Source organism: Nocardioides sp. Soil777 (assembly GCF_001428425.1).
Lineage (GTDB): Bacteria > Actinomycetota > Actinomycetes > Propionibacteriales > Nocardioidaceae > Nocardioides > Nocardioides terrigena.
On record NZ_LMSN01000018.1, the window covers coordinates 56,104 to 112,573 of the forward strand.

The following is a 56,470-nucleotide window of genomic DNA, read 5'->3' on the forward strand; positions in this document are numbered from 1 at the left end:
CAACGTCGGCTCCGATCCGGAAGACAGTGCGGGGGCGTACGTCGGCAAGGATGCCGCGCCGCCTCCGACGAGTGCCCACCGGATCGGCTACGAGGGCCTCCCTACTTGGTGCCCCAGATCCGCTCCTGCATGGCGGTGTCGCCGGCCGACTGGAACTTCACGACCCTGCCGTCGCGGAACGTCAGCACGTCGGCCTGGTCCGCGGTCTCGCCGTCGAGGGTGACCGACGTCAGCACCACGACGCGCTCGTCGTCGCCGAGGAAGTACTGCGGCTGCGTGGAGAAGCCCTTCTCCGCCAGCTGCATCCAGAAGGCGACCACCTCGTCCTTGCCGTGACGCGTGCCCGAGATCTTGCTGTTGCCCGTGACGATCCACTCGATCCCGTCGTCGAGCTCCGCGCTGGCGGCTCCGACGTCTCCTGCACTGAAGGCGGCGTAGGCCGCCTTGCACTTCTCGATGTTCTCCTGTCCTGTCATGACGATCCCAGCTTCCCGGACCCGGCGGGTCCCTCTCGGCACGCTATGACCGCCTCGGAGGTGGGGTCCATAGGTCGTACGGGCCCACCTCCTACGCTGGGCGGCATGAGTACCCGAGAGCTGACCGAAGCCACCTTCGAGGACACCGTGGTCGGTGGGGGCATCGTCCTCGTCGACTTCTGGGCCGAGTGGTGCGGCCCGTGCAAGCAGTTCGGGCCGATCTTCGAGGCGGCGTCCGAGAAGCACCCCGACATCGTCTTCGCCAAGGTCGACACCGAGGCCGAGCAGCAGCTGGCCGGGATGGCGGGCATCTCGTCGATCCCGACGCTGATGCTCTTCCGCGACGGCATCCTCCTCTTCAACCAGGCCGGGGCGCTGCCCCCGCAGGCGCTGGAGGGCGTCATCGAGCAGGCCCGCGAGCTCGACATGGACGCGATCCGCGCCCAGATCGCCGAGGCCGAGGCCAACCCGACCGAGCTCGACCTCGACTCCTTCGCCGCCGAGCATGCGGGTGGCGGCTACGTGCTCGACGTCCGCGAGCAGGAGGAGTTCACCGCCGGGCACGTGCCCGGAGCGGTGCACATCCCCATGAACGACGTCCCGCAGCGCCTCGCCGAGGTCCCGACCGACCGCCGCGTCCTCGTGATCTGCCAGAGCGGCGGCCGCAGCCGGGCGATCACGGAGTACCTCCAGTCCAACGGCGTCGACGCGGTCAACGTGTCCGACGGGACCGCGGGCTGGGCGCAGCGCGGCTGGCCGCTGGACCGCTGAGCGGGAGCGCCCGACCCAGATGGGGTCGGGCGCCCGCCCGTCACCGGTGCGCGTCGAGCCAGGCGATGACGTCGCGGGTCACCTCGTCGCGGTTGGTCTCGTTGAAGATCTCGTGGCGCGCGTCGTCGTACACCCGCACCGTCACGTCCGTGACCCCGGCGTCTCGGTAGCGCTGTCCGAGCACCTGGACCAGCTCTCCCCCGCCGGCGAGCGGGTCGGCCGAGCCGGACGCCACCAGGATCGGCAGGTCCGGACGGATCCGGGCGAGGGTCGCCGGGTCGGCCAGCGCGGCCGCGGCGCCGAAGAGCGCCGGCACCGTCTCGTCCGGGAGGTCGAAGCCGCACAACGGGTCGGCGACGTACGCGTCGACCTCCGCCTCGTCCCGGGAGAGCCACTCGTAGCCGGTGCGGTGCTCGAAGCCGGCATTGAACGCCTCCAGCCCGACCGGCCCCTCCGCCTGCGCCATGCCGGACGCGAGGAGGTCGAGGGCGGTCGAGCCGGACAGCACGACCCCCGTGTAGAGGTCGGAGTGCTCGAGGAGCACCGACTGCGCCGCGAAGGAGCCCATCGAGTGGGCCACGAGGAACAGCGGCAGGTCGCCGGCCGCCTCCCGCCGCGAGGCGCCGTACGCCGCGACGTCGCGGATGAGCCCGTCGAAGCCGACCCCACCGAAGTCACCCGGACGGTCGACGACCGACGACCCGTGGCCGCGGTGGTCGGTGGCGTGGACGACGTAGCCGGCCGCGTTGAGCGCGCGGGCGAGGCGGTCGTAGCGGGCCGCGTGCTCGGCGAGGCCGTGGGCGACCTGGACGACGCCGACCGGGTCCGCGACGTCGTCCCAGGTGTACGCCGCCAGGGCGGTCGCGTCGGACGGGGACGTGAAGGTGGAGCGGGAGGCGGTCATGGACCCACGCTAGGGCGCCGGCGTCTCGCGGTGCCCGTACGGCGCGCCCCGCGTGGCGCGGGGACGACGTACGGGGACAATGGCGCCCATGGCACGGCGTACCACGACACCACCCCCTCCCGACGACTTCGAGGAGCACATCCTCGACACCAACATCGGCGACGAGATGCAGTCCTCCTTCCTGGAGTACGCGTACTCGGTCATCTACTCCCGTGCGCTCCCGGACGCCCGCGACGGCCTCAAGCCGGTGCAGCGACGCATCCTCTACACGATGGACGAGATGGGCGTGCGCCCCGACCGGGGCCACGTCAAGAGCGCCCGCGTGGTCGGCGAGGTGATGGGCAAGCTCCACCCCCACGGTGACGGTGCGATCTACGACGCGCTGGTCCGGATGGCGCAGCCGTGGTCGATGCGGCTGCCGATGATCGACGGCCACGGCAACTTCGGCTCGCCCGACGACTCCCCCGCCGCGATGCGCTACACCGAGTGCCGGATGGCGCCGGCCGCAGCGGCGATGACGGCGTCCATCGACGAGGACACCGTCGACTTCAAGCCCAACTACGACTCGCGCGAGACCGAGCCGGTGGTCCTGCCGTCGGCGATCCCCAACCTCATCGTCAACGGCACCACCGGCATCGCGGTCGGCATGGCGACCAACATCGCGCCGCACAACCTCGTCGAGGTCGTCCAGGCCCTGCGGCACCTCATCACCACGCCGAAGGCGTCGCTGGACGACCTGATGCGCTTCATCCCCGGCCCCGACCTGCCCACAGGCGGCAAGATCGTGGGCCTCGACGGCATCCGCGACGCCTACGAGACGGGCCGCGGCACCTTCAAGATGCGCGCCACCGCCCGCGTCGAGTCGGTCACCGCCCGCAAGAAGGGCATCGTCGTCACCGAGCTCCCCTACGGCGTCGGCACCGAGCGGGTCATCGAGCGGATCAAGGCGCTGGTGCTGTCCAAGAAGCTCCAGGGCATCTCCGACATCAAGGACCTCACCGACCGCAACCACGGCCTGCGGCTGGTCATCGAGGTCAAGAACGGCTTCGTGCCCGAGGCGCTGCTCGAGCAGCTCTACAAGCTCACGCCGATGGAGGACTCCTTCGGCATCAACACCGTGGCCCTCGTCGACGGCCAGCCGCGCACCCTCGGCCTCAAGCAGCTGCTCGAGGTCTTCCTCGGCCACCGCTTCGACGTCGTGCGCCGCCGCTCGGTGTTCCGCCGCCAGAAGGCCGCCGACCGCCTGCACCTCGTCGACGGCCTGCTCATCGCGATCCTCGACATCGACGAGGTCATCCAGGTGATCCGGTCCTCCGACAACGCCGCGGCGGCCAAGGAGCGGCTCATCGACATCTTCGAGCTGTCCGACGTCCAGGCCGACTACATCCTCGACATGCCGCTGCGCCGGCTCACGAAGTTCAGCAAGCTCGAGCTGGACAAGGAGAAGGCCGAGCTGCTGCGCACCATCGAGCTGCTCGACGCGATCCTCGGCGACGAGAAGATGCTGCGCAAGGTGGTCTCCGACGAGCTCGCCGAGGTCGCCAAGACCTACGGCACCCCGCGTCGTACGGTCCTGCTCGCCTCGAGCGGCGCGACCGCCACGGCCGCCACCCCGCTCGAGGTGGCCGACGACCCGTGCTTCGCCTACCTGTCGTCCAGCGGCCTGCTGGCCCGCTCGGGCAACGCCAGCGTCCCCGGCCAGGGCGAGGGCCGCGCCAACCACGACGTCATCGTGTCCGCGGTCCGTACGACGACGCGCGGCGAGGTCGGCGTGATCACCTCCCGCGGGCGGCTGCTGCGGCTCGGCGTGCTCGACATGCCCCAGCTGCCCGACTCGGCCAACGACCCCAACCTCCAGGGCGGGCTGCCGCTCAGCGAGATGCTCCAGCTCGAGGGCGGTGAGCGCGCATTGGCGCTCACCTCGCTGGCCACCGAGGGTCCCGGTCTCGCCCTCGGCACCCGCGACGGCATCGTCAAGCGGGTCAACCCGGAGGTGCTCGGCCGCGACGAGTGGGACGTCATCTCGCTCAAGGACGGCGACGAGGTCGTCGGCGCCGTCGAGCTGGCGACCGGCAACGAGAACCTCTGCTTCATCACGACCGACGCCCAGCTCCTGCACTTCGGTGCGGACGGCGTCCGTCCTCAGGGCCGCTCCGGCGGCGGCATCGCCGGCGTCCGGCTCACCGGGGGCGAGCGGGTTGCGTTCTTCGGCGCCCTCGACCCGACCACGGCAGTCGTCGTGACCGCCAGCGGGGCCTCCACGGCCCTGCCCGGCACCGAGGCCGGGGCGGTCAAGGTCACCCCCTTCACGGAGTACCCCGCCAAGGGACGCGCCACCGGCGGCGTCCGCTGCCACCGCTTCCTCAAGGGCGAGGACACCCTGCTCACCGCCTGGGCCGGCCCGGCGCCCGCCCGGGCGGCCGCGGCCAGCGGGGCCCCGGTCGACCTGCCCGAGGCCACCGGCCGGCGGGACGGTTCCGGCATCCCCGCCGCCCAGCCGATCGCCGCGGTGTCCGGTCCGGTGGCCAGCGTCGTGGCCAGCGACGCCGCAGCCCCCGTGGCGGGCGACGTGCCCCCTACCGACGGTGTGGAAGGCTGATCTCATGACCTTCCCCGTGGCCCGTCGCCGACGTCGTACGCCCTCCCTCGCGCTGGCGGCGACCCTGGCCGGCGCGCTCCTGCTGGGCGGCTGCTCCGGCGGTGGCGACGACGCGGCCGCCGACGAGCAGACGCCCGAGGAGGTGCTCGCCGCGGCGGCGGACACCCTGGCCACGACCAGCGGCGTCGACCTCACCCTGTCCACGGAGGACCTGCCCGACGGCGTCTCCGGGATCACCCGGGCCGACGGCGTCGCGACCAGCGCCCCCGCCTTCGAGGGCACCATCACCGTCATCTACGCCGGTCAGAGCGTCGACGTGCCGGTCATCGCCGTCGACGAGGTGGTCTACGCCCAGCTGCCCTTCACCACGGGCTACCAGGACATCGACCCCGGTGACTACGGCGCTCCCGACCCGGCCGCGCTGGTGAGCGAGGAGTCCGGCTTCGGCTCGCTGCTGGCCGTGACCGAGGGCGTCGAGGAGGGCGAGAGCGTCCGCGGCGGCGCCGACAACGCCGAGGTGCTCACCACCTACACCGGCACCGTCCCGGGCAAGGCCATGAAGAAGGTCATCCCGAGCTCGTCGGGCGACAGCTTCGACGCCGAGTACCTCGTCAGCGACGACGGCGAGCTCCGCCAGGCCGTGCTCACCGGGGTCTTCTACCCCGACAGCACCGAGATGACCTACACCGTCGACCTCGCCGCCTACGGCACGACGCAGGACATCGTCGCTCCATGAGACCGGCGGCCGGACCGGACGCGTCCGGGGCCGGCTCCGCGCGCCTGCTGCTGGGACTGGCGGCCGTCGCGGTGGCCTTCGCGGCCGCCGACACCTACGTCGTGGTGCTGGCGCTGCCGGACATGATGACGTCGACCGGGGTGCCGATCGACCAGCTCCAACGGGCGGCGCCGATCATCTCGGGCTTCCTGCTCGGCTACGTCGCCATGCTCCCGCTGATCGGCCGGATGGCCGACCTGCGCGGGCGGGTCCCGGTGCTGGTCTTCTCGCTGGTCCTCTTCGCGCTGGGGTCGCTGGTGACCGCCCTGGCCTACGACATGCCGTCGATGGTGGCCGGCCGCTTCCTCCAGGGCGTCGGCGGCGGTGGGCTCGTGCCCGCCACCCTGGCCCTGGTCGCCGACCTCTACCCCCCGCACCGGCGCGGCGTGCCCCTCGGCGTCGTCTCGGCCGTGCAGGAGATCGGCTCGGTCATCGGACCGCTGTTCGGGGCGGTGGTGCTCGCCTTCACCGACTGGCGGGCGATCTTCCTCATCAACCTGGCCGTCGGGCTGGTGCTCGCGGCGGCGATCCGCCGGGTCGCGCCGGCCCCGCACGAGGCCCGGCGCCGCGTGGACCTCGTCGGCCTCGGGCTCCTCGCGCTCACCCTGGTGGCCGGCTCCCTGGTGTTCCTGCGACCCCCGCCGCTGCTGCGCGACCTCACCTGGGGCCAGGCCTTCATCCCGTTCACCGGTGACGGCCGGTGGCTCACCCCGGTCGGGGTCGTGGCCATGGGGGCCGCCGTCGCCTTCCTCGCCTGGTGCACCTTCGCCCGCGCCCCCCTCTTCGACGTACGCCGCTGGGTGGGTGCCTTGCGCGAGGCCGACCTCACCGGCGCGCTGCTGCTGGCGGTCGCGCTGGCCGGCGTCATCCTCGCCTTCGCCACCGCGGACCCCAAGGTGCAGGTCTTCTCCGACCAGGGCCTGTGGTTCCTGCTCGGCTCGGCGGTGGCCGCCGTGCTGTTCGTCGTGCACCTGCGTCGGTCGGCTGCGCCGCTGGTCCCCCGCGGTGCGTTGCGGCGTACCCCCGCGTGGGGGGCGCTGCTCGTCAGCTTCTTCATCGGGGCCGCGCTGATCGCCGCGCTCATCGACATCCCGCTGTTCGCCCGCACCACCGTCTACCCCGACTCCCAGCTCCTCGCGGCGCTGGTGCTGGTGCGGTTCCTGGTGGCGCTGCCGGTGGGCGCCGTGGTCGGCGGCTACCTCATCCGCAGCCTGTCCCCCGGTGTCGTCACCGCGGCCGGGATGGCGCTGGCGGCGGTCGGGTTCGTGCTGATGACCCGCTGGGACCTCACCTCGCTGTCGGAGTGGACGGCCAACATCGCGCTGGTCGTGTGCGGCCTCGGCTTCGGCCTGGCCCTGGCCCCGGTCAACGCCGCGCTGCTCGCGTTCACCGACGACGACGTCCACGGGGTGGCGAGCGCATTCGTGGTGGTCGCCCGCATGGTCGGCATGCTGGTCGGCATCTCGGCGCTCACCGTCATCGGGCTGCGCCGCTACTACGCCGAGCAGGCCGACGTGCCTCCCGTCCGCGAGGTCTGCGACGGGTCGAGCCGCTGCGACGAGTTCACCCGGCTCCTCAAGCTGGCGGGCATCGCCCAGGAGCACGCCGTCTTCTGGGGCGCGGCCGGGTGCGCGGTCGTGGCGGGGGTGCTGGCCCTGGTCCTGTTCGCCGGCGCGCGGACCGACCAGGTCAGTGCGCGCGACGCGCTGTCGGCGCACTGACCCGGCCCGGGGGGATCAGCTCGTGTGGTGCACCTCCTGCAGCCCGTAGACCGGTGTGTCGATGCCCTCGAACCTCGCCTTGAGCTGCAGCGCGAGGTAGAGCGAGTAGTGCCGTGACTGGTGGAGGTTGCCCCCGTGCATCCAGAGGTTGTCGATCTGGGTCGGCTTCCACATGTTGCGCTGCTCGCCCTCCCACGGACCGGGGTCCTTGGTGGTGTCGGAGCCCAGCCCCCACACCTTGCCCAGCCGGTCGGCGGTCTCCTGGTCGATGAGGTCGGCCACCCAGCCGTTCATCGACCCGTAGCCGGTGGCCATCACGACCACGTCCGCCGGCAGCTCGGTGCCGTCCGCCAGCACCACCGCGTCCCGGGTGAGGTGGTCGATCTGGCCCTTCACGAGCTTGACGTCGCCGTTGGCCACCAGGTCGGCGGCGCCGACGTCGATGTAGTAGCCCGAGCCCCGGCGCAGGTACTTCATGAAGAGCCCGGACCCGTCGTCGCCCCAGTCGTGGTCGAAGCCGGCTGCCTCGAGCCGCTCGTAGAAGTCCTTGTCCTTCTCCGCCATCGCCTCGTAGGCCGGGATCTGGAAGGTGTGCAGGATCCGGTAGGGCAGCGACGCGAAGATCAGGTCGGCCTTCTCGGTCGTCACCCCGGCCTTCACGGCCCGCTCGGAGTAGAGGTCGCCCAGCCCGATCTCCATGAGGCTGTCGCTCTTGACGATGTGGGTCGAGCTGCGCTGCACCATCGTCACGTCGACGTCGTTCTCCCACAGCGCCCCGCAGATGTCGAAGGCCGAGTTGTTGCTGCCGATGACCACGACCTTCTTGCCCCGGTAGGCGTCCGGACCGGGGTGGGCCGACGAGTGGTGCAGGTCGCCCTCGAAGACGTCCGTGCCGGGCACGTCGGGGATGTTGGGCTTGCCGGACATCCCGGTCGCGAAGACCACCTGGGTCGGGCGCAACGTGAGGGGCCTGCCCTCCCGCTCGACCTCGACGGTCCACTCGCCCGTCTCCTCGGAGTACGACGCGCTGGTCGCCGTCGTGCTCGACCAGTAGGGGACCTCCATGATCTTCGTGTACGACTCGAGCCAGTCGCCGATCTTGTCCTTGGGGGCGAAGACCGGCCAGTTGTCCGGGAACTTCAGGTAGGGCAGGTGGTCGTACCAGACCGGGTCGTGCAGGCACAGCGACTTGTAGCGGTTGCGCCACTGATCGCCGGGCCGCGGGTGCTTGTCGATCACGAGGCTCGGGACCCCGAGCTGTCGCAACCGGGCGCCGAGCGCGATGCCGCCCTGCCCGCCGCCGATCACCAGGACGTAGGGCTGCGTGGTGCTGCCGAGGCTCTCGGCCTCCTCCTGGCGGCGCTCGAGCCACGTCTGGCGGCTCTTGTCCGCCCCGTGCTCGGCGCCCCGCGGGCGGTGCTCGTTGCGCGGCTCCTCGTGGCCCTTGAGCTCGTAGAGGGTCGTCAGGAACGTGAACGCCCGCCGCTCGCCGTCCTCCTCGACCAGCCGCAGCAGCCCGCGACCCCGGCCCACCGCGGTCTCGAAGACGAACCACGCGGTCACCACCCCGTCGGCCTCGTCGGCCGGCTCGTCGAGGGCGAAGCCGGACGGGTCCGTGCCGGCCAGCGTCTGCTCCAGCAGGTGCTCGACTCCCTCGCGCCCCTCCACCGTGGTGATGTTCCAGCTGAAGGACACCAGGTCCCTCCAGTAGGACTCGCTGGCGAACAGGCGGGCGGCCGCCGGCACGTCCCGGGCGGACAGGGCCGCCTCCAGGTCGTCCAGCCAGGCGGTGGCCACGGCGCTCGCGTCGGGCGTCTCGGTGGTCTCGGGTGCGTCCAGGGTCTGGGTCACGGGGTGTCTCCTTCCGACGTGACCCACGACACACCCGGCCGTAGGATCGGCGGCAGGGTTGCAGGGGGTTGCAACCACCAGGAGGCCGAGATGGGCGAGGACCGCCGCCAGGGCGAGCGCGCGGCACGGCTCACGCGCGAGCGCGTGCTGTCCGGTGGCGCGGCCACCGGGGTGGCCCGTCCCGAGATCAGCGCCTCGTGGCGCCGCGTACGGGCCGGGGGCCTGGCCCCGGGCGCCGAGCCGGCCGTCGCCCCGCTGACCGAGGGCGAGGTCGAGTCCCGCCGGGCCTCGAGCGCCCTGTCCCCCCTGCTGCCGAGCATCACCGCGTCGCTGTCCCCCGTCGTCGACGACGGCCTGCTGGTGGTCGTCACCGACACCGACGGCCGAGTGCTGTGGCGGCGGGGCCGCGCCGGCGTACGACGCCTCGCCGACCGGCTCGGCTTCGTCCAGGGCTCGGCGTGGACCGAGGCCAACGTCGGCACCAACGCGATCGGCACCTGCCTCGTCGTCGGCGAGCCCGTCCACATCCACGGCCCCGAGCACTACGTCGAGTCCCACACCCGGTGGAGCTGCGCCGCCTCCCCGGTGCTGGACCCGTGGACCGGCCGGACGCTGGGGGCGGTCGACATCAGCGGCCCGGCGTACGCCGTCCAGCGCTCCGTGCTGGCCCTCGTCGGCGTCACCGCCCGGCTGGCCGCCGCCGAGGTCCGTAACGAGCACGCCGTGGCGCTCGAGCGGCTGCGCGCCTACGCCGCCCCCGTCGTGGCCCGGGTCGGCGGCCGCACCCTCGCCGTCGACCCCAGCGGTCACATCGCCGCCGTCACGGGGTTCACCGCCCCCGACCGGCTCCTCCTGCCGCCCGACCTCTCCCCCGAGTCGACGTGGCTGCCCACCCTCGGTGCCGTCACCGTCGAGCCGCTGCCCGGCGGCTGGCTCGTCCGCCTCGGCGACGAGCACCCGCAGGCGACCGAGCTCGAGCTCGACCTCCGCGGCCGGCCCGAGCTGCGGGTCCGCACCCCCAGCCACGCCTGGCAGCACCACCCCAGTCCCCGGCACGCCGAGATCCTGCTCGCGCTGGTGCGCTCCCCCGGCGGCCGGACCGCCGCCGAGCTCGCCGACGACCTCTTCGCCGACCCGAGCAGGGTGGTGACCGTGCGGGCGGAGATGTCGCGGCTGCGGCGCACCCTGGGCTCGCTGCTGGAGGCCCAGCCCTACCGGATCGTCCCGTCCGTACGCACCACGGTGCTCCTCCCCGACGCCGGGCCGGCCATCCCCGGGTCCAGCGCACCGGTCGTCGCCGCACGGTGACCGCCACCTCCGCTACTGTCTGGCGTCGTGGACGACTTCAGTGACCTGATGGCCGCCAACCGCGCCTTCGCCGACGACTTCCAGCTCGGCGGCTTCGACGGCGTGGCCCATGCCGGCGTGGCCATCGTGACGTGCATGGACAGCCGGATCGACCCGTTGCGGATGTTGGGCCTCCAGCACGGCGACGCCAAGATCTTCCGCAACCCGGGTGGCCGCGTCACCAGCGCCGCGCTCGAGGCGCTCGTGCTCGGCGTGCACCTGCTCGGCGTCGAGCGGATCCTGGTCGTGCCCCACACCCGCTGTGCGATGGCCGCCAACACCGAGGCCGAGCTGCGGGTCAAGGTCGGCGAGTCCGCCGGTGTCGACGCGTCGTGGCAGCAGTTCCACGTCATCGCCGACCAGGTCGCCGCCCTCGAGGAGGACGTGCGCAAGGTCCGGTCCCACCCGCTCATCCCCGACACGGTCAAGGTCGGCGGATTCATCTACCACGTCGACACGGGGCTGCTCGAGCAGAAGCTGTGACGCTCGACGCCACCGTCGTCGCGATCTTCCTGGCCGTCGCGGGCGCGGCGCTGGGGGCCGGGGTGTGGTGGATCACCGCCCAGGCGGCCGCCGGGCGCAGCACCCCCGGCAGCACGGGCATCCACACCCGCGGCACGACCGCCTCGGACGAGGGCTGGGTGCGCGGCCACGAGGTCGCCCTCCCCTGGACCGTCGCGGGACGGTACGCCGCGGGAGTGATCGCCCTCGTCACCCTGGCCGCCGTGGGATCGGGCAACGCGGCCCCGTGGGGCATCCTCCTGGGCCTCGCGACCATCGGCGCGGTGCTGATCACCTGGTTCGGTGCCGTGGCCGCGATCAACCGCGCCCTGCCGGACTGACGCGTCGTACACACGCGGACACAACCCCGATCACCCGGTCCGGCCCACGCTCACGACCCACCGCAGCGGTCAGTCGTGTCCGCGTGTCCACGCGGCCACCAGCGGTCTGCCGATCACACCTGCTCGTCGCCGTACCGTGCGCGCTGGCGCCGGATCACCTCGGACACCTGACCAACCCCAGAGGCCGGCTGGAGCGACCGGGCCGCGTCCTGCACCCCGTGCGAGACGGCAAGCCGGATGATCCCGTAGAGGACGACGATCGCGACGACGGCGACCAGGATGAGCACCAGGAACGACTCCATGGCCGCAACCTAGCCAGCGCGGGAGAAGTCCGGGACGGGGACACGCGGGCGCCGGCGCCCGTCGTACGGACCGATGGCACGCATCACGCGCCGACCACGCGCTCATGGTCGGTCCGGTCACGGCCGTTCGGTCCGTACGACGGTCAGCGAGGTACGACGACCACCTGGTGCTCGTCCTCGTAGACCACGCGCCCGGGGTCGTCGGACTCCACCCGCTCCCACGCGACGCCGTGGCGATCCAGGATGTCGAGGTGGCCACGGGTGGCCTCGACCAGGTGACTCGCGGCCGTCACCTTGAACCACGCCACCGCCTCCGGGTTGACTGCCCGGTCGTAGACCAGCGGGTCCACGGTCGAGGGATCCGGGTAGGCGTCGTCGAACCAGCGGTTCGTCCGCACGCGGTACTCCTCGTCCGCGGCGGAGAGGCCACCCCCGCGGCCCAGCACGTTGACCAGCCCGAAGACGCCGACGTGGATGCCGAGGGGCGACGGCTCCGGGCTCTGGAACCGGACGAAGCGGCTCACGCGTCGAGCGTCTCCATGTCCACGTCGTAGGCCCCCTGGACGATGAACTCCTTGCGCGGCGCGACGTCCGAGCCCATCAGCAGCTCGAAGACGTGCGCGGAGACCTCGGCGTCGTCGACGGTGAGCCGGCGCAGGGTGCGGTGCCGCGGGTCCATGGTCGTCTCCGCCAGCTGGTCGGCATCCATCTCACCGAGTCCCTTGTAGCGCTGCACCGGGTCCTTCCAGCGGACTCCTCGTTTCTTCAGCTCGGCGAGCTTGCGCTGCAGCTCGTCGTCCGAGTACGTGTAGACGTACTTGTCCATCCCCTTCTTGGGGTTGGAGATCTCGATCCGGTGCAGGGGCGGCACGGCGGTGAAGACCCGGCCGGCGGTGACGAGGTCGGGCATGTACTTGAAGAAGAGCGTCGCCAGGAGGCACCGGATGTGGGCGCCGTCGGAGTCGGCGTCGGCCATGAAGATGATCCGGCCGTAGCGCGTGGCGTCGAGGTCGAACGTGCGGCCCGAGCCGGCGCCGACGACCTGGATGATCGAGGCGCACTCGGCGTTCTTGAGCATGTCGCCGACCGAGGCCTTCTGCACGTTGAGGATCTTGCCGCGGATGGGCAGCAGCGCCTGGTACTCCGAGTTGCGGGCCAGCTTGGCCGTGCCGAGCGCCGAGTCACCCTCGACGATGAAGAGCTCGGTGCGCTCGTTGTCGGCGGCGCGGCAGTCGGCGAGCTTGGCCGGCAGCGCCGAGGACTCCAGGGCGTTCTTGCGACGCTGCGTCTCCTTGTGCTGCTTGGCGGCGATCCGCGTCTTGGAGGCCCCGACGACCTTCTCCATGACCAGCTTGGCCTGCGCCTTCTCGGCCCGCTTGGTCGAGGTGAGGAAGCCCTTGAGCTCCGCGGCCACGACCTTGCGGACGACGGTACGCGCCGCCGGTGTGCCGAGGATCTCCTTGGTCTGGCCCTCGAACTGGGGCTCGGCCAGCCGCACGGTCACCACGGCCGTCATGCCCTCGAGGACGTCGTCCTTGATCACGTTGTCGTCGTTGACCTTGAGCACCTTGGACGAGCGCATCACGTCGTTGAAGGTCGCGGTGATCGCCTGCTCGAAGCCGCTGAGGTGGGTGCCGCCCTTGGGCGTCGCGATGACGTTGACGTAGGAGCGCACCTGGGTGTCGTAGGTGTTGGACCAGCGCAGCGCCACGTCGACGGTGAGCTCGCGCTCCACCTCCTGCGGCGTCATGTGGCCCTGGTCGTCGAGCAGCGGCACGGTCTCGGTGAAGGTGTCGCTGCCCTGGAGCCGGAGGATGTCGGTCACCGGCTCGCCCGAGGACAGGTAGTCGGCGAACTCCGAGATGCCGCCCTCGTGGAGGAACTTCTCCTCGACCGGCTCGGGGCCGCGGCGGTCCCGGATCACCAGCTCGAGGCCCGGGACGATGTACGACGTCTGCCGGGCGCGACCGAGGAGCCCCTCGAACTCGACGGTGGCGTCCTTGGTGAAGATCTGCCGGTCCGGCCAGAAGTGGATCCGCGTGCCCGTCCTGCCCTTGGCGACCCGCTTGCCCTTGCGGGTCATGCCGGAGGCCGGCGTGAAGGCCGCGCCCGGGCCCTCGCCGTCGAAGGTGCCGGGCACGCCACGCTGGAACGAGATGCCCTGCTGGGACGGCGAACGGTCCACGTCGATGTCCATCCGCGACGAGAGCGCGTTGACGACCGACAGGCCGACGCCGTGCAGGCCGCCGGTCGCGACGTACGAGCCGCCTCCGAACTTGCCGCCGGCGTGCAGCTTGGTGGCCACCACCTCGACGCCGGGGAGCCCGGTCTTGGGCTCCTTGTCCGTCGGGATGCCGCGACCGTCGTCGTGGACCTCCACGGACCCGTCGGGGTGCAGCGTCACCTCGACCCGGTGGGCGACGCCCGCCAGGGCCTCGTCGACGCCGTTGTCGATGATCTCCCACAGGCAGTGCATGAGACCGCGGGTGTCGGTCGACCCGATGTACATGCCGGGCCGCTTGCGCACGGCCTCCAGCCCCTCGAGGACGAGGAGGTGCGCTGCGTTGTAGGTGTTGTCCGCCGGTGCTGCCACAAGGGAAGAACCTACCCGCGACACGCCGTACGACGACGCAGGCACGCTGCCACGCAAGCGTCCCCGGCCGGTCTAGCGTCGTACCTCACACGAGGCAACAAGCGCACCGTACCGATCCAGATGTCCCACGGTGTCGAACAATGACCACAGGGCAGCCCCATCAGTGTCACTATGGAGGGGTCACCACCGCACCGCCTGCGGGGAATCTTTTCCCCGGGGGCTACGTTGGGCCAGACACCGATGGAGAGAAAAGAGGCCGATGTGACCACTGCCATTGCCCCCCAGCCCGCCGCCCTGACGGCAGGCGACCGCTGCGACCGCTGCGGTGCCCAGGCCTACCTGCGGGTGGAGCTCCAGACCGGTGGCGAGCTGCTGTTCTGCGCCCACCACGCACGGGAGCACGGCGACAAGCTCCGAGAGGTGGCCTCGACCGTCCAGGACGAGACCCACAAGCTCTCGGCGACGCCCGCCACCCCCGAGGACTGAGCGCCCCGACCCCCAGACCACCCCAGCGGCCCCGGACACCATGTCCGGGGCCGCTCCTCATTTCACGGCCACCACCCACGACCACCCTTCCGCACGCCCGCCGCCCGGCGGGAGCGTCCGTCCGTTGTGGCAGGCTCCCGCGCGTGACCCTCACCGAAGTCGTGATCGCGATCCTGATCGCCGTCGGCATCGCCGGCATCGTCGTGCCCGTGCTGCCCGGCACGATCCTCGTCCTGGGCGCGATCCTGGTCTGGGCCACCGAGGTCGGCACCTCGACCGCCTGGATCGTGTTCGCGGTGGCCGCGACCTTCCTGGTGATCGGCGCCGTGGTGAAGTACGCACTGCCCGGCCGACGGCTCAAGGAGGCGGGGGTCCCCCGCTCCACGCTGCTCTTCGGCGGCGCGCTCGCCTTCGTGGGCTTCTTCGTCGTGCCGGTGGTCGGGCTCTTCGTCGGCTTCGTCCTCGGGGTGTACGCCGCTGAGCGGCGCCGTCTCGGCGCGACGGCCGCCTGGCCCGCCACCACCCACGCGCTCAAGGCGGTGGGCATCTCCATCCTCGTCGAGGCCCTGGCGGCGGTCCTGGCGGCCCTCACGTGGATCGTTGGCATCCTGGTGACGCCCTGATGGGGGTGCTGCTGGCCCTGGGGGCCGCGCTGGCCTACGGGCTGTCGGACTTCATCGGCGGCCTCGCGTCGCGGCGTACGTCGGCCTGGGCGGTGGCGTTCGTCGCTGCCGTCGGCTCCCTGGTCGGGGCCGTCGCCCTGGCCCTCGCAGTCCCCGGCGACGCCACCCGGACGGACCTGGCCTGGGGTGCGCTGGCCGGGATCGGCAGCGGCACCGGTGGTGCCTTCCTCTACCGCGGGTTCGCCGCGGGTCGCATGGGCGTGGTGGCCCCGGTGTCCGCCGTGGGTGCCGCACTGCTGCCCGTCGTGGTGGCCGTGAGCACCGGGGAACGCCCCTCCGCACTGGTGTGGATCGGCATCGTGGCCGCCGTGCCGGGCATCTGGCTGGTGAGCCGCGAGCCCGAGCGTGACGGCGGGCTCGCCGCCGGGCTCGTGGACGGCGTCCTGGCCGGGGCGGGCTTCGGGCTGCTCTTCGCGGCCATGGGCCAGGTCCCCGAGGAGGCGGGCTGGTGGCCCACCGCGGTGACCCAGGCCGTGGCCCTCCTCGCGGTGGCCCTCACGGCCACAGCGCTGCGCGTCAGCTGGGTGCCCCGGCACGCGACCGAGCTCTGGGGACTGCTGGCGGGCCTGCTCGCGACCACCGCGGTCGTGTGCTTCCTGCTGGCCACCCAGACCGGGATGCTCACCATCGCGGCCGTCGTCACGTCGCTCTACCCCGCGTTCACCATCCTGCTGGCCGCCACCGTGCTGCACGAGCGGATCCACGGCCTCCAGGGCCTCGGCCTGGCGTGCTGCGGGGTCGCCGTCGCGCTCGTCGCGGCCGGTTGACCGGTCCCCCACCGGGACGCGACGGCCGCTGGCTCAGCTGGGCGCGAGCCAGGTGCCGAACCGACGGGTGCCCGGCGACCAGTCCACGACCGCGTGGACGCCGTCGTACAGATCGGTCATCAGGACGCTGACGCGGGCCGACGAGGGGTCCCGGAGGCAGTCGCGCGAGATCCGCACCACCGCGACCTCCCTGCGCCAGCGCAGGCGCACCGAGTGCTCGCACTGGAGCGGAGTGCTGGAGGCCTGCCACCTGCGCACCCGCGCGAGCTGGTAGTCCGTGCCCGCGCTGAGGCCGGTGTTGAGCACGTACTCGGGGCCGCGACGGCCCCGGTCGACGTCGACGTAGGTGCTCAGGCCGGCGTTGTTGCGGCGGCGCAGGTCCTCGAAGCGGACCCGGGCGACCACCTGCGTGGTGGAGTGGCGCACCGTCGTGGCCAGGACGTCGGTGCGCGACTCGGGCGTCTCCGCCGCGTCCGGCAGCGTCTGGGTGGTCGCGTGCGCCGCCGTCGGGACCGCCAGCACGGCGAGCACGGACGCGAGGGCCAGGCCCAGCCCGGTCGTCGTGTGCTTCATGAGATCTTCCCCCTGTGGTCTCGCGGCGCCTGCGGTGCCTGCGCAGCCGCGGCCGCGGCACGCAGCCCCCGCTCGCGCCTCCGCGCAGGCTATCGGGTGCGGTGCGGACGAGGCGTCACCCGGAGGGGGTGACCTCCCGTAGCGTGGGGACATGGGGCGCGCCGCAGCCGTACGCCGCCTGCTCGCCGCCGGCGCGCTGGCCTGCCTGGTCTGCCTGGTCGCGGCGTGCGCGGGGGTCGAGGGCGCCCGTCCGGACGCTCCGACCGAGCGCCCCACCACGTCCCCGTCGCCGACCCGCTCCCCCGCGGCGACCGACGAGCCCGGCTCGGTCCGTGCGACCCCGCCACCGACCATCACCCTCATCGTGGTCGGCGACGTGATGCTCGGGCGCGGCGTCGCCGCCGTGCACGCCGACCCGACCGCCACGCTGCGCCCGATGGCCCGGTTCCTCCGACGGGCCGACATCACGGTCGGCACCCTCGAGAGCACCCTGTCGACCGACGGCGCCCCCACCCAGGGCGGCGACAGCTTCGCGGCCGACCCAGCGGTGCTGCGCGGGCTCGCCGCGAGCGGGTTCGACGCCCTGTCGCTGGCCAACAACCACGTGGGTGACTACGGCGAGGGCGCGCTGCTCGCCACCCTGCGGGAGTTTCGCGGCAGCGACATCACGTCGTTCGGCGCCGGCCGGGACCTCGCGTCGGCCACCCGGGCCGCGGTGGTCGAGCGTGACGGGGTGCGGGTGGGGCTGCTCGGCTTCAACGCCATCGGCGAGACCCCACGGGCCACGGCGTCGACGCCGGGGGCGCTGTCCGTGCGGATGCCACCACGCACCGGTCCGCTCCGGCGCGACGACCTGGCACACGTGCTCGGCGCCGTGCGCGACCTCGACGCGCGGGTCGACGTGGTCGTGGTGCTCCCTCACTGGGGCACCCAGTACACCCATGTCCCCGAGCCGGTGCAGCGTCGGGTGGGTCGGCGCCTGGTCGACGCCGGGGCCGACCTCGTCGTCGGCGGCCACCCCCACTGGGTGCAGTCGCTCCAACGGCACCGTGGGGCCACGATCGCCCACTCGCTGGGCAACTTCGTCTTCGACATGGACTTCATGGAGCAGACCATGGAGGGGGTGGCGCTGACGGCCACGATCACGGGTGGCGAGGTCGTCGACGTGGACCTCGCGCCCTACCGGATGGACCCGACCTTCACCCCACGCCTGCTTCGCGGCGACGCCGCGCGTGCGGTGCTGGCGGACGTGTGGTCAGGGGGCTAGCCAGGCCAGCACCAGCCGGCCGGCCCGGTCCAGCTGGGACGGGTCGACGACCGCCGGCACGTCCTGCGCCGAGTGGTAGCCGGCATACGGCGTGCTCCCCAGTCGCGCGCCCCGGATCCCGGCCTGCGCGAACTGCCAGTGGTCGCTGGACCGGTTGGCCTCGCGCACGACCGGGACGCCGATCCGCCGGGCGGTCGCCGCCAGCTCGTCGGCGAGGGGGTCGGGCCCGTCGTACGCCGACCCGATGGGCACGACGTCGCCGACGCCGACGCGGTCTAGCGACACCATGCCACGCACGGCCGCGCGTCCGGCGGGGGTGAGGCCGGCGACGTACTGGCGGGAGCCGTAGTGGTGGTCGGCGTCGGTCTCCCCGCGCGGCTCCTCGGCGCCGAAGGCCACGAGGACCACCGGCAGGCGGGCACGCCGGGTGGCCAGCGTCGAGGCGACGGACAGCAGGACGCCGACCCCGGACGCGTTGTCCTCGGCACCCGGTGCCTGCGGCACGGTGTCGAGGTGCGCGCCGACCAGCAGGCGCGGCTCCCCCGGGCGGAGCCCGGGCGGGGTGGCCACGACGTTGACCGAGCGGCCGGCCTCCACCGGCACGCCCCACGAGACCCCGGCCGGCACCTCGACCGGCTGGAGCTCGACGTCGAGGCCCGAGCGGGACAGCTCGCGCGCCACCCAGCGGGCGGCCCGGTCGTACGACGGGCTCGTGGCCTCCCGCGGACCGATGCTGCCGGCGAGGTGCCGCACCGCGTCGACCGCGACCTGCGGCCTGAAGTCCGCCGCCCGGACCGCGGGTGTCGGCGACGGTGCGGGCGCCGTGCTCGGGGGCGGCGTCGTCGGGGCCGGCGTGGGTGTCACCGAGGCAGGGGCCGAGGATCGCTCGACCGGGTCCTCCCGACTCGGGTCACCGGCCGCCGTACATGCGACCGCGGCCAGCCCCGCACAGAGCAGGGCGGCCGCGGATCGCATGGCGTGAGCCGTCAGTCGAGGTAGTCGCGCAGGACCTGCGAACGGCTCGGGTGGCGGAGCTTGGACATCGTCTTGGACTCGATCTGCCGGATGCGCTCGCGCGTCACTCCGTAGACCTTGCCGATCTCGTCCAACGTCTTCGGCTGGCCGTCGGTGAGGCCGAACCGCATGCTCACGACGCCCGCCTCGCGCTCGGACAGGGTGTCGAGCACCGCGTGCAGCTGCTCCTGGAGCAGCGTGAACGACACGGCGTCGGCGGGCACGATCGCCTCGGAGTCCTCGATGAGGTCACCGAACTCCGAGTCGCCGTCCTCGCCGAGAGGCGTGTGCAGCGAGATCGGCTCACGCCCGTACTTCTGGACCTCGATGACCTTCTCGGGGGTCATGTCGAGCTCCTTGGCGAGCTCCTCGGGAGTGGGCTCGCGGCCCAGGTCCTGGAGCATCTGCCGCTGGACGCGGGCGAGCTTGTTGATGACCTCGACCATGTGCACCGGGATGCGGATGGTGCGCGCCTGGTCGGCCATCGCGCGGGTGATCGCCTGGCGGATCCACCACGTCGCGTAGGTCGAGAACTTGTAGCCCTTGGTGTAGTCGAACTTCTCGACCGCACGGATGAGGCCGAGGTTGCCTTCCTGGATCAGGTCGAGGAAGAGCATGCCGCGGCCGGTGTAGCGCTTGGCCAGCGAGACCACGAGGCGCAGGTTGGCCTCCAGGAGGTGGTTCTTGGCCCGACGGCCGTCCTCGGAGATCCACTCGAGCTCCTCGAGCACCTTCGGGGTGATCTTGCCGCCCTTGGCGAGCTTCTCCTCGGAGAAGAGCCCGGCCTCGATCCGCTTGGCGAGCTCGACCTCCATCTCGGCGTTGAGGAGGGGCACCTTGCCGATCTGCTTGAGGTAGTCCTTGACCGGGTCGGCGGTCGCGCCGGCGACCATGACCTGCTGCTCGGGCTCGTCGGTGTCGTCGGAGGCCGAGACGGTGAAGGCCTGCTTCTCGTCCTCCTTGATGGTCGGGTCGACCTTGACGTCCTTCTCGAACTGCGCGTCGGGCAGGTCGGGCAGGACCTTCTTGCCGTCGGCGCCGATCACCGCCGGCTCGAGCTCGGTCTCGAGGTCGACCGCACCGGCCGCGGCCTTCTTGGCCGGGGCCTTCTTCGCGGGAGCCTTCTTGGCAGCAGCCGCAGGCTCGGCCGCGGGGGCCGCAGGGGCCTTCTTGGCAGCAGCCTTGGTGGCGGTCTTCTTGGCCGTGGCAGCGGTCGTCGTCTTGCGGGCGCCCGAGGTGGCCGCCGCGGCGCGCGACGTGTCGACACCGATCTCGACCGAGATGCCCAGGCCACTCAGGTGGCCCAGCAGGGCCTTGAGGTGGCGTGGCTCGACCTGGGCGTCGTCACTGGCCTGTCGGAGGTCGTGGGTGGTCACGCTGCCAGCGGGGGCGCCGCGCTCGATGAGCGCGGCGATGGCCGGGTGCGCGAGCACCTCTGCGGGGAGCAACTTGCGTGCGTGCGAGGACACGAACACCTCTCGTCAGAAGACTTCGGGGCGCGGCAAGGCCCGGTTTCGTCAAGAGCCGCGTTGCCATTCTGCCACGGCACCCCTCAGGACCCGAACCTGCGTCCCCGTGTCGCCGTCCGGGGTCGAACTTGAGTGGATCTGTACAGTTTCCTCCGAGGGGAGTACCTCACCAAGGCCACCCGGTCACTACGGCGCGTCGTACGCGCCTCGGGTGGACGCCGGGCGTCGTCCACGACGAGCGGCGAGGGAGACCTCAGGCCCAGACATCTGTCCCTGAGAAGCCCGAGGAGAACCTCCGTGCTGGATTCCATCGCGTCCCCGACCCTGTGGTGGGTCACCATCGGAGCCGTCGTAGCCCTGCTGGTCGTGGACTTCCTCGCCACCCGCAAGCCCCACGAGGTCTCCATGCGGGAGGCCGTCGCCTGGTCGGCCTTCTACGTCGCGCTCCCCCTGGCGTTCGGCGTCTACGTGTGGAGCGCCCACGGCTCCGACCGCGGCCTGGAGTACTACACCGGCTACCTGGTCGAGAAGACCCTGAGCGTCGACAACCTGTTCGTCTTCATGCTGCTGCTGGCGGCCTTCGCCGTGCCCAAGGTGCTCCAGCAGCGGGTGCTCCTCTACGGCATCGTGGGCGCCCTGGTGCTGCGCGGCATCTTCATCGCGCTCGGCGCGGCGGCCCTCGACCGGTTCGACTGGGTGTTCCTGGTCTTCGGCGGCGTCCTGCTGCTCACCGGCCTCAAGCTGCTGCGGGACGCCGTCTCCGGGCACGACCACGAGGTCGACGTCAACGAGATGCGTGTCGTGCGCCTGGCCCGCCGGGTGATGCCCGTCACCGACGAGTACGACGGCACCCGCCTCGTCGTACGCCGTGAGGGCCGCCGCTGGCTCACGCCGCTCGCCCTCGTCGTGATCGCCGTCTTCGCCACCGACGTGGTCTTCGCGGTGGACTCGGTCCCGGCCGTCTACGGCATCACCGGCGACCCGTACCTCGTCTTCGCCACCAACGCCTTCGCCCTGCTCGGGCTGCGGGCGCTCTACTTCGTCCTGCAGGGGGCGCTCGCCAAGCTGGTGCACCTGTCCTACGGGCTGGCCGCCATCCTCGGTTTCATCGGGGTCAAGCTGGTGCTGCACTGGGCCCACGAGGTCTGGCCCTCGGTCCCCTCGGTGCCGACCCTGGCGTCGCTGGGCGTGATCCTCGGCATCCTGGCCATCACCACGACGACCAGCCTGGTCGCCTCTCGGCGCTCGACGACCGAGCCGGAGCCCGAGCGGGTCGACGCCCACTAGCCCCCACCGCGTGCGACTCAGGTGTTCGGGACGACGATGGCGCGGTAGGCCCAGCTGCCGTCCGAGCTGACCACCGACGGCGACCCGGTGACCCGACCACCGCCGAAGGGGACGCTGCGCAGGGAGCCGTCGGCGGACCCGTAGAGGATGCGTCCCGACGCCAGCGTCATCCCGGCGGTGCTGGCGAACGAGACTCCTCCCGCGTCGGCGGTGAACGTCTGGGCACCCACCACCTCGCTCTCCGGCGTGAAGTACCGGTAGTAGAGGCTGGTGTCGCCGGAGACCGTGTAGTAGAGGCGGTGCGTCGCCGGGTCGTAGAACATCCCGGTGACGTCGGCGATGGGGAACGGGATCCGCGTGCCGGTGTCCGGGTCGTCACGCAGGCTGACGGTGCGCTGGGCACCGGTGGCGCCGGTGCTGCGCGTGAACGGGCGTGCGTAGAACGAGCCGTTGCTGAGGCCGTAGTAGATCGTGCCGTTGAGGAGGAACGCCCCACGGACCGTCGACCAGTCCATCGCCGTGCTGGCGGTGCTCGGCGCGCCCGTGGGGGCGCCGGTCGCGTCGACGGCCCGGCGCTGGAGCACGCCACCGGCGGTGCGCTGGGCCACGAAGAGGTCGTTGGGCAGCACGGCGGCCGGCACGTCCGGCACCGTGGTGCCCCCGGCGAGCGGCATCAGGGCGATGCGGCCGTGCCGCTCGCTGCCGATCTGGGTGGTGTCGCTGCCGACCCAGAGCCCCTGGCTCGTGGCGAACATCGCCTGCGCACCCACACCGCGCGTCCGGCCGGGGTTCCACGACAACGGGAGCCCGTTGATCGGGTCGAGGGCGGCGATGCCCGACCGGGGCACAGCCCCCGGACCGGCCTGGTCGCCCTGGAAGGGGTTGTTGAACCACCGCATGTGGCCACCGACGTAGACGGCACTCCCGGTGACGGCCACGCCGTACGACGTGTCGCCACCGGTGTAGTCGACCCACGACGGGTCGTTGCCCGTGCTGGCCGTCTCCCAGCGGGAGATCGTGTCGCAGAGCGTCCCGGACGCAACCCCGCCCGCGAACGCGCCGGTCGTCGAGACCACGAAGTAGGAGCCGTCCGGGGAGAGGTCGACGTCCCGCACGAACGCGTCGAACGAGCGTGAGCAGGTGTTGCGGGACCGCTCGAATCGGCTGGTGGACCACGGTGAGAGCGTCGCCTCGGCGCCACTGGTGTCGAGCACGGCCACCTGCGCCCGCGGCTGGCCGCCGACGGTGGCGAAGTTGCCGACGGCGACGAGACGCAGGCCGTTGGCGGTCACGTCGAAGCGCTTGACGTTGGTCAATCCGCCGCCGTTGTTGCCGGGGTCGTAGACGCCGGCGAACGGGACGTCGACCGCGTCGAGGACGGCGCCGGTCGTGGCGTCCAGCGCCGCCAGGGCACCGCGGGGTGACGTGACCCCGGAGGACCTGACGCTGGTGAACCCGCCGCCGATGTAGACCCGAGAGCCGCGGACGACGACCTCGTTGACCTTCGAGTTCGGGACCGCGTTGAAGGCGGGGACCACGGATCCGGAGGCGGTGAGCTTGACGATGCGCTTGATGGCGCTGTTGCCGCCGACCGAGCCGAACGCACCCGCGGCGTAGACGTAGGTGCCGTCGGTGTCCAAGGAGTTGACCGCGCCGCCGAGGTTGGGGTTGAAGGAGGTGTCGATGGCCCCGGTCGTGGCGTCGAAGGCGAAGATCCGGTTGCGGACCAGGTCGTCACCGGTGTTGGCGTAGCTGTTGGCCGGACTCACCGAGGTGAAGGTTCCCGCCGCGATGATCTTGTTGCCGACCTGGGTGATCGCGTTGACGGATCCGTTCATGACGTGCGGCGTGACATCGGCCGGGTTGGCCGAGACCACCCGGGCGCCGTGGTCGGCATTCACGGCAACGGACGGCAGCGTCGCCGCGGTCAGCACCATCAAGGCGGTGACGAGCAGGGTGGCGCCCTGCCGGGCTCGCATCTGCATCCCAGGCTCCTCCACGTCGAGGAGGTGGTGGCGCGCCGCCCGGCGCGCTCCTCGCATGCGACGGTCACCCACCACGCACGCGTCCTGACCCAAGTCCGGCCGACATCGCCCAAATCGGGTAGCGAAGATTGAACGTCGAACCACCCATGCGGGGGTGCCGGAGGGGGGTTCCGCCGCCCTAGCCTCCTCCTCAGTGGTTGGCGTCCGGGGGGACGTTCCAGGCCATCACTCGACCGCCCGCCAGACCCGAAACTGGCGGGCGGTTCGCGTCTCCCGGTGGGCGCGGCACACTTGGGGGTCAGGCCTGCGCCTTGGCGGCGGCCTTCTTCTGCTTCTTGTGGTCTCGCACCTTCTGCAGGGAGTCGCCGTCGACCACGTCGGCCACGGAGCGGTAGCCGTCGAGCTCTAGTCGCCCACGACCTCCTCCCAGCCGTCGGGTCGCACCCCGCACTGCTTGGCGAGCAGCGCCACGAAGATCTGGGCCTTCTGGGTGCCGAAGCCTGGCAGCGCCTTCATCCGCCGCAACAGGTCCTTGCCGTCGGCGGCCTCGGTCCAGATGCGCGCCGCGTCGCCGTCGTACTCCTCGGTGACGATCCGGGCGAGCTCCTGGAGCTTGGCCGCCATCGAGCCGGGGAAACGGTGGATCGCGGGCGTGGTGGCCGCCATCGCGGCGAACTCCTCCGGGTCGGCGCTCGCGATCGCCGCTGGATCGATGCTGCCGAAGCGGTCGACGACCTTGGCCGGCCCCCGGAAGGCGTGCTCCATGGGGTACTGCTGGTCGAGCATCATGCCCGCCAGCAATGCGAACGAGGACTCGTCGAGGATCTGGTCGGCGGCGGGGTCGCCGGTGATGTGGATCGCCATGGCTCCATCCTGCCGCACCTGGATGAGCGCGTCGGTCCTCACTCGGTCGGCCTCGACCGATGCGTTGCCGCGACGGGCCGGGTCTCAGCGCCCCCTCCCGTGTGACGTTCTCCTCTGGTGTCGCAGGCGGGCCGCTGGTCATCTGGAGGTGACACCGACCACGCGCGAGGAGCGCACGGCCCACACCCGCGCACACACACGAGAGGGAGACCGGTCATGGAGACCACCCAGTGGCACATCGAGCTCTACCTGACGGAGGACGGGAGGACGACCAGGGCGGACGCCGTCCTGCGCACCAGTGCCGGGACCGAGGTCCGGCACTCCGGAGTCGCCCGACGCAGTCCCGAGGACCGCGACGTGCCGGAGATCGGCGAGGAGCTCGCCGTCTGCCGGGCGCTCACCGGGCTCGCGCACGACCTGTTCGAGGCCTCGGTCGCCGATGTCGAGGACAACGTCGGCACGGACGCCCAGATCCAGGTCTGACCCGATGAGCGGATACGAGGTCCGGGTCGAGGAGCGCGCGGGCCGCCCCGCGGCAGTGATCCGCGCCGACGTCCCGTACGACGACCTCGCCACGTTCCTCTCGGGCGCCTTCACCGAGGTCATGGGAGCCGTCGCCGAGCAGGGCGCGAGCCTGGCCGGACCGCCCTTCGGCCGCTACACCCCCACCGAACGGGGCTTCGGGGTGACCGCGGGGTTCCCCGTCGACCGGCCGATGCCGGCGCGCGGTCGCGTCGTGCCCGACAAGCTGACGTCGGGCGCCGTGGCCGTCACCCTCCACACCGGCCCGTACAGCGATGTCGGTGAGGCGTACCGGGCCGTCATGCAGTGGGTGTCCGCGCACGGCATGACGGTGGCCGGTGAGGCGTGGGAGACCTACCTGGACGGACCGGAGGTGGCCCTTCCGCGCACGGAGGTCTGCCTGCCCTGCACACGAGCCGCGGCGACCGGAGCCTGACCTGCAGGTCCCTCGGCCGGTGCGCGGTCGCCCGGATGCAACCACCGGGCCGTCGACGGCGTCCTTGGTGCGTGCCCCGTCGCGGAGCACGGCCCGTCAGGGTGACACCACACGAGAAGCGAGACCTGCCATGACCAGCACCACCCCCTCCAGCGCCGTGACCGCCCTCTCGGTGGCCGCCCTGACCGTCGGGCTCGCCGCCCCGGCGAGCGCGGACAGCATCGGGGTGCGCGACCCCCGGGACACCTCCCACGGTTCCGACCTGCGCGCGGTCCACGTCGAGCACGGCGACCGGGACCTCGTCGTCACCACCCACCACACCAACCTGCGACGCGACCCGGCATCCGGCTCGGCCGGGACGGTGTATGTCGACACCGACCCCGGGGACCGGGGTCCGGAGATCGTGCTCGTCGGCGGGTACTTCGTCGGCACCGACTACCAGCTGCTCCACACGGAGGGATTCGGGCGCCGCAGCTGGGGCACGCCCGTCGACGGCTCCTACGAGATGACCGTCGACTACGCGAAGGACCAGGTGCGGATGCGGATGTCGCGCGCTGCCTTGGGCCGTCCCGACCGGGTCCGGGTGGCGGTGCGGGTCTCCGGGACGCGCTCCGACGGCACCAGCAGTGGTCTCGTCGACTGGCTCGGCGAGCCGCGCAGCTGGACCCTGTGGGTCGACCGCGACTGAGTGCGACCGGTCTGCCATGCGAGGGTCCGCCGGGGCAGGACCATCGGCCTCCCGGTGACATCCAACGGCCCTGTACCGGTGTCGCGCGGCGCTGGACCGTGGTGGCATGGATACGTCCGGTGCCCCCATCGTCGTCGGGTACGACGGGTCGCCCGACGCCGGTCTGGCTCTCGAGTGGGCGGAGGCGACGTCGTCGACCACCGGAGCACCGCTCCGCGTCGTGGTCGTCGGCACGGCGATGGACCCGGTCGTCGGCCACTTCCGCGAGCACGAGGACGAGCTGGTGGCGGCGTGGAGCGCCCGGGCCACGGTCCACCTCCGGCGGAGCGGGCACGCCAACGCCGAGGTCGAGGTTCGTCGCGGGCCGGTCGTGCCGGTGCTCCGAGCCGTCTCCCACGGCGCGGCGGCCCTCGTCGTGGGCAGCCGCGGCCACGGTCTGGCGGTGGGCTCGTTGACCGGGTCCGTCACGCAGCACGTGGCGCGCCACGCGTCCTGTCCCGTGGTCGTCGTCCGTCCGTCGCACCAGCCCGACGCCCGCCGGATCGTCGTCGGCATCGACGGGTCCGGGGGCGGCGAGGCGGCACTGCGCTTCGCCTGCGACCGCGGCAGCCGCACCGGGGAGGAGGTGCTCGCCGTCCACGCCTACCGGGCTCCGGCGATTCCCGCCGGAAGGGCGGTGCTCACCGGCGCAATGTCTCCAGGTCCGGGCCCACACACCCGGGACTTGGCGAGCCGGGAGGCCGCCGACCGGTTGCTCGCGGCGGCGACCGCCGGTGTCCGCACCGAGATGCCCGACCTGGAGCTCACCGAGCTGGCGGTGCCGGCACCGGCGGACCGGCTGCTGGTGGACCTGAGTGCTGCCTCCTCGCTCGTGGTCGTCGGCTCCCGCGGTCGCGACGCGTTCGCCGACCTGCTCCTGGGCTCGGTGGCCCAGCGGGTGCTGCAGGCCGCCCACTGCCCCGTCGCCGTGGTCCGTTGAGGTTGTCCCTCGTGGTGGTCCCTGGGCAGGACGGGCAGGGACCTCCGACCCTGTGCCGGTGGTCCAGCGGGTCGCAGGCTGGGGGCGTGGACCACGACATCACCCGGGCGGACTGACGTGACGGGCACGCCCGCCACGATGCGGGCCTGGGTGGTCAGCGGCCGACCGGGGGCGCCGGGGCGCCTCGAGGAGGTCGTGCGAGAGGTGCCGACGCCCGCGGCCGACGAGGTGCTCGTGCGCGTGACCGCCTGCGGCGTGTGCCGCACCGACCTGCACCTGGCGGACCTCGAGCTCGCGCCGCGTGCGACGCAGGTGGTCCCCGGCCACGAGGTCGTGGGTCGCGTCGTCGCCCTCGGTCGGGCCGCAGCTCGGCTGGCGGTCGGTGACCGGGTGGGCATCGCGTGGCTGCGACGGACGTGCGGGAGGTGCCGCGCCTGCCGCCTCGGCCGGGAGAACCTGTGCCGGTCGTCGCAGTACACGGGCTGGGACGGCGACGGAGGCTTCGCCGAGTACGCCGTCGTGCCCGAGGCCTTCGCCTACGAGCTCCCCGGCCCGGGCTCCGACGAGGAGGTCGCCCCGCTGCTCTGCTCGGGCATCATCGGATACCGCGCCCTGAAGCGCGCCGCCCTGCCCCCCGGTGGGCGCCTGGGGATCTACGGCTTCGGGGCCAGCGCCCACCTGACGGCCCAGCTCGCCCTCGCCCAGGGTGCGGAGGTGCACGTGCTCACCCGCGACACTGCAGCGCGCGCACTGGCCACGGAGCTCGGTGCCGCCTCTGCGGGACCCGCACACGGTCGGCCGCCGGTGCCGCTCGACGCGGCCATCCTCTTCGCTCCGGTGGGTGACCTGGTGCCGACGGCCCTGGCCGCGCTGGAGCAGGGAGGCACCCTGGCGGTGGCCGGCATCCACCTGACCGACGTCCCCGGGCTGGACTACCAGGAGCACCTGTTCCGCGAGCGCACCCTCACCAGCGTCACGTCGAACACGCGCGCCGACGGCGAGGAGCTGCTGCGGCTCGCACCGCGGCTCGGGCTGCGAGCCCGCGTCACGACCTATGCCTTCGACGAGGTCGATCGGGCGCTCGCCGACCTCGCCGGCGACGCCGTCACGGGCGCCGCCGTGATCGACGTCGGACCCTGACGGGACGGACGCGAGGCCGGCAGGAGCGTCAGTCGGCCTTAACCGCCAGCACGGGGCAGTGGGCGTCGAGGAGGATCCGCTGGGCGTTGCTTCCCAGGATCAGCTTGCCGACGGGCGAGCGGCGGCGGAGCCCGATGACCAGCAGCTCGGCGGAGTTGGCCTCGGCGAGGCTGATCAGGTCCTCGGCCGGCTCGAAGCCGCGCACGAGCTGGCGGATGTCGTACTCGAGGCCGGACTCGTCGAGCGTCTTGCGGACGTTGTCCATCTCGCCCTCGGCCGCCTGCGCCCTGTCCTGGTCGTAGTCGTGCCCGCCGCGGTGGGAGTTGACCACCACGAGCTTGCTGCCGCGCAGCTTGGCCTCGGAGATCGCGGTCGCGAGTGCGGCCTCACCCTCCGGCTTGGGGACGTATCCGACGACGACGGTGCCCATGGCGCCTCCTTCTGCAGGCCGGTCGCGCATCGGTGCGCGCCGGGTGCTGGCACCGTACCCAATCCGGGCCCCGAGCGGGAGGCTGTGGAGGACGACGCGCACGAACCGGCCCGGGAGGGCAGGCTTTGGGCCATGCCGCTGCTCGCCCCGATCACGCGCGAGACGCACGTCGCCCTGCGCGCGGCGGTGCTCGACTTCCGCGAGGGCGAGCACCGACGGCGCCCTCCGCCCGCCCTGCGGGTGGGCGCTCCCGGCCGGCTCGCGGCGTCGTTCGTCACCGACCCCGACGACCCGCCGGACCCGGCGCTCGCCGTCGACGTCGTCGGGGCCCTGCTCCAACGGTCGCGACGCGAGCTGGCCGCACTGCCGGACCAGGGTGGCGCGCTCCCCGTCACGTGGTTGACGCGGGCCGGGTCGCTCGACGCCCACGACGCCGACATGGTCTGGTCGGCCGCGACCCGCGCGGCGTACGCCGAGGCGGGGCTGGACGCGACGTTCGTCGTCGTCACCCGCGACGGCTGGCTGGACCCCGTCACGGGTGTGCGCCGCGAGTGGCGGCGGCTGCGGCGACGCTCGGGGTCTCCTCCCCCGCCGGCCGCGAACCGGTCGTGACCCTCAGTCGCCCCAGGTGTGGACGGGCTCGTTGGTGTGCATCCGCTCGCGGTAGTCGAGCAGGGTGGCGCGCAGCGCGTCGTACGTCTCCATGTCGGCGCGCCGCCGCATCTGCCCCACGAACCACTCCGCACCGTTGGTCCCCAGCAGGCAGCGCTGCTCGATGATGCCGAAGAGCCGGTCCCGGACCTCGCCCTCCACGCCCCAGGCGTCGAGTCCCTCGGCCGCCATCGGGAGCAACCGGCGCAGCACGAGCTCGGTGGCGCGCACCTGGCCGATGCCGGGCCAGTAGATCTGGGCGTCGACACCCTGCTGGGCAGCGACGTGGAAGTTCTCCTCCGCGGCCGAGAAGGACATCTGGGACCACAGCGGGCGCTCGCTCTCGGCGAGGTGGCGGACGAGGCCGAAGTAGAACGCCGCGTTGGCGATGGTGTCGGCGACCGTCGGGCCCGCGGCGAGGAGACGGTTCTCGACGCGCAGGTGCGGCACCCCGTCGGCGATGTCGTAGACCGGACGGTTCCAGCGGTAGATGGTGCCGTTGTGGAGCCGGAGCTCGGAGAGCTCGGGCGTGCGCCCGTCCTCGAGCACCTGCAGCGGGTCCTCGTCGTCGGTGATCGGCAGCAGCGCCGGGAAGTAGCGGACGTTCTCCTCGAACAGGTCGAACACCGAGGTGACCCACCGCTCGCCGAACCACACGCGGGGGCGGACCCCCTGGACCTTGAGCTCCTCGCTGCGGGTGTCCGTGGCCTGCTCGAACAACGGGATGCGCGTCTCGCGCCACAGCTCCTTGCCCAGGAGGTACGGCGAGTTGGCACCCACCGCGAGCTGCACGCCGGCGATGGCCTGGGAGGCGTTCCAGTAGTTGGCGAAGTCGTCCGGCGAGGTCTGGACGTGGAACTGGGTGCTCGTGCAGGCCGCCTCGGGCACGATCGAGTCGGCCGTCGTCGACAGCCGGTCACGACCGGAGATGCTGATGGTGATGTCCTCGCCGCGCGCGTCGAGGATCTGCTCGCTCAGCAGCTTGTAGCGGGGGTTGGCGCTCAGCGAGGAGATGGACATGTGGCCCTCGGCCAGGGTCGGCAGGATGCCGATCATCACCTGGTGCGCGCCCACCTCGCTCGCCGCGTCCTCCGCCTGGTTGAGGGAGCGCCGCAGGCTGTCCTCGAAGGTGGTCAGCCCACCCTCGCGCAGCGTCGCGGGGTCCACGTTGATCTCGATGTTGAACTGGCCGAGCTCCGTCTGGAACTCGGGCTGGGCGATCGCCTCGAGCACCTCGGCGTTCTTGAGCGCCGGGTCGCCGCGGTCGTCGATCAGGTTGAGCTCCACCTCCAGCCCGGTCATCGGGTCGTCGGTGTCGAAGCGGGCCTCCCGGAGCATCCGGGCGAAGACGTCGAGGTTGCGCCGCACCTTCTCGCGGTGGCGCGTGCGATCGGCCCGCGAGAACTCCTGCTGCTCGACTTCTTCTCCCATGGGTGGACCCTAGCCACGCGGGAGCCCCCCGCGACAGGTGTCACCCCCCGTGGGATGGGGGCTCCCTCGCGGGGCTCAGGCCGCCCCGCGCTCCCACGACGAACGCACCGGCTCCCACAGCTCGGGCGAGCACGCCTCGTCGAGCAGGTCGGCCACCAGCCGGGCGAGGGAGTGTCCGGGGTCGACGGCACGGCAGCGCTCGACCGCACACCACGCCAGCGCGCCCTCCCCCGCGAGCCAGGCGGCGACGGCGAGCACCGCGGCAGGACCCGCCACGAGGTCGTCGGGCAGCCGCCGCACGACGTCGCTCCACAGCTCGACGTGGGCGCGGGCCACGGCGCGGGACAGCCCCGCCCAGGCCTGGTCGCGCGACGCCGGGTCGCGCAGGGCCAGGGCGAGGGGAACGAGGACCTCGGTGGGGACCGGCACCGGTCCCTCACCGTGGCGGGTGACCACGGCACGCACCCGGTCCCCCGTGAGCGGCGCCGGGGAGGTGGCCAGGAGGGCACCGGACGCGGCGACCTCGTCGGGGACCGGGTCGAGGGTGGCGCGCAGCTCCTCGCGCGACGCCCGGGTGACGCGGCCGTCGAACACCGCGCGGGCGGTGAACGGGTGCGACCCGGAGTCGAAGGGGACACCGTCGTACGCCTCGGGTGGGCGACCGGGCAGGACGGCGAACCAGCGGCCGTCGTGCACCCGGAGCACGTCGATCACCTCGATGCCGCGCTCGGTGAACGCCTCGTGCAGCGACCAGGCCGACTCATCGGCCACGACGGTGTCGTCGTCGTAGACCACGAAGATCACCTGGCGGACCCGGTGCCGCAGGCTGGGTCGGAGCAGTGCGTCGACGACGTCGTCGACGTCATCGGGGTCGTCGGGCAGGTCGACCCGGGCGTGGAAGGACTGCCCGCGACCGAAGGTGAGCATCGCGACGGAGCACTCGGGCGGGAACCCGAGGGCGACCGGGACGAAGGCGAGGATGTCCTCGGGAGTGCGGGCGACGAGCGAGGCGGGTGTGGGTGTCGGTGTCATGCGGAGACGGTCCCCGCGTGCGCCGGCGCTCTCACCCGCACGCGTCCGCGCTGTGGACGACTACCGCACGGCAGGCGCCTGTGGATGCCGGGTGGCCTGCGACAATGGCTGACATGCGTCGCTCCGGGATCCACCGCGCCCCGGGCCACGACGTCGACTGATGCGTCGTACCGCTTCGGTCCTGCACCTGGACATGGACGCCTTCTTCGCCGCGGTCGAGCAGCGCGACAAGCCGTCGCTGCGCGGCAAGCCCGTCATCGTCGGCGGCACGGGCGGGCGCGGCGTCGTCGCCACCGCGTCCTACGAGGCCCGGGTGTACGGCGTGCGCTCGGCCATGTCGGGGCGCGAGGCACGCGCCCGGTGCCCGCACGCGGCCTTCCTGTCGGGCCGCTTCCACGCCTACCGCGAGACCAGCGCGCGGGTCATGGAGGTGCTGCGCGCCGCCTCGCCGCTCGTCGAGCCCTTGTCCCTGGACGAGGCGTTCGTGGACCTCGAGCGCGCCGGCCTGCCCGACCTCGAGGTGGGGACGGTGACCGCCTTCGGCGAGGAGCTGCGCCAGCGTGTGCAGGAGGTCAGCGGCGGGCTCACCGGCACCGTGGGGATCGGGACCTCCAAGTTCATCGCCAAGGTCGCCAGTGAGCTCGACAAGCCCGACGGGCTGACTGTCGTCCCCCCGGGCACCGAGCGCGACCTGCTGCGCCCCATGAAGGTCACCGTCATCCCCGGTGTCGGACCGGCGACCGCCGAGCGGCTCCGGCGGGTCGGCATCCACACGGTCGCCGACCTCGAGGCGGTGGACGAGGACGAGATGGTGCGGCTGCTCGGCAAGGCTCACGGGCACGGCCTGCACCAGCTGGCGCGAGCCGAGGACGACCGCCCGGTGGTGGCCGACCGCGAGACCAAGTCCGTCAGCAGCGAGGGCACCTACGACACGGACCTGACCGACCGCAGCCTCATGGAGTCCCTGCTGACCCGGCAGGCCACGCAGGTCGGCGCCCGGCTGCGCAAACACGGCCTCTCGGGCCGCACGGTGACGATCAAGGTGCGACTGCACGACTTCACCACCCTGAGCCGCTCCTCGACCCTCGCGAGCCCGACCGACAGCGCCCCGACGATCGCGCGGCTGGCCCGGTCCCTGCTCGCCGACCTCGACACCTCCGGCGGCGTCCGGCTGCTGGGCGTGGGCGTCTCCGGGCTGGCCGACTGGATCCAGGAGGACCTGTTCGGCGAGACCGACCCCGAGCCCGAGGAGGTGGTCGTCCCGGAGCCTGCCCCGTCGGTCCGTCACTTCTCCCCCGGCATGGACGTCGTCCACGCGGAGATGGGTGCCGGCTGGGTGTGGGGGTCGGGTCGCGGCGTCGTGACCGTGCGGTTCGAGACCGCCGACACCCCGCCCGGGCCGGTGCGGTCCTACGCCGTGGACGACCCGGCACTCGCGCCCGCACCGCGGCCGGCGGAGGACTGACAGCCTTCGACCGAGCGACCCGGGGCTCACGGCCCGGTGGAGATGAGGTGAGGGGCCCCAGCCGGTATGAGCGCCTGGAGCCCCTCGGGTTGACCGGCTGGGTGACGTCCGATCGACCTGGACGGGAGTCGGATCCCGGGGTCCCCGTCACCGGGCCCCCGCAGCGAGCGAGCTCGCCGTGCGGATCTCTCTGCCTGTCCGATCCCCAGCCCCGCGAGCGGTGCTGGTGGGAGAGTTCTATGCCCGCCGCGGAGGGCGGCGCAAGGGGTTCGCGCCACATTCCCCCAGTCCCACAACCGCCTCCACAGGGCGGGGCCGGTGCTCCACAGGTCCGACCCAGTTGTCCACACCGATGTGGATCAGCCTGTGGAGGAACGCCCCCGCCGGAAAGTGGGGGCACCTCGGGGCAATCCCCCGGGCGGCCGTCTCCGAACCACCCCTGAGAAGTCCCTGAGAGTTGCGCCGGGAGGCAACTCTCGTGCTCGCCGGGACGTCGAGTCAGGTGAAGGGCCGAGCGATCGGGGCCGGGGAATCTCTCGTCCACGCAGGCCGTTGGAGATGACGTGGCGAGGTATTCGGCGCAACGCCACGGAGGAGGAGACGACGATGAGCACCGCACAGAGCACTGCCAGGAGCACCCGGACGAGCACGACGCGTGAGATCGAGGGCCGCGACAGCGTCGGCCTGTACCTCGACGAGATCGCCCGCACTCCCCTTCTCGACGCCGCCATGGAGGTCGAGCTCTCCAAGACCATCGAGGCCGGCCTGCTGGCCGAGAAGCTCCTCGAGGAGGGCCGCATCGGCCGCCGCAAGGGCGGTGCCCCGATGAGCGCCAACCAGGAGGAGCTGGAGTGGCTGGCCGAGGAGGGCCGCAAGGCCGTCGACCAGTTCATCTCCGCCAACCTGCGCCTGGTCGTCTCCATCGCGCGCAAGTACGGCCGCTCCCAGATGCCGATGCTGGACCTGATCCAGGAGGGCAACACCGGCCTGATCCGCGCCGTGGAGAAGTTCGACTACACCAAGGGCTACAAGTTCTCGACGTACGCCACGTGGTGGGTGCGTCAGGCCATCACGCGCGGCATCGCCCAGCAGGCCCGCGTCGTGCGACTGCCGGTCCACGTGGTCGAGGAGCTCAACCAGGTCAGCGGCGCCCGCCGCACCCTGGAGCGCCAGCTCGGCCGTGACCCCGAGCCGCAGGAGATCGCCCTGGAGCTCGGGATGGAGATCGACCGCGTCCTCGACCTGATGTCGTGGGGTCGCGACCACGTCTCCCTCGACACCCCGGTGGACGAGGACGGCGACACCTCCCTCGGCGACCTGATGGCGCAGGAGACCGCCCCCGGGCCGGACCTGGAGTTCCTCGACGTCGAGGCGCGTCAGCGCCTCGAGGACCTCGTCGCCCATCTCGACGACCGGGCCGCCGACATCATCCGGGCGCGCTACGGCCTGACCGACGGTCGCCAGCACAAGCTGGCCGACATCGGCGCCAAGCACGGCATCTCCGCCGAGCGGGTCCGCCAGCTCGAGCGGGAGGCCCTGCAGAAGCTCCGCCGCATCGGCGACCCGGACCTCGCGACCGGCAGCACCGCCGCCTGAGGTCCGCCACCCGGTTCCACCGCACGAGGCCCGCTCCGACACCGTCGGGGCGGGCCTCGTCGCGTCGGTGGACCGGCGTCAGTAGGCCGCCGAGCCGAGCGCCGCGGACGCCTCGCTCGCCAGCGTCGACACGTCGGCGGGCACCGGGCTCGCGTCGGCGGTGCGCCCCTGCCACATCTGGAGGGCCACGACGCGGGCGGCGGCCTCCTCGGCGCGCTCGCGGGTGACGTCGCCGTCGTTGATCGCCTGGGTGAGCACACGGTGGGTCTCGACGGTGTCGACGGGCATCAGCAGCAGGTCGGCGCCCGCGTTGAGGGCGGCCACGGCCGGCTTGTAGCTGGCGGCGACGGCGCCCATCCCGAGCGAGTCCGTGATGGTCACGCCCTCGAAGCCGAGGTCGTCGCGCAGCAGGTCGTAGACCTCGGGCGCGAGCGACGCCGGGACACCGGGGGCGATGGCGGTCAGGTCGAGGTGGCTCATCATCACTGCCGGGGCGTGGCTCGCGATCGCGGCCTCGAAGGGCGGCAGGTCGTGGGAGCGGATCTCCTCGAGCGTGGAGTCGAGCACCGGCAGGGTCTCGTGGCTGTCGCTCGTGGCGGCGCCGTGGCCGGGGAAGTGCTTGACGGTGGAGACGATCGCCGCGGCGTCGTACCCCCGCACCGCCGTGGCGGTGGCCTTGGCCGCGACCGCCGGGTCCTCGCTGGGCGAGCGCGTGCCGATCGTGGGGTCAGCCGCCCCGATGGTGACGTCGGCGACCGGTGCGAAGACCCACGTGAAGCCGAGGTCGCGCACTTCCATGCCGGTGGCGTACGCCGCCTGACGGACGACCTCGCGCCCCGTCGGGCCGTCGGCGGTGATCGCGGCTCCGGCCGCGTCGAAGGCCGGGAACTCGGTGGCGATGCCACGCAGGTGCGAGACGTAGCCGCCCTCCTGGTCCACGCCGATGACGGCCGGGAAGTCCCGCCCGTCGGCCGCGACCGCGTCGCTGATCGCCGCCGTGGTGGCGCGCACCTGCGCCTCGTCGAGGATGTTGCCGCTGGTGACCGACATGCCGGCCAGGTGGTGGTCGCGCACCATGGCGGCCACCGTGGCGGGGTCGGTGCCGTGGTAGCGGCCGACGATGACCTGCCCCGCGAGCTGCTCGGGCGTCCACCCGGCCACCAGGGCCTGCGCGTCCTCGAGCTCGCCCGCCGTGGGCCCCCACCCCAGCGGGGTGTCCGGGTCGGTGGTCGGCGTCGGCTCGGGCGTCTCCGGCTCCACCGACGGGCTGCTCGTCCGGGCGGTCGTGGGCGCCTCGGTCTCCGGTGCGGTGGCACAGCCACCGATGAGGAGCGCCCCCGCCGTGAGGGCCGTCGCGGTCGTCAGGAGAGGCAGTCGCACGGCCTGCAGGCTACCCGCGGAGCTCGTCGAAGACCGCTTCGACGCGGGCCCGCAGGTCCTCGAGCGAGCCGTTGTTGTCGATGACGTGCGTGGCGATGGCCCGGCGCTGCTCCCGGGTGGCCTGCGCGGCGATCCGCGACTCCGCGTCCTCGCGCGTCCAGCCCCGCTCCGAGAGCATCCGCTCGACCTGGAGGTCCCGGGGAGCGTCCACGACGACCACCGCGTCGAAGGTGTCGGCCCTGCCCCCCTCGGCCAGCAGCGGGATGTCGTGGACGACGACGTCGTCCTCGTCCGCGGTGACCTCCAGGGCCGCCATCCGCTCGATCACGAGCGGGTGGATGATCGCCTCGAGCCGCTTGCGGGCGCCCTCGTCGCCGAAGACCAGCCGTCCCATGGCCGGGCGGTCGAGGTCCCCCGCCGGCGTCAGCAGGTCGGGACCGAACTCCGCCACCACGGCATCCAGCCCGGGGGTGCCCCGGGCGACCACCTCGCGCGCCAGCGCGTCGGCGTCGATCACCACGGCGCCGAGCTCGGCGAGGATCGCCGAGACGGTGCTCTTGCCGGAGGCCACGCCCCCGGTCAGTCCGACCCGCTTGCTCACTGCTGCCCCCTCGTCGTCGTCGTCATGCCAGTCCCGCCTTGCGGGCGTACGTCGCGGCCTGCTCGTCGGCGTCGAGGTCGCCGCGCAGCAGCCGCTCGGTGGTCCAGTGCTCGACGGGCAGGCCGGTGAGGGCGACGTACTGGGCCAGCTCGGGCTCCAGCGCCCGGGCCAGCGTCATCAGGTCCTCCCCCGTCGGCGCCGTCCCGGTGATCGTGGGAGAGCCCGCCATCAGCTTCTTCAGCGGCGGGTGGCTGCGGAACCGGTCGACCCCGATGTGGTCGGTCACCAGGTCGAGGTGGCGGGCGTGGTCGGCCAGCAGTGACGGGAAGTCCAGGAAGAGCCACTGGTCACGGGGAAACACGGTGAGCCCGTGCTCCACCTGCCCGCCGTAGTAGCCGCGCACCACCCCGGACGCGCGCAGGAAGCGGGCGCGACCGCCGGGCCCGGTGAGCTCCTCGGGCAGGATCGTGGGGAAGGACGGCGGCCGCCAGGCCATCATCTCGGGCCAGTCCGGCGCCTTGTCGGGCTGGCGCTCGCGGACCATCACCCACTGGGAGACGAGCCGGTCGATCGGGTCGCGGAAGATCGCGATCAGGCGCAGGTCGGGGAGCCGGTCCCGCATCCGCTCCAGGGTGCCCGGCATCAGCAGGTAGCGGGGCGTCGCGTCGCCCAGCGCGCGTTGCTGCGGCGACGTCCGCCGCACGCCGTACGACGCGTGGTCGACGTCGCGCCAGGTCGCCTCGTCGACGTCGAACCAGCCCATCTCCTTGCGGGGCGGCCGGGCCACCTGAGGGTGCTGGTTGAGCATCCACTGCAGCGTGGAGGTGCCGGCCTTCTGGACCCCGACGATCGAGAAGGTGAAGGGCTGGAAGTCCCCGTCGACCGTCTCGCCGGCCACCGGCTCAGCCACCGGCCAGGAGCTTCTCCACCGCGGCGAGCAGCACGGCGGTGGCCACACCGTCCATGGCCTCGGTGACCTCCTCGAGCGGCGGCATCGTGGGGGCGAGCCGGATGTTCTCGTCGTGCGGGTCCCGGCCGAGGGGGAAGGACGAGCCGGCGGGCGTCAGCGCGATGCCGGCCTCCTTGGCGAGCGAGACGACCCGCGACGCCGTGCCGGGCATGACGTCGAGGTTGACGAAGTAGCCGCCCCGCGGCTTGTTCCACCGGGCCACCCCGTGGCCGTCGAGGCGCTCGGTGAGCACCCGGTCGACCGCTGCGAACTTGGGCGCGATGATCTCGCGGTGACGGACCATGTGGTCGCGCACGCCCTGCGCCGAGCCGAAGAACTGCACATGGCGCAGGTGGTTGACCTTGTCGGGGCCGATGGAGCCCTTGCCCAGGTGCCGGAGGTACCAGTTCACGTTCTCCACCGACGCAGCGAGGAACGCGACCCCCGCGCCCGCGAAGGTGATCTTGGAGGTCGACGCGAACATGATCGGCCGGTGCGGGTGTCCGCTCGCGGCGGCCAGGGTGAGGATGTCGGCACTCTTGGCCTCGTCCTCGGTGAGGTGGTGCAGGGCGTAGGCGTTGTCCCAGAAGATCTTGAAGTCGTGCGCGGCCGTCTCCATCGACGCGAGCCGGGCGGCGACCTCCTGCGTGCAGACGGAACCGGCCGGGTTGGCGTAGGTGGGGACGACCCACATGCCCTTGATCGACCGGTCCTCCTTGACCAGGCGGGCCACCGCCTCGGCGTCGGGGCCGTCGTCGTTCATCGGGACGGTGATCATCTCGATCCCCAGCGACTCCAGCAGCGCGAAGTGCCGGTCGTAGCCGGGGACGGGGCAGATGAACTTGACCACGCTCTCCTTGCCCCACGGGCGGTCGCTGTCCACGCCGCCGAAGAGCAGGAGGTAGACGAGGGTGTCGCGCATCATGGTGAGGCTGGAGTTGCCGCCCGCGACGACCTGCTCGGGCTCCACCCAGAGCAGCTCGGCGAACATCTCACGCAGCTCCGGGAGGCCGGCGAGCCCGCCGTAGTTGCGCACGTCGGTGCCACTGCGGTCCGTGCACCCCCGCGGCAGGCGGAGCAGCTCGTCCGCGAGGTCGAGCTGGGCCGAGGACGGCTTGCCCCGCGTCAGGTCGAGCGCGAGGCCGCGACCCTTCAGCTCGTCGTACGACGCCTGCAGCCGCTCGCGCAGGGCGAGGAGGTCGTCGTGGGACAGGTCGGAGAGAGGCGTGTGCGTCACCCCGCAAGGTTACCGAGGTGCCGCGCCGGCCGGGCTGCCGCGTCCAGACGCGGGAGGCGGCCGGCTACGCCGTGCAGGAGAACGTGCGGCGGTACTGCTGCGGGCTCACCCCGCGGACCCGTGTGAAGTGGTGGCGCAGCGTCGCCGCGTTGCCGAACCCCACCTCGGAGGCGATCCACTCGATCGAGCGGTCCGACTGCTCGAGCAGCGCCTGTGCGACCTGGACGCGCTGGGCGAGGATCCACCCGTACGGCGTCGTGCCGGTCTCCTCCTTGAACCGGCGCGCGAACGTGCGTGCCGACATGTGGGTCTGGCGGGCGAGGAGGTCCACGCTGAGCTCCTCACCGAGGTTGCCCTGGATCCACTCCAGCAGGGGGGCCAGCGAGTCGGAGGTGCACTCGGGCACCGGGCGGGAGATGAACTGCGCCTGCCCGCCCGGACGCTGCGGCGGCACCACCATCCGACGGGCGACCGTGCTGGCCGCGGCGGCGCCGTACGCCTCGCGCCACAGGTGCAGGGCCGCGTCGAGCCCGGCCGCCGAGCCGGCGCTGGTGATGACCGGGCCGGCGTCGACGTAGAGCACCTCGGGCACCACCCGCGCGAGCGGGAAGCGACCGGCGAGCTCGTCGGTGTGCTTCCAGTGGGTGGTCGCCTCGCGGCCGTCGAGCAGCCCGGCCTCGCCCAGGGCGAACGCGCCGGTGCACACCGAGAGGACCCGCGCGCCGCGCTCGACGGCGTCCCGTAGCGCGCGGATGACAGGTGCAGGGACGGGACCCTCCATGCCCATCGCCGGGATGCACACCAGGTCGGCCTCGGCGACGCGGTCGAGTCCGTGCAGGACCTCCATCCCGAAGCCCAGCGAGGTGCGCACCTGCCCCGGCTCCACACCGCAGACGGCGAAGTCGAGCACGGGCAGGCCGTCGTCGCTGCGGTCGACACCGAAGGCCTCGCAGAGCACGCCCAGCTCGAAGAGGGCGACCTCGTCCCACACGAGGACGGCGACGTTGGAGAGCATGTCAGCCAGCATGACGGACGTCTGGCAGGAAATCAACGGACACTGTCATTGCTGCCACTCGTGGCGGGATCTCAACCAGCGCATGATTGCTGCCATGACCACCTTCGCCTTCATCCTCGTCCTCATCGCCCTGTCCGTCCTGCTGGTGCGCTACGCCCGGCACGACCACTTCGCCGGCCCTGCCAACCTCGCCGACGACCACGACGAGCTCGGTCCCGTCGACCTCCGCCGCCACGTCGTCCCCCGCCAGGCCTGACCCGCCCCACCCGACGGGCTCTGTTTGGATGGCGGGGTGACTTCCGCCGACCTGACCGAGGGTTCCCGGGTGGCCCTGCTCGTCCCCGGCTCCGAGCAGTACGTCGACCTCGTGCTCGCCCTGCTGGGCCGCGGCGTCTTCCCGGTGCCGCTCGACCCGGCACTGACCGAGGCCGAGCGCACCCGGATCCTGGCTCCCATCTCCCCGGACCTGCTCGTCACGACCACCGAGGGCGTGCAGGCGCTGCTGGCGGAGCTCGCCGACCCGGACCCCCGCGACACGCTCCCCCGCGGTCGGCCCATGCACTGCACGAGCGGCACCACCGGCACCCCCAAGGGCGTCGACTCCGGCCTGCTGCCCCCGGACCTGGCCGCCGACCTGGTCGCCGAGGAGCGCGACCTGTGGGGGTTCTGCGCCGACGACGTCAACCTGGTGCTGAGCCCCCTGCACCACTCCGCGCCCCTCCGCTTCGCCACGGGGACGCTGCTCGCGGGCGGTCGCATCGTCGTCCCCGGTCGCTTCGACCCTGCCGCGATCACCGCCGCGATCACCACCGAGCGGCCGACCACGATGTTCTGCGTCCCCACGCACCTCCAGCGCCTCTTCGCACACTGGGACGCTGTGGGGGTCCCGGACCTGTCCAGCTTCCGGCTCGTCGCCCACGCAGGGGCACCGTGCCCCGCGGCGGTCAAGGAACGCCTCGTCGACCTCTTCCCCGAGGGGTCGACCTGGGAGTTCTACGGCTCCACCGAGGGCCAGTTCACCGCGTGCCGCTCCGAGGAGTGGCGGGCGCACCCCGGCACCGTCGGGCGGGCCCGCCCCGGTCGCACGATCACGACGGACGCCGACGGCACCCTGTGGTGCGCGGTCCCGGCGCACGCACGCTTCTCCTACGTCGGGGCGCCCGACAAGACCGCCGCCGCCTGGCGCGACACCGCCGACGGCCCGGCCTTCACCGTCGGGGACGTCGGCCGGATCGACGCCGAGGGCTACGTGTACCTCGAGGGGCGTCGTACGGACCTCATCATCAGCGGCGGCGTCAACGTCTACCCGCTCGAGGTCGAGCAGGTGGTGCGCGAGGCGCCGGGCGTCGACGACGTCGCCGTGTTCGGGACGGACGACGAGGACTGGGGCCAGCGCGTCTGCGCCGCGGTCGTGGGCAGCGCGTCGGTCGCCGACCTCGACGCCCTCGCGCGCTCCACGCTCGCCCCGGCCAAGCGGCCCAAGACGTGGGTGCACGTCGAGGGTCTCCCCCTGACCGCCACGGGCAAGGTCCGTCGGGACCGGCTCCCGGACCTCCTCAGGGACTGACGGAATGGCAGGAGGCCCGCCGGCGAACCGGCGGGCCTCCTGGTGGAACGTGTGGTGCAGCGGGTCAGTTGCCCCCACCGGTGAGCTTCTCGCGAAGCGCCTGGAGCGCCTCGTCCGACGCCAGCGAACCGCCGGTCTGCTCCTGGGCGCCGGTGTCGGTGCCCTCCGAGGAGTACGACGTGGCCTCGCTCGCCTCGACCTCCGCCTGCTTGGCGTCGGCCTGCTGCTTGACGTGCTGCTCCCAGCGGGCGTGCGCCTTGGCGTACTGCTCCTCCCAGACCGCACGCTGCTCGTCGAAGCCCTCGAGCCACTCGCCCGTCTCGGGGTCGAAGCCCTCGGGGTAGACGTAGTTGCCCTGCTCGTCGTACGTGGCCGTCATGCCGTAGAGCGTCGGGTCGAACTCGTCGACGTCGGCCGCCGTGGCGGTCTCGTTGGCCTGCTTGAGCGACAGCGAGATCCGGCGACGCTCGAGGTCGATGTCGATGATCTTGACCATGACGTCGTCGTTGACCTGGACGACCTGCTCGGGGATCTCCACGTGGCGCTCGGCCAGCTCGGAGATGTGCACGAGGCCCTCGATGCCCTCCTCGACGCGGACGAACGAACCGAAGGGCACCAGCTTGGTGACCTTGCCCGGGACGATCTGGCCGATCTGGTGGGTGCGGGCGAAGTGCTGCCACGGGTCCTCCTGCGTCGCCTTCAGCGACAGGGAGACACGCTCGCGGTCCATGTCCACGTCGAGGACCTCGACGGTGACCTCGTCACCGACGGTGACGACCTCGGACGGGTGGTCGATGTGCTTCCACGACAGCTCCGAGACGTGCACGAGGCCGTCGACGCCACCGAGGTCCACGAAGGCACCGAAGTTGACGATCGAGGACACGACACCCTTGCGGATCTGGCCCTTCTGGAGCTGGGTGAGGAAGCCGTGGCGGACCTCGGACTGGGTCTGCTCGAGCCAGGCACGGCGCGACAGGACCACGTTGTTGCGGTTCTTGTCGAGCTCGATGATCTTGGCCTCGAGGGTCTGGCCGACGTAGGGCTGCAGGTCGCGGACGCGACGCATCTCCACGAGCGAGGCCGGCAGGAAGCCGCGCAGGCCGATGTCGAGGATGAGGCCGCCCTTGACGACCTCGATGACGGTGCCCTCGACGACGCCGTCCTCCTCCTTGACCTGCTCGATGGTGCCCCAGGCGCGCTCGTACTGGGCGCGCTTCTTGGACAGGATCAGGCGGCCTTCCTTGTCCTCCTTCTGGAGGACGAGGGCCTCGACCTTGTCGCCGACGTTGACGACCTCGTTGGGGTCGACGTCGTGCTTGATCGACAGCTCGCGCGAGGGGATGACGCCCTCGGTCTTGTAGCCGATGTCGAGCAGGACCTCGTCGCGGTCCACCTTGACGATGGTGCCCTCGACGATGTCACCGTCGTTGAAGTACTTGATGGTCGCGTCGATCGCCGCGAGGAAGTCTTCTTCGGACCCGATGTCGTTGACAGCCACCTGGGGCGCGTCGTAGTCCGGAAGAGTAGAGATGGTGCTCGTCATAAGGGAAGTGATTCCTTGGGTGGTCAGAAGTCGTGCGGACACGCCGGAAGCCCTGTTTCACCACCGATGAGAGATGACGAGCGAGAGTCCGCTCCGTATGGAACCCAGGCAGACCTCTGGCGCACCCTGCAGCCTACGCGGGTGCGACCACGAGCGTCCAACCCGTGTGTCCCCCTCTCGCGCCGGGCGCACGGACCCGGCAGTACCGTGAGCCCGTGCAGGACCACCTTCCCCAGTCCGTCCGGGTCGAACGCCGCCCGGTCGACGAGTCCGAGTCGCGGCGCGCGAACGGTCCGGACTGGGACCGGTACGCCGACGAGTACCAGGCGACGCACGGCGAGTTCCTGGGAGACGCGGGCTTCGTGTGGGGACCCGAGGGGCAGACCGAGGAGGACCTGGGGATCCTGGGTGACGTCGCCGGCCGCGACGTGCTCGAGGTCGGGAGCGGCGCCGGGCAGTGCTCGCGGTGGGTGCGCAACCACGGCGGTCGCGCCGTGGGGCTCGACCTCTCGCACCGCCAGCTCCAGCACAGCCGGCGCATCGACGAGATCACCGGCGTCGTCGTCCCCTCCGTGCGAGCCACGGCCACGCACCTCCCCTTCGCCGGCGACACCTTCGACGTAGTCTTCTGCTCCTTCGGTGCCCTCCAGTTCGTCCACGACATCGAGGACGCGGTGGCCGAGACCGCCCGCGTGCTCCGCCCCGGTGGGCGCTACGCCTTCTCCATCACGCACCCGACGCGGTGGATGTTCCCCGACGACCCCGGCGATGGCGGCCTGGTCGCCTCGCAGTCCTACTGGGACCGCACGCCGTACGTCGAGGTCGACGACGAGTCCGGCACGGTCGCGTACGTCGAGCACCACCGCACGCTCGGCGACTGGGTGCGCCTGCTCTCCGCGACGGGCTTCGTCCTGCGCGACCTCGTCGAGCCCGAGTGGCCCGCCGACCACGACCGGGTGTGGGGCGGCTGGTCCCCCACCCGAGGCCTGCTGACCCCCGGCACCGCGATCTTCGTGGCCGACCTGACCCCCGGAAGGACCACACCGTGAACGACGACCTCGAGGCCATCTACCGCAACCGCTTCGACGAGCGGGACCTCGCCAACAAGCGCATCCTGTGGGACGTCCTGGTGCGCGACGTCTTCCAGCGCTACGTGCCCGTCGAGGGCACCGTCCTGGACCTCGGCGCCGGCAACTGCGAGTTCACCAACGCCGTCCGGGCCAGGCGACGCATCGCCGTCGACCTCAACCCCGACACCGTGGGGTTCGCGGAGCCGGGCGTCGAGGTGCTCACCACGAGCTCGGACGACCTGCAGGACGTCGCGGACGAGAGCGTCGACACGGTGTTCACGTCGAACTTCTTCGAGCACCTGCCCACCAAGGACGCGCTGGCGGCGACCCTTGCCGAGGCCCGTCGCGTGACGCGGCCGGGCGGGGCGCTGGTCGTGCTGATGCCCAACATCCGGGCGGTCGGCGGTCGCTACTGGGACTACCTCGACCACCACCTGCCGCTCACCGACCGGAGCGTGTGCGAGGCGCTCGGCCTGCACGGCTACGACATCGAGCGTGTCGTGCCGCGGTTCCTGCCCTACACCGTCAAGGACGCCAAGGTCGAGGTCCGGCCGTTCATGGTCTCCGCCTACCTGCGGTTCCCGCTCGCCTGGCGGGTCCTGGGAAAGCAGATGCTGGTGGTGGGACGGCGTCGTTGACGCGGTCCCACCACCAGCATCGGTGGAGCAGGGTCAGGCGGTCTCGCGCCGGCGACCGGCGAAGACGAGGAAGGCTCCGGCGAGCAGGGCGAGCGCCCCGCCGATGAAGCCGACGAGCGGCACGGTGCTGGTGATCAGCTCGATGAGGCTGCCCGAGTCCTTCGCCGACTCGACGTTGTCGGTGACCTGGTCCTCGGTGAAGGCCAGGTCGAGGTCGAGGAGGACGTCGCCGTTCTCGAGGGTGCGGAGCTCCTGCTGGGTCTGGTTGATGATGGACCCGGTCACCGGGTCGATCCACAGGAACTTGTCCTGGGAGTAGACGCCCTGGACGCCGTCCACGACCTCGGCCGACTCCTCGTCGACGACCACGTGGTACTTGTAGGTCTCGAGCCCCTCGAGGGTCTCGGTGCTGTCGTACACCGCGTCCACGGGGGCGCCGAGGATGCCGTCCCAGTACTGGTAGTCCTTCTTCTCGGCGTCGAAGGGCCACTTGTTGATGAGGCCCTCCTTCTCCTCGGCACCGGCGGGGAGGTACTCGCCGTTGACCGCTTCCGCGGTGGAGCGGTCGGTCGCGAAGACGTCGGTGGACGCGGAGACCAGACGACCCTCGGGGTCGTCGGCGTCGACGCAGTCGGGGACGTCACCCTCGTCGATGACGAGGCAGACCGAGTTGACGAACACGACGACCTCGTCGTCCGAGCGCTTGGAGTCCGCCTGGGTGATGCTCGTGGCCTTGACGTCGAGGCTCTCCACCTCACCCGTCCCGGGGTTCAGCTTGTCGGCCGATCCCGCCAGGCGGGTGGTGCTGTCGGTGTCGAGCGGGGTCCGCTTGACCTGTCCGGGAGCCCAGAGCGTCGCGGTGAGGGCGACCACCACCAAGAATGCGCCGAGCGCCAGAAGCACCCAACCAAAGATCTTGCGCACGACGAAAGTCCTCCCAGGAGTCGATGAGTCGCCGAAGGCTACCAGCAGGTAGCCCCTGGTGTACGCAGCTTCGCCGGGCCGTCAGATGATGCCGTCGGCCATCGCCTGGCGGACCCACGGGATGACGACGTCGAGCATCTCGTCGAGGGTCGTCGCGGCGGTGAACCCCAGCACCTCGCGGGCCTTGGTCACGTCGGGGACCCGCTTGGCGACGTCGTGCTCGTAGGGGGTGTCCGAGACGACCGCGAACGGGCGCTCCGGGCCGTGGATCTTGCGCCAGATGACCTCGGCGAGGTCAAGCACGGTGGTGGACTCGGCCGTCGACAGGTTGAAGTCCTCGTTGCGGGCGTCGGGGGACTCCATCGCCGCGACGATGCCGCGGGCCAGGTCCGCGCCGTACGTGTAGTGCCGCACCTGCTGGCCGTCGCCCAGGATGTGCAGCGGGTCCTGTCCCTTCAGCACCTTCTGGATCAGGTCGGGCACGACGTGGCTCATGGCGAGCTTGACGTTGCCGCTGGGGATCTCGACGTCCCCGAGGGCCCGCCCCTCCCCCACGCCCACGCAGTTGAAGGGGCGCACGATCGTGTAGGGCAGCGAGTACTGGTCCCACGCCGCCTGCGCGAAGTACTCCACGGCCAACTTCTGGAAGCCGTACGACGACAGCGGCGGCGGGACGCGTCGCTCGTCGCCCTCCCGGGACGGCCAGGAGTCGGTCGACTCGAAGACCATCGAGGAGCTGAGGTAGGTCACCTTCCGGAGCCGGCCCTGTCCGAGCACCTCGATCGCGGCGTCGCACGTGGCGGCCATGATGCGCTCGTTGGTGGCCAGCAGGTCGTAGGCGTAGGCGTGGAAGTAGGAGATGCCGCCGATCAGGGCGGCCCCGGCCACCAGGTGGTCGCAGTCGGCCAGCAGCCGCACCATCAGCTCGACGTCACGGACGTCGCCCTCGACGAAGGTGTAGCGCGGGTGGTCGTCGTACGACTTCGTGACCGGGCCGTACTTGGAGTAGTTGTCGATGCCGGTGACGCTGTAGCCGCGGGCGAGCAGCTCCTCGACGACGTACCCGCCGATGAAGCCGGCGGAGCCCGTCACGAGGACGCGCATGTCGCTCCGGTCGTCCGTGTGGCCATCCATCTGCTCAGGTGTCCTGTTCCGCGGCGGGGGCCGCACCGTTGTTGAGTCGGGCGATGCGGGCCGCCTGGTCGCGGACCTGCTCCACCGTGAGCTGGGGACCGTAGGCGAAGCGGTACCACCGGAGGTACTTGGGGATCCACGCCTTCATGTCGAAGCTGGACTCGCCGATGGTGCGGTCGAGCCAGATGGTGGGCAGCTCGGCGACCGGCAGTCGCAGCCGGCGGGCCTTGGCGGTGAGCTCGAGGCCGATCTCGAAGCCGCTGCGGCTGTGCACCCCGACCTCGCGCACGAAGTCGGTGTCGTAGGCCTTGAAGCTGTTGGTGGCGTCGTCGGTGCCGACACGGGCGAACGTGCCCAGGGAGCGACCCGCGGCACGGGAGATCAGACCCTTGAGCATCGGTCCGCCGACCTGCTGCCCGCCGGGTGAGTAGCGGGAGGCCGCAGCGACCACGACGCCGCGCTCGACCAGGCGCACCAGCGGGTCGATGAGCCGCGGGTCGTCACTGCCGTCGGCCATGGTGACGACGACGACCGGCTTGCGGGCCGCGTCGATGCCGTAGCGGATCGCGTTGGCCGGTCCCCGGCCGTAGGTGTTGACCAGGGTCCGCACCCGGGCGTCGTGGCCCACGTGCTCGGCCACGGCCGCCACCGTGGGGTCCGCCTCGTCGTCGACGACGACGAGCACCTCGACGTCGATGGTGATCGCGTCGAGCAGCCGGTCGAGGACGCGCTGGATGCCCTCGTCCTCCCGGTAGGCGGGGATGACGACGCTGACGGCGGCGGGGATCACGCCAGGGCCCCCTGCCCGCGGAGGTTCCACACGTCGACGACCGGGCCGGCGAACGGCACGTCGGCGTACGACGAGTGGGGTGCACCGATGACCACGATGTCGGACTCTGCCAGCACCTCGTCGAGGGGCCGCAGGTCGGGGTCGTCGGTCACGAAGGGGTCAGTCGTCAGCACGCGCGCGGACCGGAAGGCCAGCACCCGCTTGAGCCGGTAGGACAGGCTCGAGCGGCGGTCGTCGCTCTCGGCCTTGAAGGCCATCCCGAGGATGCCGACGGTCATCGACATGAGGTCGTGCCTGGCCTCCATGCTCTTGACCAGGTAGTCCGGCAGACCCTCGTTGACGAGCATCGCCGAGTGCCCGAGGGGGAAGCTCCCGCCGGTCACCGACGCCAGCTGCATCGTGTCCTTGAACAGGCACGGCCCGGCGGCGAAGCCCGCGCCCGGGAGGTCGGCCGCCCGGGGGTAGCCCTCCATCATCGCGGCCCGGATCACCGAGAAGTCGAGGCCGAGGTCGTTGGCCATCATGTAGTACTGGTTGGCCGCGGCGAACTTGATGTAGCGCCACGAGTTGGTGAAGAGCTTGGCGAGCTCCGCCTCCTCCGGCTGGAGGTCGACCACGGTCTCGGTCAGCCGCCCGAACAGCGCCGCCGCGCGCTTCCGCGCCCCGTCGGTGCGTGCCGCCACGATCTGCGGCAGCGCGAACAGCTCGGTCATGGCCTGCCCCTCGGCGATCCGCTCGGGGCAGAAGGCGACCTCGACACCGTCGAGCGGCGCGAGCAGGTGCTCGACCCGGCGCGTGACGCCGGGGAATACCGTGCTGCGGAGGACGACGAGCTGTCCGGGGCGCAGGTCCTGCATGAGCTCGCCGACCGCGCGCGGCACCGCCTCCGGGTCCGGGCTGAGGTACTGGTCGACGGGCGTCCCGACGACCACCACCACGTGCTCGGAGCGACCGACGACGGCGCGGTCGGTGGTGGCGACGAGCGCACCCCGCGCCAGGGCGTCGGCCAGCGGCTCGTGCACGCCGGGCTCGAGGAAGGGCGCGCTCCCGGCCATGATCGACTCGACCGCGGTCGAGTTGATGTCGAAGATCGCCACGGACAGGCCTCGGCTCGCGAACGCCACGGCCAGCGGGAAGCCCACGTGGCCCGCCCCGCCGACGATGCAGACGTCGAAGTGGAAAGTGTCGGTCACGGTTGTCTGTGCTCCTTCAGGTGGCCGCGCACAACCTACCTTTCGAGCGCTGGTGAAGAGACCGTTCGGGGCGATCCGGTGTGGCATGATGCGCCGCCGGAGGAGGCCACAGTGCGGAAGCAGGACTCGAGGTTGGTCTCGTGGAAGCGGGGACTCGACGGCGAGGGGACTGCCTCGGCCGTCGTCGGGATCGGGGTGGTCCTCGTCCTCGCGCACGTGGCGTTCCGGGCCTGGGCGCTGTTGCCGAGCTGGTTCTACCTGGACGACTACAACCTGCTCTACGACGCCACCACGAGCCCCTTCAGCCTCGCCTACGTGCTCGAGCCCCACAACAGCAACCTGATGCCCGGCGGCCGGGCCCTCGCCTGGGTCGTGGAGAGCTCGGGGACGCTCAACTGGTACCTCGCGGCGGGCATCGTGCTGCTCTTCCAGGCGCTCGCCGCCGTCGCCGCCCTGTGGGCACTGCTGACGCTCTTCGGCCCGCGTTGGGGCGTGCTCGCTCCCCTGGTCCTCTACCTGACGAGCGCGATGACGATGCCCGCCATGATGTGGTGGACCGCCGCGCTCAACCAGGTCCCCCTCCAGGCCGCCCTCTTCCTGGCCGTGGGGTGCTGGGTGCGCCACCTGCGGACCCGCAGTCTTGTGTGGCTGCTGGCCACCCTGGTCGCGACGGCCCTCGGCCTGGTCTTCTACGTCAAGGCGCTCCTGTTCTTCCCCGTGCTGGGGTTCGTCGCCCTCGCCTGGTTCGCGACCGGTGGCCCGCTGCACCGGCTTGTCCACGTGGCCCGGACCTACTGGGCGGCGACCCTCTCGGCGGCCGCGCTGGCGGTCGCCTACCTCGCGTACTACGTCGCGTACGTCGACGCACCCTTCACGGAGACCACTCCCGGGGTCGTGGGCCGGATCAGCGAGACGATGCTCGGCACGGCGTTCATGACGGGTGTCGTCGGCGGGCCGTGGGCCTGGGACCCTGCCGCGCCCCCCAACGCCTTCGCCGACCCTCCCGACGTGGCGGTGCACGTCGCCTGGGTCGTGGTGGCCCTCACCGTCACCTACGGGATGCTCACCAGGCACCGGACGCTGCGGGCCTGGGCCCTGCTCGCGTCGTACCTCCTGTGCTGCCTCGCCCTTCTGGTCAACAGCAGGGGTCCCGAGTACGGCGCCATCATCGGCCTCGAGTACCGCTACCTCACCGACGCCGCAGCGATCGCCGCGGTCTGCGTCGGGCTGGCCTTCCTCGAGGTCCCCGGCGCGCCGGACTCCTCGGTCCCGCGGGAGCCCTCGCTGCTCCGCGCTCCCCTCCGGCCGAGCCTGGCGGTGGCGCTCGTGGTCCTCGTGGCGGCGGGCGGCGTCGTGTCGTCGGTCCGATACGTGACCTACTGGCACACCCTGAACGAGAGCGACCCCTGGATCCATGCGCTGGACCGGGACCTCGAACGCCTCGGCAGGGTGGACCTCGCGGACACGGCCGTGCCGGAAGGGGTCATCTCGGCCGCCTTCGCTCCCGACAACGCCGTCAGCAGGATGACGCCGCTCCTGCACGGCACCGCGGACTTCCCCCGGACCAGCTCACGGCTCGGCATGGTCGGCGAGGACGGGACCGTGCGGTCGGCCCTCATCGGTCCCGGCGTGCGGTCCGAGGAGGGGCCCACCCGAGGGTGCGGGTGGAAGGTCCCGGCGTCCGGACGCGCCATCCCGCTCACCGGCCGGGCGTTCGAGTGGGACTGGTGGGTGCGCATCGGCTACCTCTACTCAGACGAGTCCTCGGTCACCATCACCGCGGACGACGACGAGATCGAGGCGACGCTGCTGCCGGGGCTCAACAGCCTCTACCTCCGCGTGAGCGGGTCCTTCGACGAGATCCGCATCGACGGCGTGGCCCCGGGGAGCACACTGTGCGTCGACACCATCGAGGTGGGACAGGTGGAGCCAGGAGGTCCGTTGCCATGAGGTGGAGAGCGAGCACGCCCCGGGTCGCCGAGCCGGCGCACGAGTTCCCGGTGCTCGACACGTTGCGCGCGATCGGTGCGCTGGCCGTCCTCACGACCCACACGGCGTTCCAGGCGGGTGAGTACCTGCGCCACGGTGTGTGGGGGACGCTGCTGGCGCGTCTCGACGTGGGCGTGGCCATCTTCTTCGTCCTGTCGGGCTTCCTGCTGGCCCGGCCGTGGCTGGCCCGCGCGGCGACGGGGGCGCCGCCACCGTCGCGGAGGCGCTACTACGAGAAGCGCCTGCTGCGCATCTACCCCGTGTACGTCGTCACCGTGGTGATCGCCCTGGTCTGGATCCCGGAGAACGACGGTGCCACGGTGCGCACCTGGGTCTCGTCCCTGCTGCTCGCCGACCCCTACACCTCCGAGCAGCTGCCACACGGCCTGACCCAGATGTGGAGCCTCACCGCCGAGGTCGCGTTCTACGCCGTGCTGCCGCTCCTCATGTGGGTGGCCGTCGGGAGGGTGCACGCGCTGCGACCCCGCCGCGTGCTCGTGCTCGTGGTCACGATGGCCGTCGCGAGCGTGGTCTGGATCCTCTACCTCGCCGATCCCCTCCAGGAGCGCAGCAGTGGCGCCCCCGGCCTGTGGTTGCCCTCGTTCTCGACCTGGTTCGCGGTGGGCATCGCCCTGGCCCTGGTCCACGTCCTGCACCAGCAGGGACGACTGTCCGACCGCATGCGACCCCTGCTGGACCTCGCCCGGATGCCCGGGGTCTGCTGGGCGATGATCGGCGGCCTCATGCTCGTGGCCGCGACCCCGGTGGCCGGACCTGTCATGTTCCAGGTCGGCAGCCACAGCCAGATCCTGGTCAAGCACCTGCTGTACGCCGCGATCGGCGGCCTGATGGTGCTCACCGGCATGTTCGCGGACCGGACCGGGGGCTACGCGCGGGTGATGTCGTGGCGTCCCTTGCGGCACCTGGGGCGCATCTCGTACGGCATCTTCTGCATCCACCTCGCCGTCCTCTCGGGGATCTACGCGGTCACCGACTACACCGTCTTCGGGGGCGACGGCCTGCAGGTCTGGGTGCTGACGCTCGGGCTCAGCGTCCTGGCGGCCGAGCTGCTCTACCGCGTGATCGAGGTGCCGTCGGCACGGGTGTCGGACCGCTGGCGGCGCGAGGAGTCCGCGACCAGCGCACCCAGGGCCGCGGCACAGGCCGCCAGCACGAGGTAGTGCGGCCACCCCCACGATCCGGCCCAGCCATCGGAGTCGCCCCACGGGCGGACGACGTACGCCGCGGCCGCCGGCAGGAGCAGCGCCCCGCTGAGCCACGTCGAGCCGGTGACCGGCGCACGCCGCTGCACCAGGGCCCCCACGAGCACGGCGCCGGCCGCGACGGCGGCACCCACGGGCCCGGCGAGCAGGGCGCCCGAGACGAGGGCGAGCACCGCCACCACCACGGGTGACGCCCGGCGGGAGGTGAGCGGTGGCGCCTCGACGCGTCGTGCTGCTCCGGGCCGCACCACCATGAGCAGCAGGAGCAGGAGCGCGACCGCACCCACCAGCAGCCCGGCCCGGTAGACCCGGTCGGGGGCGAAGCGGGCCACGAGCACCTCGGCGTCCTCGTCGTCGAGCTGCCACCCCTGTCGCCATCCGTCGTAGACGGACGGCTCGGTGCCGGCCCCCGCCTCCCATCCCCGGTTGGCGTTCATCCCGGTCGCGACGTGTGCGCCCGGACCGGGGACGTCGATGCGCAGCTGCGTGGGTGACTCCATCGTCGAGGCGACGCCCTCAGCCGCCGTCGGGGCCGGCGCGGCGCCGAGCACGACGGAGTCCACCACGAACGCGGTCGCTCCCTCGACCTCGACCTCGTTGACACCCGCCCGCAGGTCGACGTCCTCGCCGCCGCACAGCTCGGCGCGACCGGTGCCGCCGTCGTAGAGCTCGGCGGGGCTGGCGGTCACCCGGGTCTCGTACGTCGTGGTGTTGATACGGATGCGGGGCCCGGCTCCGCACGGCGTGGTGCGCTCGTCGCTCGACAGGAGCACGGGCACGAAGGGCAGGCCGACGAGACGGATCTCGGAGACGCCGACGGGCACGAAGGACGCGGAGCCGTCGAACGCGATGTCCGTCGCGGGCTCCGCGTCGAGCACCTTGAGCGACAGCTCTGACGTGCGGATCGGGGGGAACCGCACCGCCCCGTCGTCGCCCGGGCGCACGGTCCGGGTGCCCCCGGGCCAGGTGAGCTCGAGCGACTCGGGGAGACGAGCCGCCGTGCCCGGCTCGACGCTCAGCGCGAGCCCGGTGAGGGTGCGGCGGCCCAGCCAGGCCAGCCTCAGGTCCGGCTGCGTGTCGTCGAGGTCGGCGATCCACGTCGTCTCCGGGTCTCCGTCGATCGCGGCCACCGCACGCGCGCGGGGGTCCGGCGCCACCGAGCTCGAGGCCAGTGCGGACACCGGCTGGTCGGAGAAGAGGTAGCCGTCCCAGTCCTGGCCCGCGCGCGCGCCGACAGTGATCTCGGGGGTGGCCGTCATCGCCTCGGGCAGCGTGAAGCGGCGCGTGAACCCGCCCGGCTCCTCGGCTGCCCTCGCCTGACCGTTGCGGCAGCGCACGACGTCGTCGACCCGGGCACAGCCCGACCGGTCGTCCCCCACCCGCCGGATCACGACGGCGGCCGGTGCCCCGCTGCCCTCCGGCAGCTCGGGCATGACCAGGACCCGGTCCACGTCCAGACCGGTGGCGACCACCTCGGACAGCGCTAGCCGGTTGTCCGGTCGACCGGACCGGTCCTCGATGCGCAGCACCCGGGTGTCGCCGGGGACGGTGACGGTCCGGGTGTCCCCCGGCTCGAAGGTCAGCAGCGGGCTGGCCCAGTCGTCCGTGCTGACCTGCAGCACCTCCCGGCCGGAGTCCCCGACGGTGATCGAGGTCCGCCCGAGACTGCGCGGCGCCCCGAGGTCCACCTGCCACCAGTGGCCCAGCACGGAGCCGGGCCCGGACACCCAGCTCGACGTGGGGTCGTCGTCGACGGCCGCGTAGGGCATCGCGCCCGGCTCGACGATCCCCTGGGAGTTCGCGTCGGACTGCGAGCTGGACGCCGTCACGGCCCGCGCGCCGTCGAGCTCCGCCCAGGTCGACCACCGGTCGGGGTCGCCGATCTCGTAGTCCGGCGAGCGGCTGGGGAGGTTGCGGTCCTGGTCGACGGTGCGGGTCTCGGAGGACGAGTCGTGCAGGCGGCCGAAGTTGCGCTCCACGGCCCGCAGCCCGTCGGTGAGGACCACCGGGAAGGAAGGGTCCGCCGTGGGCTCGTCGGCGGCGAGCAGGGCCGGCGCGTCGTCGAGGACGCCGAGCTCCGCGAGGTCCACGAGGTCCTCCGGCCCGCCGACGACGACGGTCGGCCGGTCGGTCGTCGAGGCTCGCGACGTGTCGTCCTGCACGGCGTACACCTCGAGCGCCGGGTACTCGTCCTGCCACCCCCCGTTGACCATGGCCTTGCCGAGCTCCCCCTCGATCCGGGGCGCGCCGCCGATGTCCGGTCCGAAGGTCCTGACCCGCTCGAGTCCGGGCGAGTCCTCCAGCGCCTGGTGGACCAGCACCGGGTCGGGGACGTCCCCGGACCGGGTGAGGTCGTTGCGCACGACGACGTGGCTCACGCCGGAGCGGGCCAGGAGACGGGCCAGCCCGGTCCCGCCGCGACCCTGCGACAGCCTCGACTCCACGGCGTCGAGCATGCGGATGTTGCCGGCGGGCGCCAGGGGCACCGCGTTGCGGACCGCCCACGGCTTGCCGGCGAGCGACTGCATCGGTTCGTCGCGCGGCGTACCCCAGACGTACGTGCCGAAGGACGACCCGGGAACGAGCAGCGCCGTCCCCTCGTCCTGCTCCTCGGCCAGCCAGTCCGCGGCCGCCACCCAGTAGCCGGGCACGTCGGCGAACCCGCCGGCCGGGGTGATCCGTCCCAGTGCGGCGGGCAGGGAGGCGCCGAGCACCGCGAGGACGCAGATGCCCACCAGCAGTCGCAGGTTGACCCGCTCGGAGGCGGCCCCGCGCGTCGTGGCGCGGGCGGCCCTGGCCCGTCGCTCCACGAGCTCGTCCACCACGAACGCGAGGCCGAGCACCAGGGGCAGGCGGATCACGGGGTCGAACTTGTGGACGTTGCGCAGCGGTGCCAGTGGGCCGTCCAGCAGCTCCTGGAGCGCGGGGGCGAACCATCCCTGGACCTGGCCGAGGTGACCCATGGTGACGAGGAAGAGTCCGACGAGCAGCCCGGTCAGCAGGAACCCCCGGTGCGGGTTGCGCCTCAGGGTCAGGCCCGCGAGGCCCAGCAGCATCACCACCGCGCTGTTGGTGACGAGGTGGGTCTGACGGAGGAGGTCGTTGCCGGCGCGCGACGCGGCGTCGACGTACGGGACCCAGTTGGACGTCCCCCGCAGCGAGTCGAAGAGCGTGGTGGGGAACGTGGTGTTGGCGGCGGACTCGATGTAGTCGAGGAAGGGCGGGCTGTAGCCCCCCAGCAGGAAGAGCGGCACCAGCCACCACAGGGTGCCGAGGAGCGTGAAGAGCGGCCACCACAGCATCAGGGCCCGCCGGCGCGGTCCGGCAGACCGGGTCAGCAGCCACAGCGCGCCCAGCGGCAGGACGGCCGACGTCGCGGCAGCGTTGACCCCGCCGACCATCGCGATGGCCAGCGCCGAGAGAGCGGCCGCACGCCGCGGTGAGCCGCGCTCCGCGCCGATCACCAGCGGCAGGAGCACCCAGGGCGTCAGCGCCATCGGCCAGACCTCGATGGAGCTGGGCCCGAGCACGGTCAGCATCCGCGGGGACAGGGCGAAGGCCAGCCCGCCGACGATGCACGCGAGGTCCGAGCGCACCCCCAGCGCACGTGCGACCTTGGCGGCCCCGACGAAGGCGACGCACATCACCAGGGCCATCCAGAGGCGCTGGACCACCCACCCGGGCACGTCGAGCCCGATCCCGAGCGCGAAGAACGGGCCCATCGGCCAGAGATATCCGTACGCCTGGTTCTGGAGCTGCCCGAAGGCTCCCTCGGCGTCCCACAGGTGCGCCGACCGGGTCAGGAAGTCGAGGGGCGCGATGGCCAGGTCGAGCTTGGTGTCGGCAACCAGGAGTCCGGGCGACTGCGTCATGGCCAGGCCGGTCAGCAACACGCAGGCGGCGAGCAGCCGCCACCGGAACCGCGAGACGTCCTGGGTCACTTCTTCCGCAGCACGAGCACGAGGTTCCACGTCACCACCTCTCGCACCACCGGCACGCGGAGCAGCCAGCGGCTCCACCAGGGGTTGTAGCGCGGGAGCAGGTGGACGACGTCGGCGTGCTGCTGGGTGCGGGCCCAGCGCAGGCCGTCGGCGACGGTGACGGCGAAGAGCGACTCGCCGTACTTGTTCTTGGGCTCGTGGCCGTGCCTCGCTGAGTACCGGCGTCGCGCCCGGCGACCGCCGAGGAAGTGCCAGGGCGAGGTCTCGTGGCCGCCCCACGGGCCGTACCAGGTCGTGTAGCTGATGAACGCCAGCCCACCGGGGCGGGTG

General features: G+C 72.1%; 53 protein-coding genes (2 of these 53 running past the window's edge). 26 read left to right on the top strand and 27 right to left on the bottom strand.

Translation table 11 applies throughout. From position 1 onward, the window contains the following. Together ASG88_RS17325 and ASG88_RS17330 are read right to left on the bottom strand one after the other, a co-directional pair. Positions 1-3 carry the beginning of an FAD-binding oxidoreductase gene (locus ASG88_RS17325; RefSeq protein ID WP_056888703.1) on the bottom strand. Its footprint begins 783 nt before the window's first position, so only the first 3 of its 786 coding nucleotides appear in the window; it begins with the start codon at positions 1-3; its stop codon lies beyond the left edge, outside the window. Between the two features lie 98 nt (positions 4-101). Next, positions 102-476 carry a nuclear transport factor 2 family protein gene (locus ASG88_RS17330; protein ID WP_056888704.1) on the bottom strand — a complete coding sequence of 125 codons (375 nt, stop codon included), beginning with the start codon at positions 474-476 and terminating at the stop codon, positions 102-104. A 105-nt stretch (positions 477-581) separates the two neighbouring features. Here ASG88_RS17330 and trxA point away from each other — a divergent pair, with 105 nt between their 5' ends. Then, the gene (trxA, locus tag ASG88_RS24140; protein WP_162259862.1) at positions 582-1,247 is read left to right on the top strand and encodes a thioredoxin; all 666 of its coding nucleotides are present in this window, start codon (positions 582-584) and stop codon (positions 1,245-1,247) included. A gap of 40 nt (positions 1,248-1,287) precedes the next feature. On the opposite strand, the gene ASG88_RS17340 is transcribed toward trxA, so the two are convergent. Next, positions 1,288-2,151 (bottom strand): alpha/beta fold hydrolase, encoded by an 864-nt coding sequence (locus tag ASG88_RS17340; RefSeq protein ID WP_056888705.1) that lies wholly within the window; start codon positions 2,149-2,151, stop codon positions 1,288-1,290. An 88-nt stretch (positions 2,152-2,239) separates the two neighbouring features. On the opposite strand from ASG88_RS17340, the gene ASG88_RS17345 reads away from it, so the two are divergent. From ASG88_RS17345 to ASG88_RS17355, 3 genes are read left to right on the top strand one after another with little or no spacing between them, the layout of a single operon-like run. Beyond that, on the top strand, positions 2,240-4,750 hold the full coding sequence (locus tag ASG88_RS17345) for a DNA topoisomerase (ATP-hydrolyzing) subunit A (RefSeq protein ID WP_056888706.1): 2,511 nt from the start codon (positions 2,240-2,242) through the stop codon (positions 4,748-4,750). 4 nt (positions 4,751-4,754) lie between these two features. Beyond that, entirely contained in the window at positions 4,755-5,486 is a 732-nt protein-coding gene (locus tag ASG88_RS17350; protein ID WP_056888707.1) for an LppX_LprAFG lipoprotein, read from the top strand. Further along, complete coding sequence (locus tag ASG88_RS17355) at positions 5,483-7,246, top strand: MFS transporter (RefSeq protein WP_056888708.1); 1,764 nt, start codon at positions 5,483-5,485, stop codon at positions 7,244-7,246. The genes ASG88_RS17350 and ASG88_RS17355 overlap by 4 nt, the downstream gene beginning before the upstream one ends. Before the next feature lie 15 nt (positions 7,247-7,261). Here ASG88_RS17355 and ASG88_RS17360 read toward each other — a convergent pair whose 3' ends face one another. Beyond that, on the bottom strand, positions 7,262-9,097 hold the full coding sequence (locus tag ASG88_RS17360) for an NAD(P)/FAD-dependent oxidoreductase (protein ID WP_056888709.1): 1,836 nt from the start codon (positions 9,095-9,097) through the stop codon (positions 7,262-7,264). Between the two features lie 90 nt (positions 9,098-9,187). Here ASG88_RS17360 and ASG88_RS17365 point away from each other — a divergent pair, with 90 nt between their 5' ends. Genes ASG88_RS17365 through ASG88_RS17375 form a run of 3 tightly spaced genes read left to right on the top strand, consistent with a single transcriptional unit; the run spans position 9,188 to position 11,286 of the window. Further along, a complete protein-coding gene (locus tag ASG88_RS17365; protein ID WP_056888710.1) occupies positions 9,188-10,405 on the top strand; it encodes a GAF domain-containing protein in 1,218 nt (405 codons plus the stop codon). A 27-nt stretch (positions 10,406-10,432) separates the two neighbouring features. After that, positions 10,433-10,927 carry a beta-class carbonic anhydrase gene (locus tag ASG88_RS17370; RefSeq protein ID WP_235534902.1) on the top strand — a complete coding sequence of 165 codons (495 nt, stop codon included), beginning with the start codon at positions 10,433-10,435 and terminating at the stop codon, positions 10,925-10,927. After that, positions 10,924-11,286 carry a hypothetical protein gene (locus ASG88_RS17375; protein ID WP_056888711.1) on the top strand — a complete coding sequence of 121 codons (363 nt, stop codon included), beginning with the start codon at positions 10,924-10,926 and terminating at the stop codon, positions 11,284-11,286. Before ASG88_RS17370 ends, ASG88_RS17375 begins: the two co-directional genes overlap by 4 nt. Before the next feature lie 113 nt (positions 11,287-11,399). Here ASG88_RS17375 and ASG88_RS17380 read toward each other — a convergent pair whose 3' ends face one another. The 3 genes from ASG88_RS17380 to ASG88_RS17390 all read right to left on the bottom strand — a co-directional run bounded on the left by ASG88_RS17380 (position 11,400) and on the right by ASG88_RS17390 (position 14,181). Beyond that, positions 11,400-11,588 (bottom strand): hypothetical protein, encoded by a 189-nt coding sequence (locus ASG88_RS17380; protein WP_056888712.1) that lies wholly within the window; start codon positions 11,586-11,588, stop codon positions 11,400-11,402. Positions 11,589-11,731: 143 nt separating this feature from the next. Continuing rightward, a complete protein-coding gene (locus ASG88_RS17385) occupies positions 11,732-12,112 on the bottom strand; it encodes a hypothetical protein (protein WP_056888713.1) in 381 nt (126 codons plus the stop codon). Continuing rightward, positions 12,109-14,181, bottom strand: a complete 2,073-nt coding sequence (locus ASG88_RS17390; RefSeq protein WP_235534903.1) for a DNA gyrase/topoisomerase IV subunit B — start codon at positions 14,179-14,181, stop codon at positions 12,109-12,111. Before ASG88_RS17390 ends, ASG88_RS17385 begins: the two co-directional genes overlap by 4 nt. Before the next feature lie 240 nt (positions 14,182-14,421). On the opposite strand from ASG88_RS17390, the gene ASG88_RS17395 reads away from it, so the two are divergent. From ASG88_RS17395 to ASG88_RS17405, 3 genes are all read left to right on the top strand, one after another. Further along, on the top strand, positions 14,422-14,667 hold the full coding sequence (locus ASG88_RS17395; protein ID WP_107765749.1) for a hypothetical protein: 246 nt from the start codon (positions 14,422-14,424) through the stop codon (positions 14,665-14,667). Positions 14,668-14,810: 143 nt separating this feature from the next. After that, positions 14,811-15,290, top strand: a complete 480-nt coding sequence (locus tag ASG88_RS17400; protein ID WP_056888715.1) for a DUF456 domain-containing protein — start codon at positions 14,811-14,813, stop codon at positions 15,288-15,290. Continuing rightward, on the top strand, positions 15,290-16,117 hold the full coding sequence (locus ASG88_RS17405) for a DMT family transporter (RefSeq protein ID WP_056888716.1): 828 nt from the start codon (positions 15,290-15,292) through the stop codon (positions 16,115-16,117). Before ASG88_RS17400 ends, ASG88_RS17405 begins: the two co-directional genes overlap by 1 nt. Before the next feature lie 33 nt (positions 16,118-16,150). On the opposite strand, the gene ASG88_RS17410 is transcribed toward ASG88_RS17405, so the two are convergent. Further along, the gene (locus ASG88_RS17410) at positions 16,151-16,690 is read right to left on the bottom strand and encodes a hypothetical protein (RefSeq protein WP_056888717.1); all 540 of its coding nucleotides are present in this window, start codon (positions 16,688-16,690) and stop codon (positions 16,151-16,153) included. A gap of 151 nt (positions 16,691-16,841) precedes the next feature. On the opposite strand from ASG88_RS17410, the gene ASG88_RS17415 reads away from it, so the two are divergent. Then, a complete protein-coding gene (locus ASG88_RS17415; protein ID WP_056888718.1) occupies positions 16,842-17,957 on the top strand; it encodes a CapA family protein in 1,116 nt (371 codons plus the stop codon). Here the strand turns inward: ASG88_RS17415 and ASG88_RS17420 are convergent. Both ASG88_RS17420 and ASG88_RS17430 read right to left on the bottom strand, forming a co-directional pair. Next, complete coding sequence (locus ASG88_RS17420; protein WP_235534904.1) at positions 17,946-18,821, bottom strand: M28 family metallopeptidase; 876 nt, start codon at positions 18,819-18,821, stop codon at positions 17,946-17,948. The two genes, ASG88_RS17415 and ASG88_RS17420, sit on opposite strands and share 12 nt — an antisense overlap. A gap of 122 nt (positions 18,822-18,943) precedes the next feature. Beyond that, entirely contained in the window at positions 18,944-20,446 is a 1,503-nt protein-coding gene (locus ASG88_RS17430; RefSeq protein ID WP_056888721.1) for an RNA polymerase sigma factor, read from the bottom strand. A gap of 291 nt (positions 20,447-20,737) precedes the next feature. Between ASG88_RS17430 and ASG88_RS17435 the strand changes: the two genes are divergently transcribed. Continuing rightward, positions 20,738-21,727: a TerC family protein gene (locus ASG88_RS17435; protein WP_200956487.1), complete on the top strand. Its 990-nt coding sequence runs from the start codon at positions 20,738-20,740 to the stop codon at positions 21,725-21,727. Between the two features lie 17 nt (positions 21,728-21,744). On the opposite strand, the gene ASG88_RS17440 is transcribed toward ASG88_RS17435, so the two are convergent. After that, entirely contained in the window at positions 21,745-23,712 is a 1,968-nt protein-coding gene (locus tag ASG88_RS17440; RefSeq protein ID WP_157559802.1) for a hypothetical protein, read from the bottom strand. A gap of 405 nt (positions 23,713-24,117) precedes the next feature. Further along, the gene (locus ASG88_RS17445; protein WP_321163831.1) at positions 24,118-24,576 is read right to left on the bottom strand and encodes an HhH-GPD-type base excision DNA repair protein; all 459 of its coding nucleotides are present in this window, start codon (positions 24,574-24,576) and stop codon (positions 24,118-24,120) included. 216 nt (positions 24,577-24,792) lie between these two features. Here ASG88_RS17445 and ASG88_RS17450 point away from each other — a divergent pair, with 216 nt between their 5' ends. From ASG88_RS17450 to ASG88_RS17470, 5 genes are all read left to right on the top strand, one after another. Beyond that, positions 24,793-25,059 (top strand): DUF1876 domain-containing protein, encoded by a 267-nt coding sequence (locus tag ASG88_RS17450; protein ID WP_056888723.1) that lies wholly within the window; start codon positions 24,793-24,795, stop codon positions 25,057-25,059. 4 nt (positions 25,060-25,063) lie between these two features. After that, positions 25,064-25,534: a GyrI-like domain-containing protein gene (locus ASG88_RS17455; protein ID WP_056888724.1), complete on the top strand. Its 471-nt coding sequence runs from the start codon at positions 25,064-25,066 to the stop codon at positions 25,532-25,534. A 130-nt stretch (positions 25,535-25,664) separates the two neighbouring features. Then, positions 25,665-26,222: a hypothetical protein gene (locus ASG88_RS17460; protein ID WP_056888725.1), complete on the top strand. Its 558-nt coding sequence runs from the start codon at positions 25,665-25,667 to the stop codon at positions 26,220-26,222. A 106-nt stretch (positions 26,223-26,328) separates the two neighbouring features. Beyond that, positions 26,329-27,201, top strand: coding sequence for a universal stress protein (locus ASG88_RS17465; protein WP_056888726.1), 873 nt, complete (start codon positions 26,329-26,331; stop codon positions 27,199-27,201). Between the two features lie 117 nt (positions 27,202-27,318). After that, on the top strand, positions 27,319-28,341 hold the full coding sequence (locus ASG88_RS17470) for a zinc-binding alcohol dehydrogenase family protein (RefSeq protein ID WP_235534905.1): 1,023 nt from the start codon (positions 27,319-27,321) through the stop codon (positions 28,339-28,341). A 28-nt stretch (positions 28,342-28,369) separates the two neighbouring features. Here the strand turns inward: ASG88_RS17470 and ASG88_RS17475 are convergent, their stop codons facing one another. Then, positions 28,370-28,771, bottom strand: a complete 402-nt coding sequence (locus ASG88_RS17475) for a universal stress protein (protein WP_056888727.1) — start codon at positions 28,769-28,771, stop codon at positions 28,370-28,372. Between the two features lie 132 nt (positions 28,772-28,903). On the opposite strand from ASG88_RS17475, the gene ASG88_RS17480 reads away from it, so the two are divergent. Further along, positions 28,904-29,383, top strand: a complete 480-nt coding sequence (locus ASG88_RS17480) for a hypothetical protein (RefSeq protein ID WP_056888728.1) — start codon at positions 28,904-28,906, stop codon at positions 29,381-29,383. 3 nt (positions 29,384-29,386) lie between these two features. Here the strand turns inward: ASG88_RS17480 and ASG88_RS17485 are convergent, their stop codons facing one another. Both ASG88_RS17485 and ASG88_RS17490 read right to left on the bottom strand, forming a co-directional pair. Next, a complete protein-coding gene (locus ASG88_RS17485; protein WP_056888729.1) occupies positions 29,387-30,853 on the bottom strand; it encodes a hypothetical protein in 1,467 nt (488 codons plus the stop codon). A gap of 75 nt (positions 30,854-30,928) precedes the next feature. After that, on the bottom strand, positions 30,929-31,885 hold the full coding sequence (locus tag ASG88_RS17490; RefSeq protein ID WP_056888730.1) for a DUF4192 domain-containing protein: 957 nt from the start codon (positions 31,883-31,885) through the stop codon (positions 30,929-30,931). Between the two features lie 160 nt (positions 31,886-32,045). On the opposite strand from ASG88_RS17490, the gene ASG88_RS17495 reads away from it, so the two are divergent. Beyond that, positions 32,046-33,350: a DNA polymerase IV gene (locus ASG88_RS17495; protein ID WP_056888731.1), complete on the top strand. Its 1,305-nt coding sequence runs from the start codon at positions 32,046-32,048 to the stop codon at positions 33,348-33,350. Between the two features lie 606 nt (positions 33,351-33,956). Next, the gene (locus ASG88_RS17500) at positions 33,957-34,946 is read left to right on the top strand and encodes an RNA polymerase sigma factor RpoD/SigA (protein WP_056888732.1); all 990 of its coding nucleotides are present in this window, start codon (positions 33,957-33,959) and stop codon (positions 34,944-34,946) included. 78 nt (positions 34,947-35,024) lie between these two features. On the opposite strand, the gene ASG88_RS17505 is transcribed toward ASG88_RS17500, so the two are convergent. The 5 genes from ASG88_RS17505 to ASG88_RS17525 form a co-directional block, all read right to left on the bottom strand. Further along, positions 35,025-36,326, bottom strand: coding sequence for a glycoside hydrolase family 3 N-terminal domain-containing protein (locus ASG88_RS17505; protein WP_056888733.1), 1,302 nt, complete (start codon positions 36,324-36,326; stop codon positions 35,025-35,027). Between the two features lie 10 nt (positions 36,327-36,336). Next, entirely contained in the window at positions 36,337-36,927 is a 591-nt protein-coding gene (coaE, locus tag ASG88_RS17510) for a dephospho-CoA kinase (RefSeq protein ID WP_056888734.1), read from the bottom strand. Between the two features lie 22 nt (positions 36,928-36,949). After that, positions 36,950-37,837 (bottom strand): sulfotransferase domain-containing protein, encoded by an 888-nt coding sequence (locus ASG88_RS17515; RefSeq protein WP_056888735.1) that lies wholly within the window; start codon positions 37,835-37,837, stop codon positions 36,950-36,952. Further along, on the bottom strand, positions 37,830-39,113 hold the full coding sequence (locus ASG88_RS17520) for an aminotransferase class I/II-fold pyridoxal phosphate-dependent enzyme (RefSeq protein ID WP_056888736.1): 1,284 nt from the start codon (positions 39,111-39,113) through the stop codon (positions 37,830-37,832). Before ASG88_RS17520 ends, ASG88_RS17515 begins: the two co-directional genes overlap by 8 nt. Before the next feature lie 64 nt (positions 39,114-39,177). After that, positions 39,178-40,128, bottom strand: a complete 951-nt coding sequence (locus ASG88_RS17525) for a helix-turn-helix domain-containing protein (RefSeq protein WP_056888887.1) — start codon at positions 40,126-40,128, stop codon at positions 39,178-39,180. Between the two features lie 94 nt (positions 40,129-40,222). Here ASG88_RS17525 and ASG88_RS23150 point away from each other — a divergent pair, with 94 nt between their 5' ends. Together ASG88_RS23150 and ASG88_RS17530 are read left to right on the top strand one after the other, a co-directional pair. Beyond that, positions 40,223-40,384, top strand: a complete 162-nt coding sequence (locus tag ASG88_RS23150; protein WP_157559803.1) for a hypothetical protein — start codon at positions 40,223-40,225, stop codon at positions 40,382-40,384. Between the two features lie 36 nt (positions 40,385-40,420). Further along, positions 40,421-41,695 carry a class I adenylate-forming enzyme family protein gene (locus ASG88_RS17530; RefSeq protein ID WP_056888737.1) on the top strand — a complete coding sequence of 425 codons (1,275 nt, stop codon included), beginning with the start codon at positions 40,421-40,423 and terminating at the stop codon, positions 41,693-41,695. A 64-nt stretch (positions 41,696-41,759) separates the two neighbouring features. Here the strand turns inward: ASG88_RS17530 and rpsA are convergent, their stop codons facing one another. After that, the gene (rpsA, locus tag ASG88_RS17535) at positions 41,760-43,238 is read right to left on the bottom strand and encodes a 30S ribosomal protein S1 (protein ID WP_056888738.1); all 1,479 of its coding nucleotides are present in this window, start codon (positions 43,236-43,238) and stop codon (positions 41,760-41,762) included. 215 nt (positions 43,239-43,453) lie between these two features. Between rpsA and ASG88_RS17540 the strand changes: the two genes are divergently transcribed. Together ASG88_RS17540 and ASG88_RS17545 are read left to right on the top strand one after the other, a co-directional pair. Beyond that, on the top strand, positions 43,454-44,287 hold the full coding sequence (locus ASG88_RS17540) for a class I SAM-dependent methyltransferase (RefSeq protein ID WP_056888739.1): 834 nt from the start codon (positions 43,454-43,456) through the stop codon (positions 44,285-44,287). Continuing rightward, positions 44,284-44,946: a class I SAM-dependent methyltransferase gene (locus tag ASG88_RS17545; RefSeq protein WP_200956488.1), complete on the top strand. Its 663-nt coding sequence runs from the start codon at positions 44,284-44,286 to the stop codon at positions 44,944-44,946. Before ASG88_RS17540 ends, ASG88_RS17545 begins: the two co-directional genes overlap by 4 nt. 33 nt (positions 44,947-44,979) lie before the next feature. On the opposite strand, the gene ASG88_RS17550 is transcribed toward ASG88_RS17545, so the two are convergent. The 4 genes from ASG88_RS17550 to ASG88_RS17565 form a co-directional block, all read right to left on the bottom strand. Next, positions 44,980-45,870, bottom strand: a complete 891-nt coding sequence (locus tag ASG88_RS17550; protein WP_056888740.1) for a DUF3068 domain-containing protein — start codon at positions 45,868-45,870, stop codon at positions 44,980-44,982. Between the two features lie 81 nt (positions 45,871-45,951). Next, entirely contained in the window at positions 45,952-47,004 is a 1,053-nt protein-coding gene (locus tag ASG88_RS17555) for an NAD-dependent epimerase/dehydratase family protein (protein WP_235534906.1), read from the bottom strand. 4 nt (positions 47,005-47,008) lie between these two features. Further along, on the bottom strand, positions 47,009-47,794 hold the full coding sequence (locus ASG88_RS17560; RefSeq protein WP_056888741.1) for a glycosyltransferase family 2 protein: 786 nt from the start codon (positions 47,792-47,794) through the stop codon (positions 47,009-47,011). Then, positions 47,791-48,987: a nucleotide sugar dehydrogenase gene (locus ASG88_RS17565; RefSeq protein WP_056888742.1), complete on the bottom strand. Its 1,197-nt coding sequence runs from the start codon at positions 48,985-48,987 to the stop codon at positions 47,791-47,793. Before ASG88_RS17565 ends, ASG88_RS17560 begins: the two co-directional genes overlap by 4 nt. A 111-nt stretch (positions 48,988-49,098) precedes the next feature. Between ASG88_RS17565 and ASG88_RS17570 the strand changes: the two genes are divergently transcribed. Next, on the top strand, positions 49,099-50,937 hold the full coding sequence (locus tag ASG88_RS17570; protein WP_157559804.1) for a hypothetical protein: 1,839 nt from the start codon (positions 49,099-49,101) through the stop codon (positions 50,935-50,937). Beyond that, positions 50,934-52,157, top strand: coding sequence for an acyltransferase family protein (locus ASG88_RS22725; protein ID WP_082600642.1), 1,224 nt, complete (start codon positions 50,934-50,936; stop codon positions 52,155-52,157). Before ASG88_RS17570 ends, ASG88_RS22725 begins: the two co-directional genes overlap by 4 nt. Here the strand turns inward: ASG88_RS22725 and ASG88_RS17580 are convergent. Beyond that, positions 52,049-56,170, bottom strand: a complete 4,122-nt coding sequence (locus ASG88_RS17580; RefSeq protein WP_157559805.1) for an alpha-(1->3)-arabinofuranosyltransferase — start codon at positions 56,168-56,170, stop codon at positions 52,049-52,051. The two genes, ASG88_RS22725 and ASG88_RS17580, sit on opposite strands and share 109 nt — an antisense overlap. Continuing rightward, positions 56,137-56,470 carry the end of a class I SAM-dependent methyltransferase gene (locus ASG88_RS17585; RefSeq protein WP_235534907.1) on the bottom strand. 443 nt of this gene lie beyond the right edge of the window, so the window shows 334 of its 777 coding nt (coding positions 444-777); the start codon falls outside the window, past its right edge; it ends in the stop codon at positions 56,137-56,139. Before ASG88_RS17585 ends, ASG88_RS17580 begins: the two co-directional genes overlap by 34 nt.

Excerpts from the sequence above, each read along its gene's own strand:
- ASG88_RS17445 (WP_321163831.1), bottom strand. The coding sequence starts at position 24,576 with ATGGCGATCCACATCACCGGCGACCCCGCCGCCGACCAGATCCTCGAC.
- ASG88_RS17450 (WP_056888723.1), top strand. The coding sequence starts at position 24,793 with ATGGAGACCACCCAGTGGCACATCGAGCTCTACCTGACGGAGGACGGG.
- ASG88_RS22725 (WP_082600642.1), top strand. The coding sequence starts at position 50,934 with ATGAGGTGGAGAGCGAGCACGCCCCGGGTCGCCGAGCCGGCGCACGAG.
- ASG88_RS17350 (WP_056888707.1), top strand. The coding sequence starts at position 4,755 with ATGACCTTCCCCGTGGCCCGTCGCCGACGTCGTACGCCCTCCCTCGCG.
- ASG88_RS17405 (WP_056888716.1), top strand. The coding sequence starts at position 15,290 with ATGGGGGTGCTGCTGGCCCTGGGGGCCGCGCTGGCCTACGGGCTGTCG.
- ASG88_RS23150 (WP_157559803.1), top strand. The coding sequence starts at position 40,223 with ATGACCACCTTCGCCTTCATCCTCGTCCTCATCGCCCTGTCCGTCCTG.
- ASG88_RS17415 (WP_056888718.1), top strand. The coding sequence starts at position 16,842 with ATGGGGCGCGCCGCAGCCGTACGCCGCCTGCTCGCCGCCGGCGCGCTG.
- ASG88_RS17455 (WP_056888724.1), top strand. The coding sequence starts at position 25,064 with ATGAGCGGATACGAGGTCCGGGTCGAGGAGCGCGCGGGCCGCCCCGCG.
- ASG88_RS17340 (WP_056888705.1), bottom strand. The coding sequence starts at position 2,151 with ATGACCGCCTCCCGCTCCACCTTCACGTCCCCGTCCGACGCGACCGCC.
- ASG88_RS17380 (WP_056888712.1), bottom strand. The coding sequence starts at position 11,588 with ATGGAGTCGTTCCTGGTGCTCATCCTGGTCGCCGTCGTCGCGATCGTC.
- ASG88_RS17330 (WP_056888704.1), bottom strand. The coding sequence starts at position 476 with ATGACAGGACAGGAGAACATCGAGAAGTGCAAGGCGGCCTACGCCGCC.
- ASG88_RS17485 (WP_056888729.1), bottom strand. The coding sequence starts at position 30,853 with ATGGGAGAAGAAGTCGAGCAGCAGGAGTTCTCGCGGGCCGATCGCACG.
- ASG88_RS17495 (WP_056888731.1), top strand. The coding sequence starts at position 32,046 with ATGCGTCGTACCGCTTCGGTCCTGCACCTGGACATGGACGCCTTCTTC.
- ASG88_RS17500 (WP_056888732.1), top strand. The coding sequence starts at position 33,957 with ATGAGCACCGCACAGAGCACTGCCAGGAGCACCCGGACGAGCACGACG.
- ASG88_RS17525 (WP_056888887.1), bottom strand. The coding sequence starts at position 40,128 with ATGCTCTCCAACGTCGCCGTCCTCGTGTGGGACGAGGTCGCCCTCTTC.
- ASG88_RS17480 (WP_056888728.1), top strand. The coding sequence starts at position 28,904 with ATGCCGCTGCTCGCCCCGATCACGCGCGAGACGCACGTCGCCCTGCGC.
- ASG88_RS17475 (WP_056888727.1), bottom strand. The coding sequence starts at position 28,771 with ATGGGCACCGTCGTCGTCGGATACGTCCCCAAGCCGGAGGGTGAGGCC.
- ASG88_RS17410 (WP_056888717.1), bottom strand. The coding sequence starts at position 16,690 with ATGAAGCACACGACGACCGGGCTGGGCCTGGCCCTCGCGTCCGTGCTC.
- ASG88_RS17555 (WP_235534906.1), bottom strand. The coding sequence starts at position 47,004 with ATGGATGGCCACACGGACGACCGGAGCGACATGCGCGTCCTCGTGACG.
- ASG88_RS17490 (WP_056888730.1), bottom strand. The coding sequence starts at position 31,885 with ATGACACCGACACCCACACCCGCCTCGCTCGTCGCCCGCACTCCCGAG.
- rpsA (WP_056888738.1), bottom strand. The coding sequence starts at position 43,238 with ATGACGAGCACCATCTCTACTCTTCCGGACTACGACGCGCCCCAGGTG.
- ASG88_RS17395 (WP_107765749.1), top strand. The coding sequence starts at position 14,422 with ATGGAGAGAAAAGAGGCCGATGTGACCACTGCCATTGCCCCCCAGCCC.
- ASG88_RS17365 (WP_056888710.1), top strand. The coding sequence starts at position 9,188 with ATGGGCGAGGACCGCCGCCAGGGCGAGCGCGCGGCACGGCTCACGCGC.
- ASG88_RS17440 (WP_157559802.1), bottom strand. The coding sequence starts at position 23,712 with ATGCAGATGCGAGCCCGGCAGGGCGCCACCCTGCTCGTCACCGCCTTG.
- ASG88_RS17345 (WP_056888706.1), top strand. The coding sequence starts at position 2,240 with ATGGCACGGCGTACCACGACACCACCCCCTCCCGACGACTTCGAGGAG.
- ASG88_RS17355 (WP_056888708.1), top strand. The coding sequence starts at position 5,483 with ATGAGACCGGCGGCCGGACCGGACGCGTCCGGGGCCGGCTCCGCGCGC.
- ASG88_RS17465 (WP_056888726.1), top strand. The coding sequence starts at position 26,329 with ATGGATACGTCCGGTGCCCCCATCGTCGTCGGGTACGACGGGTCGCCC.
- trxA (WP_162259862.1), top strand. The coding sequence starts at position 582 with ATGAGTACCCGAGAGCTGACCGAAGCCACCTTCGAGGACACCGTGGTC.
- ASG88_RS17460 (WP_056888725.1), top strand. The coding sequence starts at position 25,665 with ATGACCAGCACCACCCCCTCCAGCGCCGTGACCGCCCTCTCGGTGGCC.